Source organism: Mucilaginibacter endophyticus, from assembly GCF_003351025.1.
Lineage (GTDB): Bacteria > Bacteroidota > Bacteroidia > Sphingobacteriales > Sphingobacteriaceae > Mucilaginibacter > Mucilaginibacter endophyticus.
The window spans coordinates 57,672-115,342 of record NZ_QPCG01000005.1; the positions used below are offsets into that span (position 1 = coordinate 57,672).

The window sequence follows — 57,671 nt, forward strand, 5'->3', positions numbered from 1 at the left end:
ACAATGGTTGCGCCTGCTAAATTCAGGTTGCGCACAAAAACTTCGGTTTCGCGGCCGGCAGTACCGTTACCAATGGCTATTGCTTCAATGTTGTATTTCTGGAACAGGTGCTGTACCGTTTTTTCGGCCTCGCGCGCCTGTCCTGCGCCTGTATGCGGGTAAATGGTAGTGTTTTCAAGTAACTTGCCCTGCTCATCCAAACAAACCAATTTACAGCCTGTACGGAAGCCAGGGTCAAGAGCCATTGTTCTTTTCTGACCAAGCGGTGCAGCAAGTAACAATTGACGCGCGTTTTCAGCGAATACACGGATAGCTTCTTCGTCGGCTTTCTTTTTGGTAAGCAAACGCACCTCTGTTTCCATTGATGGTTTCAGCAGGCGCTTGTAGCCATCGGTTACAGCTAAACGAACCTGCCCTGACGCCTGGTTGTTGGCTTTGATAACAGAATTTTCTAAGATCTCCAAGGCGTCATCTTCCTCAGGTTTCAGATCAAGCCACAGGATCTCTTCCTTCTCGCCGCGGCGCATAGCCAGTATCCGGTGCGATGGAGCTGATTTAACGGGCTCTGTCCATTCAAAGTAGTCTTTGTATTTAATACCGGCTTCTTCTTTACCTTCAACTACGCGTGATGCAAAAGTGCCTTTCTCTACAAAAAGCTCACGGATTTTAGTACGTACTTCGGCATTTTCGGCAATGGTTTCGGCAATGATGTCCCTTGCACCGGCCAACGCTTCTTCAACACTGGCAACGCCTTTTTCATCGCTGATGTATTCGGCAGCAATCAGTTCAGGATCGATATTGTTTTGCGCTAATAAAATATCGGCCAGCGGCTGCAGGCCTTTTTCGCGGGCTGCGGTGGCGCGGGTTTTGCGTTTAGGGCGATAAGGAAGATAGATATCTTCCAAAGTAACCATGGTTTCGGCTTCGTTGATCTGCTTCTCCAACTCGGGCGTTAATTTGCCCAGGTCTGTAAGCGATTTCAGGATAGCCTCGCGACGTTTGTCCAGTTCGCGCAGTTGCTGTACGCGGTCGCGAATGGTGGCAACCTGTACCTCATCCAAACTGCCGGTAAGCTCTTTACGGTAACGGGAAATGAACGGAACAGTGGCTCCTTCATCAAGCAGGCCTACTGTAGCGGTAACCTGTTTTTCGGCTACAGAAAGCTCTGCAGCTATTATTTTATAATGAATGCTCATAATCAAAATTCGGACTGCGAAGTTGAGGGAATAGGCTTACAATTCAAAAAAAGATTGTTAACAATGGGTTGAAAGATTTTGATTGGCTGATATTTGTCTGAACCCGAATTTTTGGAATTAAAGAATTAACAGAATGCTATGTAAATTTGATAAATTCTTAAAATTCGTTTAATTCGAGTTCAGACAACGCATAACTCATGGCAATCCTCAAATCCTATAAATCAAGGTTCAAATTTACCCCTTCAAATCAACCAATTTCTCAGCCATTACTTCGCTGATTTTCCGGTACGAATCAAATGTCCAGCCGGCAACGTGTGGGCTTAACAGTACTTTACCGCTTTGCCTTAATTCTTCAAACCATGGTTGCTCGGCGAGGGCGGGGAATTTTTCAACCTCAAGCACATCTAAACCGGCGCCTAATATTTTGCCTTCGCGTATGGCGTTTAACACAGCGCTTACTTTAGCGGTTTTGCCGCGCGAGGTGTTCAGGAAAAATATCGGTTTTTTAAAGTGGAACAGGTACTCATCATCAACAAGTCCGTTGGTTTCGGTAGTCAGTGGAATATGAAGACTTAGTACATCGCTGTGCTTTACTATTTCTTCCATACTCACCTCACGCGCATATTTATCGCTGAACCCGGTTTTATACTTATCATATGCGATAACGTTTACCTGGAACCCCGAAAGTTTACGTGCAAAGCTGCCGCCCATGTGGCCGTAACCGATAATGCCTACTGTTTTGCCTTTAAGCTCATAGCCGCGGTTAGCTTCACGCAGCCATTTGCCGTCACGGATTTCGGCATCGCCACGGTTCAGGTTATTCATTAATGACAGTAATAAACCTATAGCATGTTCACCCACCGCGTCTGAATTACCTTCGGGAGCATTAATGAGTGTTATGCCTTTTTGAATGGCGTAATCTTCATCAATATTATCCATACCGGCGCCGGCGCGAGCTATAAACTGCAAGTTGGTGGCGGCATCAAGTACAGCTTTATCCACCCTGAATTTTGAGCGGATCACCAGTCCGGCATAGTCGCCTATGATTTGCATGGCTTCGTCAACCTTAATCAGCGGACGGTAATCGCAGGTGTAACCTTTAGCTTCGGCCATCTCCATAAATATGGCATGCACATCATCAACAATAAGGATATTATTTTTCAACGTAGTATCTATTTTTTGTAAGAGGCCAAATTTACAAAATGCAAGGGTATTAGCGGACAGGCTTTTATAATGACTGATGATTTTTACAGAGTGAATATAAATTCGATACAAAAGAGCGTCAGGGATCCCGATTTGCCCGCTATCCATGACTTAATCCTTTTACTTTACAACCCGCTTGGCGTTATCCTTCACAAAGGTATCCCAGCCCGAATATGACTTTTTAGTACCAGCCTTTCCCGAACCCGACCCGGTAGGGATCCGCTGAAAAGAATGACAAACCGCAACGGCCAAACCGTCGGTAGCATCCAGAAAATCGGGAGTTTCTTTGAACTTTAACAGGCTTTGCAGCATGGCCGCTACCTGCTCTTTGGTGGCGCTGCCGTTACCGGTTATAGATTGTTTTATCTTACGGGGAGCATATTCAGTAATCTCAATATTACGGGATAATGCAGCTGCTATCGCCATGCCCTGCGCGCGACCGAGCTTAAGCATTACCTGAATGTTTTTGCCATAAAAAGGGGCTTCAATGGCCAGACAGTCGGGGTGGTAATTATCAATAAGGGCGACGGTTTTTTCAAAGATGCGCTGCAGCTTAAGCATATGATCATCGGTAACAGGCATTTTAACTACCCCCATGGCCAGCAGTTCAATCTTGGGGCCGGTTTCCTTAAGGATTCCGTAACCCATAACAGCTGTACCCGGGTCAATCCCCAAAATGATCCTCTCCTTTAAATTTATTGCCTGCTGCATAGGCTCAAAGGTAACTAATCAAACTAAATTATTTAGCAATACATCCATGTATTGTTCACGGGATATCATCCGTGCACCCATCGATTCAAGGTGACCGGTGTGCACCTGGCAGTCGATAAGTTTGTAAAGCCCTGTTTGAGATAGGTGGATAAGCGCCGTTTTTGAAGCGTTGCTAACGCGGCTAAACATACTTTCGCCGCAAAAAACATCACCCACGTGTACCCCGTAAAGGCCGCCAACGAGTTCATCGTTTTGCCATACTTCAACAGAATGGGCATAACCTTCAGCATGCAAACGGTTATAAGCGGCTATCATATCGGGAACTATCCAGGTACCATCCTGCCCCTCACGCGGAGCAGTTGAGCAGGCGCTTATCACATCGTTAAAACAAGTATCAACCGTAACCCGCAATTTGCCCGAACGCAATACCTGCCGCATGGATTTGGATACTTTTAACTCTTCAGGATATAACACAAAACGCTCATGGGGCGAGTACCACAAAATAGGCGTATCATCGCTATACCAGGGAAAAATCCCGTTTTGATAAGCCAGCAGCAAACGTTCGGTACTCAGGTCGCCGCCAACAGCCAAAAGCCCGTCTGGTTCGGCCAGATCGGGCTTCGGAAATATTAAACGTTCGTCGAGCCTGAATATCATCAGGCGCAAATTTATGCTTTACGGCGTATCACCAGCTTTTTATTTTGGGCTTTGGCAATAGCATCCATATAAACCTGCATTTCGGTGTATTTGGCAGCAGGGATCACATGATTTTTTAAATTGAATTTGGTTGTACTTACCACCTGGTTTTTAGCTGCATCATAAACATACTTAACATCATAAGTGCCATAGGTAAACTTCAGGCTCTGGTCGGCAGGCATGGCGTCAATTTCAAAACCGGCGGGCAAATCAATCGTGGTAACGCATGTTTTTAACATTGGGATTTCAAAAAAGAAATCACTTTTACGTTTTTCGAGTACCGGTACGGTTGTCTTCCATAAATCGAACACCCGGGGCCTGTAAAATTGCTTATTACCGGCTGATACATCACAAAACTTGTCATATTCCAGGTCGATATCTACTTCTTTAACACCATCTTTATCAGTTGAGGGCTTAAACTCAAAAAGCGATGGCTGCTTCATATTAAGCATGCGCATAAGGTATTGTTTCTGTTCGTCGGTTTTTAATGAGGCTATACCCAGGTAATCAGAACGATATTCGCCGGTACTTGAAATTTTGAGCTGGGCCTTCGCGCCGCCTTCCGCGTCAAGTACTATATGTACTTCGGAGTTCAGCTGATTGTCAACATCGATACTGCGGGGAGTTTTAACAAGCTTGCCGCCATCTTCTGTAACCAGCAGTGCATACCTGTTTTCGGTAAACGGACCAAGTTTGCCAAATGGCTTTTGCATATTGGTACATTCCAGCCAGGTGGTATCACTTTTGAAAGGCACGCACAAAATAATATGATTAAACGGGTCACTCGGAAAAGCCGGATCAGCAGGTTCTTCGTTGGAGCCTGCATTTATTATTGCATAATATGAAGGTATATTAACAGCTTTCAATAAGGCATACATATAATTTGAAAGCGCTTTACAATCCCCATATTTTTTCTGATCCACAAATGTGGCCGGGAAAGGTTTTAAACCGCCAATACCTAACTGGATGCTCACATAACGCATGTTTTGCTGCATGTACTGATACAAAAATTTGACTTTCTCCTTATCCGTTTTAATATCTGCCGTCATTTTTTTGATCTCCTCAACCCGCTCAGGGCTGAGGCTGCAAACATCGGCGTTAAGTGCCTGCTGCCACTTTCCATAGTTTTGCCAGGTACTGATATCGCCCGGAATGCCTCCGTATTGAAAGGTATTTGTTGCAAACATAACTTTCGGCATAACCTGCCAGGAAACGGCATCATCTTCGGGCTTTATCGCTTTTAAGTTTTTTACGTGCCAGGTGTATTTTTCAAATTCGCCGGCCGGTGTTTTTTCGGGCTTAATGGCAGTGTTTTTGTTCATATACCTGAAACCAACAGCAGGATTTACCAAAACCGAGTATTCTGCACTTTGCACAGCGCTTTCGGGTGTAAGTATCTGCCACTCGCCCAAATCAAGATAACTGTTCAGATCCTGCTCAAAAATAACTTCGATAGTAGCCGGGTATGTAGATACCGTATGGCCCACATACAATACCCTGTCGTCTGTTACAATCGAGATCCCATCGGTTGCAGCGTGGTCATAAAAATCACTTTTGCGATATTTTTTAATCATTGTACCGCCGGCGTTATACACCAGCATTTGCGCATCCTCAACACTAATGAATTTTTTATCATAACCCAGGGCAATTTGCGCGGCCTCATCTCCTTTCTCGTTTAAAACGGCTATGATAGCATGATGCTTTTTGACCATTTTACCCGCTGCTTTAACGGTGATCTCATCTGATGAGTAGCGCACCACCGAGTTTGCATCCTCTTTCAATGAATCCGGAATAGTTGAGGCTACGTAAAGATCTTTAGGGATGGTTTTATCCTGGCTATAGCTTTTAACGACTAAAACAAACATGGCTGCCGCGGTTAGCAGCAGCCTGTTAAAATATTTACTGATCATATTTCTCGTTATGACTTTTTGAGCACTATTTGCTCGTTAAGCATTTCGTACATTTTTTTACAGAACTCATGAAAATCTGAGTACTCTTCTTTAAAGTATATCGATTTTTTGTGGTCGATATTAAGGCGCACCATAATCTGCCCATCCTGTTCGGCTACCATCCGTTTAAAAACTATTGAATTATCGGGAGTGGCCATACTTACGCTTTTAGGCAATGCGTCAACCTTATAACCTGCAGGTAGTTTAAAAATACCGGTTATGGCGTAATTGTCACGATAGCCAAAGTTGATGTCGGTTGTACGGTTCTCGCTTAAAAACGGGTTTTTATTCAGATCGGTGAACAGGTTTGAATTAAAGTAGATATAGTTATCATCCGAACCGGTAAGATCAAGATCGAAGTTGATATTTTGACGTACCGGTAGTGTATCAATATCTATGTCTTGAATTTTTAGCGATGATATTTTGAGGTTGTTATTATTATCGCGCAGGTTTTCGATGTACTTTTTCTCGCCATCGGTTTTATAATTCCTTATTACATTGATCCTGTTGTAGGCAAAGCTGCTGATATCGGCACTTCCGGCCATTTTGCCATCGGGCTTAATTTCGGCGTTGATCAAAACCACCTGCCTCACCGGGTTTGTGGTTTGCAAAAACGTCATGTCATAAACGTTATCGGCTTTATTGATTAAAAAACCGAACGAGTTAAGGAAATTATATGGCACCTGGTTGTAAAGGTTGTATTTACTTGTAGCATCGAGTACATAATATTTCGCGCTATCTACGGGGATATATGCCACTGTGCTGTTAAACTGATATGAGTTTGGATAAGCCGGGTTTATACGGCCATGCTTGCGGGTACTTACCATCATTGGGTAAACCTTTAAACCCGATTTTTGGAGCAAATGGTAAAGGATCAGGTTTACTTCTGTTGAGTTACCTGTTTTCTTTTCCCATGCCTTAACTGTACCATCGTTGGTTGTGTTATCATAGTTCTCGTCCCACTTCATGGTGTTTTTAACCTCGTTAAAAATGTAGGCTATTTTCTCGTCGTCGGTTTTGAAAGTTTTAGCTTTAGCTACAATGGTTTCTTCGCCGGTAAGCTTACGGTTAAGCTGCTCGCCAAAATCCTCCCATTTAACAACGTTTTCGCCAACCTTTGTCCAGGTATCGGAAAAGCTGTGCATAAACGTTCCGCGGATACTTAATAACTGGAAAAGGATCCGTTCGGAATTATCGGTTACGGCATCCATATAGGGTTCTTCCTTTACCGATGGTATATTGGCCATAGCCTGCGTATGCGTATTGCTGCCCGACATTTTATCAACCACCAGCGGGTAATGAAGGTTCACCAGGTTTTTATAAGTGAGAATATCCGGAATATTGGTATTAAGCTCGCTGTATCGCGTTGGCAGGTCGCCCTGGAAATACCAATCCGGAAAATCAACCAGGCTGGCAATGGTATGCCTGTATTTGAATTCGATGATACTACCAGGTTTTACATTAGGAAACGAAAAAACTATTGCCGAACGGTTTTTATCAACGGCTTGTGTAAAAATCTGTTTTTTATCAACCTTAATAGGCGTAGCCACGCCGTTTTCGAGGTTAATGGTTTCGGCCTGTAGCCCGGTTATAAACTCAGCGTGGTTAACACTGTAATAAGTTAAGCGAATATTGGCCTCATCCTTGCCATTATCGTTAAATATCTTGATACGCTTGTGCCTTTCAAATATGATCTGATATTGTGTATCAAAATACACCTCGCCTTTGTCAAAAAGGACTTCGGCATTGGCATCTTTTTCAAAATCGCAGGCCTTCATTTCCAGGTCGGCTTTGTCAACCTTGCCAAAGGCTTGGGCGGTTGGAATAGCAGGAGCTTGTGCTTTTACAGCAGTTGCAAAGGCTCCCATTGCAATAAGGGTTAATAACTTATTCATTTAAATTAATTGTAAGGGTTTAGCTATAATGTAATTGGTTTGAGTTTGCTAATAGGGTATTAAGAATTATACTTGCCGGACATGCAAGGGCGCTAACTGGCTCATGCCCGTTTCACGATTGGTAATTCGACTTATAAAATAGGAAAATTGAAAATGCGCTTCGCGCTTTCGATACGTTATCGGGTAACGTAAATAGGACTGTACTAAACAGCAGCATTAAAAGCCTGTTCATCGTGATGAGGTTTAATCAAATCAAAAATAATAATTAACCTGATATTTAAAAGCGAAATTTTTTAGCCATTTTGTTTATTTGCTAAAAATGTAATCTATGTCACGAATTAGCCGGCGCCATGTTATTTTGACATTAAAATTTCATATCGCGCAGCGGTTTACGTACATTTATTCAATTGGCACTTTGATTGATATATAGTAATTAATGAAGCAAAAATTTTATGATACTGCTGTGAAGCAGGAAAAAGCTGTACTTGTTGGGGTGATAACACCAAATGAAACCGACGAAATAGAAAAGGAACACCTTGAAGAACTGGAGTTTTTAGCCAGTACCGCGGGGGCGTTAACGGTTAATCATTTCACTCAAAAATTGCAGCGCCCGGATAGAGCTACTTTTGTTGGCTCGGGCAAGTTAGAAGAGATAAAAGCCTACGTTAAGGAAGAGGAAATAGATATAGTTATTTTTGACGATGGCCTATCGCCCTCGCAACTGCGTAATATTGAAAACGAACTACAGGTAAAGATTCTTGACAGGAACAACCTGATCCTGGATATCTTCGCCAGCCGTGCCCAAACAGCCCAGGCCAAGACCCAGGTTGAACTGGCGCAGTTGCAATACCTGCTGCCCCGTCTTACCCGCCTCTGGACTCACCTTGAGCGTCAGAAAGGTGGTATTGGTATGCGCGGCCCGGGTGAGTCGCAAATTGAAACCGACCGCCGTTTGATCCTGAATAAAATATCGTTGTTAAAGGATAAGCTGAAACAGATTGATAAACAAAACGAAACCCAGCGCAAAAACCGCCATCAGTTAGTGCGTACGGCGCTGGTTGGCTATACCAACGTGGGTAAATCAACTATCATGAATATGATAGCCAAATCGGAAGTATTTGCCGAAAATAAACTGTTTGCCACGCTGGATACCACGGTAAGAAAAGTTGTGATCGAGAACCTGCCTTTCCTGATGTCGGATACGGTAGGGTTTATCCGTAAGCTCCCTCACCATTTGGTGGAATGTTTTAAATCCACACTTGATGAAACTCGCGAGGCCGATATTCTGATCCATGTGGTTGATATTTCTCATCCAAATTTTGAGGACCAGATCTATACCGTTAACGAAACGCTGAAGGATATTGGCGCTATTGATAAACGCATTATCACTGTGTTTAACAAAATAGATGCCTTTAAACCCGAAGATCACCAGGTAGCCCAGCAGGAAGAACCGTTAACACTGGAAGACTTTAAACAAAGCTGGATGGCCAAAAACAACGCGCCAGCCATATTTATTTCGGCAACAAAAAAAGAAAACGTTGAGGAATTCAGGGCTTTACTGTATAAAGAAGTGAAAGCGATACATACGGAGAGATATCCGTATGACGCTTTATTGTATTGATAGCTGATTTTTTAAAAGGAGCTATAATATAAAAATCGTCATTGCGAGGAACGAAGCAATCCCCCGGTTAGCAGAGCAAGCCTCCCTGTAAAGTTAGGGATTGCTTCGTTCCTCGCAATGACGTTATTTTTGACATGAATAATTTCAGATTTTTCAGGCAGTCAAAAATATCCCTTGCTTTATCTCCGGAATAATACCTTTCTCCAGCGCGGTATCAAACATCAGGTTGATAGCTTTGCGGCCTTCTTCACCCAAATTAACCGAGTATTGGTTTACATAAAGCTCGATGTGCTTGTACATCACTTCCTCGCTCATTTCCTGGGCATGCTGTTTAATAAACTCTAAGCCTGATTTTGGGTTGGCAAAAGCAAATTCGACTGATTTGCGCAGCACCCGGTTTATTCTATGCTGAACATCCAGCGGTAAATTGCGGTTAGCTACAATACCTCCTAATGGGATGGCACAGCCGGTACGTTTTTCCCAGTAATCGCCAAGGTCGATAATCTTTTTGAGGCCTTTGTTTTGGTACGTGAAACGGTTTTCATGAATAATCAAGCCAACATCTATTCGGCTGTCAAGTAGCGCATCCTCAATTTCTGAAAACACCAACTCCTGTTTGTTGGTAGCTTCAGGAAAAGCCAGGCCTAACAAAAAGTTAGCGGTAGTGTATTTACCGGGGATACCGATCAACGGATTTTTGATTTCGGATTTTCGATTTCGGATTTCTCCTTTTTCTAATTCCGAAATCGAAATTTCCAAATCCGAAATCAACAAAGGTCCTACGCCAAACCCCAGCGCGCTGCCCGAATCAAGCAGTACATATTTATCAGTCACGTAAGCAAAAGCGTGGTAGCTGAGCTTAGTGATATCCAGCTCGCCACGAAAGGCCTTTTGATTAAGTGTTTCCACATCGTCATAAAACACCTCAAACTCCAGGCCTTCGGTATCAATTTTATGGTGAATAAGGGCGTCAAAAATAAAAGTATCGTTAGGGCAGGGTGAAAATCCGAGCGTAAGTTTCATACGGGTAGTAGATTAATTGTTAATGATCTGGCTAACCAGGTCGATGGCAAATGTATTCAGATTTTTAATGGCCAGCCCAATGTTCCAGGCGTCACGGTTACGCTTTTCAACATAATTTGACACTGCCCTGATCTGCATGCCCGGTACATTCATCTGTCGGCAGGCATAAAAAAAAGCAGCCCCTTCCATGCTTTCCAACTGCGGATTTAGCCGTTGCTGCACCTTTTGAATAGAAGGTTCGTGCCCGTGAACCGTGTTAACCGTAATGGCCTTTGCTTTTTTAAGATAAAAGTTCGGGTAAACTTCGTTAAGCGAGGTGCCCGGTTTAAAAACGCTTTCGCCAAAGCCAAGGATGTCAATAGAAATAAAAGCCTCATCATCCTGCGCGCCAAGTTCGGCAAAGGTATCCTCGGTAACTTCCAGCACATCGCCTAAATGAAAATTACGGTCGAAACTGCCTGCGATGCCAAGATTTAGTACTAAATCATAAGTATGGTTGCTGAGCTGACGGGCCATACCAAAGGCTGTTGGCACCATGCCCGCGCCGGTTATAAGTACATCAACCTTATTGCCCAGGGCCTGGACAAGCGGTTCAACCTCAAATTTGGTGGCTGCAGCAATGAGTATAAGCATATTGCATTATTTTGACGGCTAATATAAAACAACTCACCTGTTTTTGTTTTGTATATTTGCACCCACTTTTGTTATGATGATACATATAACGCGCAAGGAACATTTTAATGCCGCTCACCGGATGTACCGTGAGGAATGGAGCGCTGAAAAAAACTTTGAGGTGTTTGGCAAATGTGCCAACCCCAACTGGCATGGTCACAATTACAACTTGTTTGTAACTGTAAAGGGCGAAGTTACGCACGCTACCGGCTACCTGATAGATTTGAAAGAGCTCAAGACGATCATCAATGAGTATGTTATTGAAAAGATCGACCATAAAAACATCAATAAGGATGTTGACTTTATGGCCGGCAAAATGGCATCGACAGAGCTGCTCTGCATTGAGATCTTTAATCAGTTGAAAGCACCTATTGAAGCTTACGAAGGCGTGTTTTTACATTCAGTAAAACTGTACGAAACCGAAAATAATTCTGCCGAGTATTTTGGCGGTTAATTTTATAAAATGAGCGATTCACAATTTAGCCAGGATACCGACGACGACGATTTCGGCGGTTACATCAAAATAGATCGTTATAACCAGGAACGCATTGATAGTTTAAAAGATAACTATCACAACGTTTTAAAGCAGATAGGCGAGGAGCCAGAACGGGAAGGTTTACTAAAAACCCCCGAGCGTGTAGCCAAAGCCATGCTTTATTTAACCCATGGCTATGAACTTAATGCCGAAGAAATTTTGAACTCGGCTAAGTTTAAGGAAGAATACAGCCAGATGGTGGTAGTAAAAGACATTGAAGTTTATTCGATGTGCGAGCACCATATGCTGCCTTTCTTTGGCAAGGCGCACGTGGCATACATTCCTAACGGGCACGTAGTGGGTTTAAGCAAGATCCCTCGTGTGGTTGACGTATTTGCCCGCCGCCTGCAGGTACAGGAACGTTTAACCAACGAAATCCGTGATTGCATTCAGCAAACCCTGAACCCTATCGGTGTTGGCGTGGTAATTGAATGCCGTCACCTGTGTATGAGTATGCGCGGTGTGCAAAAGCAAAATTCGGTAACCACAACCTCGGCCTTCACCGGCGAGTTCCTGAAAGAAAAAACCAGGACTGAGTTTTTAAATTTGATAAGCTCTAAGTTGAGTTAAGGCCCCCCGCCCCCCTAAAGGGGGAGTGAGGGAGCTGAACAATTATATTATAAACACTAAACAAAAATTCCCCCTTTAGGGGGTTAGGGGGCTAATGAAAGCATATATTTTCCCGGGCCAGGGTGCCCAGTTTCCGGGTATGGGCAAGGACCTGTACGACCAGTCAGAAAAAGCACGTGAGCTGTTTGAAAAAGCTAACGAAATCTTGGGTTTCCGTATTACCGATGTGATGTTTGAAGGTACTGCCGAAGATTTGGTGCAAACCAACGTTACCCAGCCTGCTATTTACCTGCACTCAACAATTTTAGCTACAGTTTTAGGCGATGATTTTCAGCCGGAAATGGTTGCCGGCCATTCATTAGGCGAGTTTTCGGCTTTGGTTTCTGCCGGAGCTTTATCATTTGAAGATGGCTTACGTTTAGTTGCCGCGCGTGCTAACGCCATGCAAAAAGCCTGCGAAATTCAACCATCAACCATGGCCGCTATTTTAGGTCTGGATGATTTTACGGTAGAAGATATTTGCGAGCGCATAAGCGAAGTGGTTGTGCCTGCAAACTACAACTGCCCGGGTCAGCTGGTAATATCCGGTTCAATTGCCGGTATTGACGAAGCCTGTATTAAAATGACCGAAGCCGGTGCTAAACGTGCTTTAAAACTTAAAGTAGGCGGCGCGTTCCACTCGCCGTTAATGGAAGCTGCAAGGGTTGAATTGGAAGCAGCTATTGTTGCTACCGAAATTAAAGCCCCGGTATGCCCTATCTACCAAAACATAGATGCCAAGCCATACACCGATCCTGAATTGATCAAGAAAAACCTGATAGCACAGCTAACAGGCGCCGTTAGGTGGACCCAAACCGTTATGCATATGATTGAAGATGGCGCTACATCATTCACCGAAGTAGGGCCGGGTAACGTACTGCAAGGCCTTGTAAAAAAGGTTGATAAAACCGTCGCGACAGCGAGCGCTGTATTACCGCAATAAATTTTAAAAGCCACATACAACATGTGGCTTTTATTTTTGTTATAGGCTTGTATTAATCAAAAAATCCATAGTATAGCAACATCTTGACTACATCGGGGAAAATACGCCTATTGCTTGCTCTTTTGGGGCTTAGTTTGCTGTTTACGGCCATTATTGTTCAAAAAACATATACGCCGGTAAACAGTCTTGTGCAATCTGCCCGGGTACTGGAAGATAATCTTCACAACAAGGAGATCTTTATAAGCAAACAGCTGGAGGAAAAATGGAGCTTTAAAAAGCTAATGAACCTGCGCAATAACGAGCAGGATGCCATTAACGCCATTGAAAGCTTCACTACCAAAAACGGCATTTGGTTTATTACCCTAACCAACAACAAGCTTAGTTTTTGGAGCGGCATCAAAGTATTGCCCGATAGTACAAATACCATCAAGGAGGGTTATTCGTTTATCCAGCAGCCCAACGGATATTATGAAACATTCAGGAAAACGGAAGGTAACTCTTCGGTTATCTTTTTTATCCCGGTAAAAATCAATTACGCTTTTCAGAATAAGTATCTCCAAAACAAATTTGCCAAAGACCTGCTTGACGACGATAACATTGATATAGCCGATTTTACAGATATCAATGTTTACGAAGTACACAGCAGCGATAATGAATACCTGTTTTCGGTAAAGCTCAAAAACAACGACACCAATAATGATTTTGTTTACTATGAGCTTTCATTCTGGATCCTGACAGCTATTACGCTCTGTATCCTGATGCATAATATCTGCAATTATGTAGCTTCTAAGGGCTATGTGTTGCTATCCATCATTTTCCTGGCTTTATATATAGTGCTGTTCAGGTTTGTTAACCTGCATTATAACCTGCCCGATTTTACCTATAAGCTCAGTATCTTCAATCCCATATTTTATGGTTCGAGCCTGGTTTATCCTTCGCTTGGCGATTTTTGCATCAATATCCTGGTGATTTTTTGGTTTGTGGCTTATGTGTACAAGCAGCGTCGCAGTTTCTTTAATAACATACAAACTAAAACAGGTGGCTATGTAATAGTTGTCGCCGGTGTTTTAACACTTATAGCAGTATCAACATCTCTGTTGCGTTTATTTTACGGTTTAGTTATCAACTCAAAAATCAATTTTGATGTAAATAATGTGCTTAGCTTAACCGGCTTTAGCCTGCTGGGGGTATTGATGCTATGCTTTAGCTTTTTGATATTTTACCTGCTGAACGAGGTTGTCCTGACCGTATGCTTTAAAACCAATGTACCTAAAACACATCAGCTTTTCCTGTTTTTATCCGGCATTGCCCTAACCACCCTGGCATTTGCTTATTACAAGGAATTTACGCTGTTTTATATACTATGGGCCATATTGGTATTGATAAGGGCCTACAGCTTTCTTTATCAAAAAGAGGAACTTTTTGCTACTTCGTTTTTAGGGATAGTGTTTGTCTGCGCCCTGATAGCAGCCATTAAGCTTAACCATTTTGAAGACCTTAAAGAACACGAAACCCGGAAAGCCCTCATACAAAAGCTGGAGATCCCGGATGATGCCACGGCCGACTATATTTTCAAAAAGGTAGAAAACCAGATTATCACAGATACGGCCATAATGCGCTATTTTACAAATGGCCTGCATAATGGCGATTATCTTAAAACCCGTTTTCAGAAGCTTTATTTTGATGGCTATCTTTCAAAGTATGAGTTTAAGGTTCATGAGTATGATGCAAATGAAGAGCCAACATCGGCAGATAAAAATTATTCACTGAGTGTATTTAAAGATCTGGTGCTGTACAGTTCATTTAAAGTGTCCGATTATTTTTATCGTGAAAACGAATCATTCGGATATCAGAACTATTTTGCCATATTACCGGTAAACACCAGTAATAAGCAATTAGGTACCATTGTAATCGAATTAAAATCGAAGCCGCTACAATCGTCAGGGGCATTCCCCGAGTTGCTGATTGACGGGAATATCAACCCTGAAAATGATTTTAAAGATTATTCATACGCCTTTTACAGCGATAATAAACTACTAAGCCAACGTGGTACTTATGTTTATTCGCTTGATAACACCGAGTTTAAAAGTGACCTAAAAAAGTACACTGAGAAAACCACGCAAAATCACAGCACGGTTTGGTATGAAAGTTTCACCACATACAATCACCTGATATACAAGCCCAGCGAAAGGAACCTGATTGTTGTTAGCCGCGAGGAAAACTCACTTTATTACGCCGTCACTTCGCTTACTTTCTTTTTGGTGGTGATACTGATCTTCAGTGCCATCCTGATCACGATCAGATGGCTATGGGCGCGCATTAAAATCTTCAACATTGCCGAAGATGGCCTGAAGATAAACTTCAGGATTAATTTTGATAAGGTATTGTACAAAACCCGTATCCAGATCTCGATGATACTGGCTGTGGTAGTTACATTGGTGCTGGTAGGCTTTATTACATTTTTATCCATCAGCAATCAGTACCACACTCAGCAGGAAAAAATGATCAGGGATAAAATAACCCGGATAGCATCGGCATTTGAAAACGGTCTTTTTACCCAATACGTTGAACACATAAACGAGGAGAGCCAGGTACATTTTAATGATCTGGCCAATACCTATGCAACCGATCTTACGGTATTTGATACTAACGGTATTCCGTTGCTAACTACGCAACCCAAAGTTTACGAGAATGGGCTGGTTGCTAAACGGATGAACGCGCGCGCATTCATTTTTTTGAGCAAGCTGCAAAAAACCGAGTTTGTTAACGATGAAAAAATAGGCGACCTGAGCTATAAGGCTGCTTACGCTCCGATAACGCTTACCGCCTCGAACAAAACGGTTGCTTATATCCAGGTGCCATATTTCAGTAATGAAGCCGACTACAAGGAACGGATAAGCTCATTGCTTAACGTGATGATAAACGTTTATGCCATAGTTTTCATAGCTATAGGTTTGTTTGCTATCATCATTGCCCGGCAAATAACAGCACCGCTAAACTTCATCCAGCAAAACCTTAGTAAAACCATCTACGGTAAAAAGAACGAGCAGATCAAGTGGTCGCGCGATGACGAGATCGGGGCATTGGTTAAAGAGTATAACAAAATGATTTCGGCGTTGGAAAACAGCGCCCAGCGTTTGGCGCAATCTGAACGTGAAAGCGCCTGGCGCGAAATGGCTAAGCAGGTTGCCCATGAAATTAAAAATCCGCTTACACCGTTAAAACTTGGTTTGCAGCTGCTTGATAAGTCATGGAAGGATAAAGACCCTAAGTTTGACCAGAAATTTGAGCGTTTCAGCAAGTCATTTGTTGAGCAGATAGAGAGCCTGTCGTCAATAGCATCAGAGTTTTCGGCTTTTGCCAAGATGCCGGATACCCGTATTGAGCAGATCAATATTTTTGATATGCTCAACCAGGCCGTTATAATTTTTAAGCAAATGGATAACGTACTGATCAGCTATCAGCAACCCGAAAGCGTGTTTACCATCAATGCCGACCGCGACCAATTATTGCGTTGCTTTAATAATTTGCTAAAAAATGCTATCGAGGCTACGCCGCATGACAGGAAATGTATCATCGATATCAATTACCTGGTAACCAGCAAAAACATCCTGCTTACTATTAAAGATAACGGCAACGGGATCCCTGAAGAAATGCGCGAAAAGATCTTTGAGCCTAACTTCACTACCAAAAGCTCCGGAACAGGTTTAGGCCTTGCATTCATCAAAAACTCTATCGAAAACGCTAATGGTAAAATTTGGTTTGAAACCACCATGGGCGTAGGTACTACATTTTATTTGAGTTTACCCGCGGCATAATCCGGCTGCAGGTAGCTTAATAACAAGACTCCTTATTACATATTAATAATTCTCATAAAACTACTTTGATAATTCAAAAAAGGCCGAAAACTGTCAGAAGTTTTCGGCCTTTTTTGTTGCTATAGCTTTCCCAGATGGCTTTTAAAGCCTAATACAGCGCTATTTAAATTTTACCAAAAGTTAAATACTCTAATTAAGAGTGTAATAAGTAATAACTAATTGCAATCCGCCATGTTGTTACAGGCGTATATCCATCTACAAAACAACTAATTATAACATTAAAAAATCGAACTCTATGAAAACATCTGAACAAGAAAGCATAGGCGGGGCAAACATGGCCAGGAGGTCATTTTTACGCTATGCGGGGTTAGGCGTAGCATCAGCCGGCCTGTTAGCTACTGCGGCTTGCCACAAAGATCATAAGGTAGTTGTTGGCGGCGGCATTGATATCGGCGCCAAAGGCGATCTTGCCATCCTCAATTATGCTTACGCACTTGAGCAACTGGAAGCCGCGTTCTATATCCAGGTAATTACCACTCCTTATTCTGGTATGACTTCCGACGAGAAAGCGCTTTTTACCAGTATCCGCGACCATGAGGTACTTCACCGTGAATTTTTCAAGGCTGCCTTAGGCGGTAACGCTATCCCTTCACTTACTGTCGATTTTAGCACTATTGATTTTACTAAAAAATCTGCTGTGCTTGGTGCCGCCAAAGCATTTGAAGATACCGGGGTTAAAGCTTATGATGGTGCAGGTTATTTGATACAGGATGCAGGCTATCTGACCATTGCAGGTAAAATTGTATCGGTTGAGGCCAGGCACGCGGCACTCATCAGCAATATGCTTGTTGCGGGCTCATTTGCTGCCGATGACCAGGTAGATAGCAATGGACTGAATAAATCAGCAACCATTGCAGAGGTATTGCCTATCGCCAATACCTATCTGAAAACCAAAGTGAGTGCAACTAATTACAGTTACGTAGCTTAATCCCCACATCGCCATGAATTTATTTAACATAATAGACGAAATAGAAAAATTTGATCCGGAATTAAACGACAGGCTTAACCCGCGTCGTGCAGCCATCAAAAATATAACAAGCTTTGGTTCAAAAGTGGCTATGGCCGCCGTGCCGTTTGCTATGGGCACCATGCTCAAAAGAGCCTACGGCGCTACTGCCGCCCCAACAGTTGTTGAGGTTTTAAACTATGCCTTAACGCTTGAATACCTCGAATCATCATTTTACAACCAGGGAGCGGCTTCGGCAGGTTTAATCCCCGCCGCGGGGGCATCTTACATCAACACCGTAAAAGATGATGAGAACCAGCACGTAGCTTTCCTGAAAACTGCTATTACTGCTTCGGGCGGCACACCTGTTACTTCGCCTAAATTTGATTTTACCGCAGGCGGCGGTACCGGCAATGGTCCGTTTAAAGGCTTGTTTAGTAATTATACCCTGTTTTTAAAAGTGGCATTAGCTTTTGAGGATACCGGTGTACGTGCTTACAAAGGTCAGGCCCCCAACTTGCTTGGAAACAAAGATATTTTGACTGCAGCCTTATCTATCCACGCGGTTGAAGCCCGCCACGCGTCGGCTATCCGCCAGTTATTGGGTGTATCTCCGTGGATCACCAGTACAGCAACATTAGGCAACGATACCGGAGTATCGCAGGTAAACGGTAATTATGATGGAGAACAAAATGTTACCCAGGGACCTGTGAATGTTACTACATTGCCAAGTATATCGGGTTCAACAACATCTGTTGCTATTGCTACAGCAGCTTTTGATGAACCATTATCTATGGACCAGGTATTGGCTTTATTAGTAGGTACTTTTATTTATACCTAAATAGCATATCCTTCAGAAATGAAAAGACCGGTAGCAATAGCTCCGGTCTTTTTTTATGCCCGAATTTTAATTATTTATTTAATGCCTGCTGCCCAAATTTGATGAGATCATTAGCCCTGATATAGCCTACCGTTCCCGAAACGGGTTTGCCCTTGCTGGTAAATATGATCATGGTTGGATAAGCCTGCAGGCCCCATTCGGCAGCAAGCGCCGGGCCTTGCCCTTTTTCCATATCAATGGCCACGTTTACAAAATTGTCGTTGTAAAAATCGGCTACTTTATTATTTTTAAATGTAGTGGCCTTGAGCATTTTGCAGGGGCCGCACCAGCTGGCATAAGCATCAACAAAAATATATTTGTTTTGGCGGGCTGCCTGTTTTAAGGCTTCGGTCCACGAGTTTTCAATAAAATTGATTTGGGTTGATGACTTGCTTAGGGTTGCCTGAGCTTGGGCATTAAAACCGAAAGTAATATTAAGCAGGATAACAAAGCAGATTGTAAGCAGGATTTTTTTCATTCTTATTATAAGGTATTCACAATACTAAAACAGCACGTATATAATGCTTTATACGTGCTGTTTATTGTAGCGGTTATAAATTTATTTTATCGGTTTGCAGGTCGTCTTTCCTGTTGCTGGCGCTGCTGTTCCTGCTGCTGACGTTGAGCTTGTTGTTGTTGCTGTTGTTGCTGACGTTGCTGCGCCTGCTGCTGCCTTTGAGCCTGCTGCTGCTGTTGTTGTTGCTGACGTTGCTGTTCCTGCTGTTGCCTTTGGGCTTGTTGTTGCTGCTGGCGTTGTTGTTCCTGCTGCTGCCTTTGGGCTTGTTGCTGTTGCTGACGTTGCTGCTCCTGCTGCTGGCGCTGAGCCTGCTGTTGCTGCTGGCGTTGTTGTTCTTGTTGCTGACGTTGGGCTTGTTGCTGTTGCTGACGTTGCTGCTCCTGCTACTGGCGCTGAGCCTGCTGTTGCTGCTGGCGTGGCTGTTCCTGCTGCTGCTTTTGGGCTTGTTGCTGTTGCTGCCGTTGGGCTTGTTGCTGTTGCTGCCGTTGGGCTTGTTGCTGTTGCTGCCGTTGGGCTTGTTGCTGTTGCTGCCGTTGGGCTTGTTGCTGTTGCTGACGTTGTTGATCTTGCTGCTGACGCTGAGCCTGCTGTTGTTGCTGACGTTGTTGTTCCTGCTGCTGCCTTTGGGCCTGTTGTTGCTGCTGGCGTTGCTGTTCCTGCTGCTGACGCTGGGCCTGTTGCTGCTGTTGTTGTTGCTGACGCTGTTGCAACTGCTGCTCTCTTTGAGCTTGCTGTTGTTGCTGGCGCTGCTGTGTCTGTTGCTGCCTTTGCGCTTGCTGATCCTGCTGGCTTTGCGGACGCTGTTGTTGCTCACCTCTGGCCTTTTGATCCTGCTGGCGTTGTTGCAATTGCTGCTGACGCTGTGCCTGCTGTTGTTGCTGACGCTGGGTTTGATCGTTCTGTTTTTGATCTAACTGTTGCTGCCTTTGGGATTGTTGCTGTTGCAAACGTTGTTGTGCCTGCTGCTGACGCTGAGCCTGGTTATCGCCGGGCCTTGCATTTGGCTGGTTTGGTCGTGATCCGTTTGCAGGGTTAGGGCGGGCTACCGGGCCTGGACGATTAACCTGTACCACTTTATTATCAGGTTTTTCATTACGGGCCACTTCACGCAAACGTGCTGCATTGTTACGGTTTATGTTTGCGTTACCTGCTTGCCTGCTGGCTATACCGTTATTAGGATTTTGCTGACGATAAGCTGCAGCGTTTACTACCCTTGCCGGTCTTGCATCAGGCGCTTTCCTTATTTCCGGACGGTAAATGTTTACGGTGTTATTCACCACCCTGCCTCCGCCGTTCGGGCGGTTAACATTGGTGATATTATAAACCCTTACATTACGGTTATTGGTAACCTGCCTGATCTCATTAATCCTTGGCCCGGTTACATAGGTGCGGTTATTATTAACATAGGTATTGTTAATAATGGTTGTGTTATGAATAATGTTTACAACACGGGTGCGCGGTGCATAGTAGTTATAAATGTTTGGCCTGTTAATATACGCCTGCGGTGCGCAAACCCAATAATTATCTGGCACATTATAGCTGTTACCAAAAGATATGCTGATGCTGATACCAGGTTGCAAAGGAGCCCAGCCGTAATAACCGCCACCATGCCTCCAGCTTACCCATGCCGGAGCCCATTCGTGGCCCGGGATCCATTCCCAGCCATAATAGTCATCATAACGCCAGCGTCCATAGTGAAATGGCGCCCAGCCCCATTCATAATCAGATACCCAGGTGTTACCATAATCCGTTACCACCCAGTGACCGCGGGTAGCGTATGGCCTGAAATCGTCACCTGCGTCAGGTACCCAAACGTTACCATATTGCGGATCGCTTACCCAGGTGCCGTAAGGATCAAGTTCGTCGTAAAACTCCTGGTCGGATACATAGCCTCCTTCCTGGGCTTTACCCATGTTTGGCGCGGCAAGCATTAGTAAAAATGCTATTAAGCTGATACCGCATATTTTATTGATGAATTTCATAGTATTTTAAGTTAAAATAGCGCTGTTAGGTTTACGTCTATAAACATATGACAGGCAGAAGTATAAAACGTTTAAAGCAAAAATTGTTTTAAAGGGTTAACATAAACCAAGCCAGTGTAATTATGGGGATAAAATTTTATTGTTATCTTGTGTACCACGCTTAAAAATTAAATAATTTTGCTACCTGTTTTTTTATAAACTACAACTATGAGTACAGTAAATATTCCACGTCTGGATCTGAATACCTATATAAACGGCTCGGCCGAAGAACGCAAACAATTTTCGAACGATATTGGTAAAGCTTTTAATGAAACCGGGTTTGTTACCATCACAAACCATGGTTTGAGTAAAGAGCTGATAGATAAACTTTACGAGCAGGTAAAAGCCTTATTTGCCCTGCCCGACGCGGTAAAACAACAATACGAAATTCCTGGTTTGGCAGGTCAGCGCGGCTATACCGGCAAAGGCAAAGAAACCGCCAAAGGTTTTAAAACGCCGGATTTGAAAGAGTTTTGGCAAATCGGTCAGACAGTGACCGATGACGACGCGCTTAAAGCCCAATACCCGGAAAATGTACAGGTGAACGAACTCTCTGAGTTTAACCCAACCACTATCGAAGTTTATAAAAAGCTGGAAGCCGCAGGCAAACATTTGCTGCGCGCCATAGCTGTTTATCTGGAATTACCTGAGAATTATTTCGACGATAAAGTACATAACGGAAACTCTATCCTGCGTAACCTGCATTACTTCCCGATATTGGATCCGGATTCGGTACCTGATGACGCGGTTCGTGCAGGTGCTCATGAGGATATCAACCTCATTACCCTCTTGATAGGCGCCAGCGCAGATGGCCTCGAATTGTTAACCCGCGATAATACCTGGTTCCCGGTTAAAGCTTATGGGGAAGACTTAGTGGTTAACGTTGGCGATATGCTGCAGCGTTTAACCAACAATAAACTGAAATCAACCACCCATCGTGTAGTGAACCCGCCGCGTGAGTTGATGAAGTTTTCCCGCTTTTCGGTGCCGTTTTTCCTGCACCCAAAATCAGGTATGGACTTAACCAGCCTTGATTCATGTATTGATGAACAGCATCCTAAGCTATATACAGATATTACTGCAGGTGAATATCTGGATGAGCGTTTAAGAGAGATTGGATTGAAAATGTAGCAAACAAAATTATGTTATTGCGAGGAACGAAGTAATCGCAAACTATACAAAGCGTCTCTGCCAATTGGGGATTGCTTCGTTCCTCGCAATGACGTCTTTTACAAACAACAAAGCCCTTCCAAAACTGAAAGGGCTTTTGCATTTAAACAGGTAGATGAAATAAATTTATTTAGCCAGTGCCGCTTTGCCGTCAACGCCATCCAAAGCTGCCTGCTTTCTCTTGTACAATACAAATAATGCGGTAGCCAACACGCCAATAATACCTTCAACACAAACTGCACGGCGTGGACCAACTTCATTGGCTAACCAGCCGGCCATCAAACTGCCTACCGGGATCATTCCCTGGTAAGCCATCACGTAGTAGCTGATTGCCCTTGCCCTCATGCTTGGGATAGCGTGGGTTTGGATATAAGTGTTAATAGCTGATGTTTGCGCCATCATACCAACACCGGTAAAAACCATGAATGTTAAAGCGAAAGGCAGTTTGCCTGCATAAGCCACCATCAGCACACTGATACCAAAAATGAGGCTCGCCGCGCTCATGATCTTCACTAAGTTTTTGCTGCTTTTTAAGTTAGCCAGGTAAACTGCGCTGATCACTGAACCTAAACCAGCTGCGCTCTCAAACCAGCTGAAAGTTTTGGCATCGCCATTAAAAATATCTTTGGCAAAAATGGGCATCAGCGTATTAAAAGGAATAACGAACAAGCTGCTTGCGGTAAGCATCAGGATCATGCTGCTCAGGTCGCTATCGCCAGATACATATCTGAAACCTTCCTGCAATTCTGTCCAGATGCTTTTTTCTGAACGGATGGGAACAATAGTGTTCAGCTTCATCATAAATAAACAGGCAAGCACCGGAACATAGCTCAAAAAGTTACCGAAGAAACAAACATCCTCACCAAAGGCACTTAAAACGATACCTGCAATTGCCGGCCCCGCAATACGTGCAAGGTTTGTCATAGTAGAGTTTAGAGCGATGGCATTAGGCAGATCGGCTTTATCATCAACCATATCCACCATTAATGATTGGCGACAGGTTACGTCAAAAGCGTTTACGATGCCCTGTAGTAAACTTAAACCAATAATGGCGGGAATGTTATAGATCTTGAAAAAGATCATGAAAGCAAAGGCAGCTGCCTGTAACATAGATACCACCTGGGTGATAACCAAAATGCGGTAACGGTTATGCCTGTCAACAATACTGCCTGCATAAGGGGCTAATATCAGGGATGGGATCAGGCTCACAAAACCCACTATACCCAGTAAAAGAGCCGAACCTGTGAGGCGGTAAACCAGCCAGCTCACTGCTGTTTTTTGCATCCATGTGCCAATGAGGGATATTGACTGACCGTAAAAAAACAGCTTAAAATTACGGTACTTTAAAGAGCGAAACACATTCATTTGTTCAATTCATAACAAAAGCAAATTCAGGGGAGTACTTAATGCAAGACTATTGAATTGTTTTATGATGCAAATATCGCCCTTATTGATACATTTGTAAAATAGATTATTTTAATAGAATTGATAGGAAAAAACGATTGATTATGGAACTGCGCCAGTTACAATACTTTGTTAAAGCGGCGGAAACTATGAACTTTACCGAGGCTGCGGCAGCTGTGTTTATTACACAAAGCACGCTATCGCAACAGATTAAGCAACTGGAAGAGGAACTGGGCATGCTCCTGTTCGATAGGATTGGGAAACACGTACGCATCACCGAGGCTGGGCATATATTTTTAACCCATGCCCGCAAGATACTGAATGACGTACAGCGAAGTAAACAAGCCATCAGCGAGTTACAAAACGCCACCACCGGCGAACTGAACCTCGGCGTTTCCTACGCGTTCACTTCATTGTTATTGCCAGCTTTGGCTCCGTTCAGCACCAAATATCCGGGTATTAAGATTTTTATTACTTACGGCAGCCCGGAAGAATTGGAAAAGAAACTGCGACTGGCCGAACTGGATATGATCCTTGCTTTTCATAACGAAAGCGACGACGAAGACCTAGAGATGCAAGAGTTATTTAGCTCGAGCGTGGTAATGGTGGTATCCAAGAGTAATCCGCTGGCGCAGCTCAAAAAAATAAGCCTGGAAGAGTTAGCCAGGCTTGATTTAATCCTGCCTGGAAAAGGCTTCAGTTCACGCGACTTTATTAATGATCTTTTCAATCGCAAAAAAATAGTGCCTAATATTAAGATAGAGCTTAATGACGTACATTCATTACTGGCCCTGGTTGAGAATGGGCAATGGGCTACCATTCTGAACGAAAAAGCCATCATCGGCTGGAATAAAGTAACCGCCATTCCCATTGAATCAAAAGAGATCAAACGGCAATCATACATCCTGTGGCAAAAAGGTGTTTATCGTAAACGGGCTGCCATTTTGTTTATTGAAGAATTGATGCGGGTGATGGAGAGTGAGTAGAAACTTTTTGTCATTTCGATAGAGCCTGTAGTGGCTTGAGCATTGGGGCGAAAGAGAAATCTTGTACGCCATATAAGTGCGTTACTAAGTTTACAAGCAGGGCGTATAAGATTTCTCCTCACGCTGTCGCTCATCCCCGCACTTGTTCGTTCGAAATGACAGGATTATATATTTCTTTCCCACGGTCGTGCCCCCACGGCCAAAACTACTTCTTCATCTCTTCCCTTATCGCCCTCAAAAACTCGTTGGGGTGTTTGGAGCCGATGATATACAGAAGGCCATCACGGTCGGTAAGGTGGATAGCTTCGTTGCCTGAAGTAAAAAAGCGGATGGTGCCTTTGGTGTGCAGGTTATAAACCGGGTTATTGAAAAGATAGCGGCTGTACGTGCCTTTTTCTACCTTAACAATGCTGTTCAGATCTATTTTTACAAGTTTGGTTGTCCACAGGCCATCAAGCATAACGCTTTTGTTTTCCACACGGGTGCGGAAATGCAGCAGGAAGCCCAGGATAATGGAGATAATAATGATGGCAAAGCCTACAACAACAAGCAAATCGCCGTTACGTTCACGTTCGTCGGTAAAAAAGTAGGCTGCAAAACAGAACATGGCTAAAACCAGGCGTATGGTTAGCGGTATAAATTCCCGGCCAAGGTATTGCTTTTCAGTAAAAACGGATTTATCGCTCATGTTAGTTTAAACAGTTCGAAGATAGTAACTTTTTTAGTGTTATCACTCACTTTATACCTTTCGTCGGGGCGGTAGCCGCCAATCCACATAATTTCACCGTTGCCGTTCACAAGGATAGGAATTTCTTCCTTTTGATGCAGCGGCACTTTCTGATTGATAAAAAAATCGCTCAGCTTCTTCTTCCCTTTCATCCCTAAGGGAAAAAAATAATCCCCCTCATTCCAGGTACGCACCCTGAGCGGATATACCAGTTTATCCGCATCTATTGATACCGCCATCGGGTTGTCCTTTACAATCAGCGCACTATCATCATGCAATAAATTCACCCTGTAAACGCCAAAATTAGCTTCATGGTCTGTTTCGTTAATAATAATCTCAACCGGTAAAACGGTTGTTCTGGGTTTCAGGATGATAATATTCCTATCAATCAACAAGGTATGCGTCCCCGATTCAAATACCCTGCCGGAGTGTTTATCAAGCGAATCAATCAGGTCGTCAATAGTAGCTTCATTAAAGCCGTACTCGTTAAGTAACTTAAAAAGTAACAACCTTTTGGGATTAAGCTTCTTTACTTCAATAATGGATAAATAAATACCATCATCATGTATTTGCAGTAGCGCCTGTCTTAATTCCTCAAGCTTAAGCTCCAGCAACAGTTCCAGGTCGCGAAAATGGAGCAGGTTGTTTTCAAAAGTTTTTTCGAGCGAAGGATTCAGTTCTTTCAGCTTAGGTACAACCTCCAGCCTGATCTTGTTACGGGCATATTTAGCAGAGGCATTGGAGCTGTCTTCTACAAATGTTAAACCTTCGGCAGTAACAATGGTCTGTATTTCCGCACGGCTAAGGAACAGCAGGGGGCGCACCAGCTTACCGTTTTTAGGTAAAATACCATGTAAACCGGCAATTCCGGTACCGCGTGTAAGGTTTAACAATATTGTTTCAATAGTATCGTTTTGGTGGTGAGCAAGCGCAATAACCTCATAACCTGACTGCTGACTGATGGTGTCAAACCATTGATAGCGCATATCACGGGCCGCCATCTGAATTGATATCTTGTTATCGGCAGCGTATTGCTCAGTATCAAAGTTTACAGTATGGAAAGGAATGTTAAGCGTTGCGGCAAGGCTGCGGGAAAAAGCCTGATCGCGCAGGGCTTCATCGCCACGCAGCTGAAAGTTACAATGGGCAATGCCAAAATCATACCCTGCGGCTTTAAGCAAATGCACCATTAAAACCGAATCGATGCCGCCGCTTACAGCTGCCAGGATTTTGGTAGCGGGTGTAAATAAGCTGTTTTGCTCAATAAAATTAACAAACTGATTAACTGGCAGCATTCATCAAAATTATTAATTTAATAACCCCAACAAAAAACTAATTTTGCCATTGTGAGGAAATACGTTTTATGCTTTTTGTTTTTGGCGATAGCGACTGCAGCTATGGCTCAAAAAAAATCAATTGTAAACCTGATACAATCTGAACGAAGCACTGCCGGAAAAATTAATGGCAAGCAGATGGTAAAAGTGTATAAAGGCGTGTTCAAGCAGGATTATTCTATCCTACGGTCAGACAGCGCCTACTTTTATCCAAGCGACAACGCTTTTGATGCCTTTGGTAACGTAAACATAAACCAGGGCGATACGCTGAATATATTCTCAGATAAGCTGAATTATAACGGTAATACCAAAACAGCAATCCTTACCAATAATGTTAAAATGGTTGACCGCGATGCAACCTTAACTACCAATTACCTTACTTATAACACGGCCAGCCGCATAGGCACTTACACGGGCGGCGGTAAACTGGTAAATAAGGATAATGTGCTTACCAGCAAAAACGGCTATTACTTTGCCTTCAGCCGCGACTCGTATTTCCGGTACGATGTAGTGCTTACCACACCTGACGCATTGATAAAAACAGATACACTGAAGTATAACACGGGCACGCGTATAGCCTATTTCTTCGGGCCAACCAATATTTACGGCACTAAGGATAAAGACACCCTGTATACCGAAAATGGTTTGTACAACACTGTTACCGAGCAGGCCTATTTCGGAAAGAAAAACTCGTACAGGCAAGGCACCAAATCATTAAAAGGCGACAGTCTTTTTTATGACAAGCTGAAAGGCTACGGTCGCGCGGTAAAAAACATCACTTTTGAAGACCGTGAGCAAAAGGTAACCATAAAAGGTGATCTGGGAACTTACTACAGGGCCGAGGAAAAAACCGTTGTTACCGAAAACGCTTATGTAGTATTGATTTCCGAACAAAAGGATACCAGCAAAACCGATACAACAGTTAAAAAACTACCGGTTGATAATAAGAATGCTAAGGCAACAGCCAAAAAAGTCACCGATCTAACAAAAATTGCCAATGCTATAAAACCCGATAGCATCCATAAAGCACCGCCTAATACCATGCCGGTTAAACAGCCGTTTGCCATAGGTAAAAAAGACAGCGCTAATGTTGAAATGGCAGCTGCACTGGCGCAGGACGCGTTGAAAAACAATAAAAACGCCAATGCCGACGTATTGATCAAAGCCGCAACCCAGGCAAAAAAGGGCAACGAAAAGGTGATCGACTCGGCACTGAAGGCGGCAGCTCCGGCCTTGAAAAACAATAAGGACAAAGCCAATATTAAAAACATAGGCAGTTTGGCCGGCGTAGCCGATGCTATAAAACCGGGTGTTGCAAAAGTAACTGGCAAGTTGCTGCCTGCAAAAACGCCTTTAGCCACAAAAGATACCAGCCATATTAAACGCGATTCAATATACATGACTGCCGATACCATCGAAACGCAGATCATGACCTATAAAGACCAGAAAATTTACCAGGAGCGCCAGCGTACTTTACGCGATACCACTTTAAAACAACGCAAAGTAGCGGCTGATAAAAAATCCTCGAAGTTTTTGACCGCTTATTATATAAAGGTGCCTAAAGATACCAGCTACTTTCACCGTGATTTTTTTGGTAAGCCAAAGCCAATAAACGATTCGTTGCAGCGCAAAAAAGACGCCCTTGCCGCTATTAAAAAAGCAAAACAGGATAGCATATACCGTGTGCAAATGCAGCGCGACCCGGTTTTCAAGCAATATCCTGTTGATGTGAAAGATACGGCGCGTGTAAGGATGCTCATCGGGCATCACCATGTCAAGATCTTTAAATCAGACCTGCAGGCAAAATCTGATTCGGTGTTTTACAGTAACAGCGACTCAACCATGCGCATGTACGTAAACCCTATTATCTGGACACAGGGATCGCAGTTAAGCGGCGATACCGTATACCTGCAAATGCGTAAGAAAAAGCTGGATAATATTGAGTTGTTCCCGTCGGCGTTTATCGTAAACATCGAAAAGGATGATTCAACGCATTTTAACCAGGTAGCAGGCAAAAAAATGCGGGGATACTTTAAAGATGACAAGCTGGATCAGATGTATACCTATGGCAATGCCGAAACCATCTATTTTCAGCGCGACAGCGGTAAGGTATCGGGTATGCAGCGATCTTTGAGCAGCCGGATCCGTACCTCGTTTAAAAACAACCAGGCAAACCGGATTTTCTTCATAACCAAACCCGAAAACCGATACATCCCTATAGAAAAAGTTAAGGAAGATGATAAGATCCTAAAAGGCTTTTTATGGAAGCCTAAAGAGCGACCCGCATCTAAAGAGGATATCATAAAAAAACGACCTAAAAAGGTAGCTTCATCTAAATCTCCGGCAAAAACCCCACCGGGTAAGCCGGGCGCTGTAAAGCCGGGAACTAACCTGAAGGTAGATAGCCTAAAAGGGGGCGGACAAAAAATGATGCCGGATAGCACCCTAAAAGTTGATACCGGAAAGAATAATGCCCAAAAAATTAAAAAGGATACGACAATCAAGAATTTTCCGCCAAAACTACCCGGAAATGGGCAGAAAAAGGACAGTATTGTTAACAAAACGCCATCTGTTAAGAAAAACTGACCCAAAATGAAAAAAAAGTAACATTTTTTATCAAAAAAATTAGTCTACTAATTCTATAGTGCTTATATTTGACTAATTGTTATTATCGATCTAACCAATTAGTTCTTTATGATAAATAATGAGGTCAGTCAACTTAAATTTAAAAAAGAGACAGCCGGCGGGCTATCTCTTTTTTTTCTGCCCCATTTTTAAAACATGTTTAAACAGCTGTTTTATTTATCAATAAAGTAAACATCATGTACCCCGGCGTGTTATCCCAATAAACACTACCGCCATGATTGATCAAAAAGACACCAAACCGGCTGCTAAAGATGGGAAGTACGAATTCCTGATGAACTACTCCGAACGTGAGCTTACCTGCCGTGTTGAAAAAGAACAAAACAAGCTGCATGTTTTTATCGACAATAATATCAACGCCGAGCTTGAACTACAGGCCAACGGCAATCTTACCCAGGTAAGCGGCAACGCGCTGCCCGATTCAACCATTGAGTTTATTAAGAAACACATCATGGAGCAATAGTTGGTTGCGCCTGGTTTTGTACTTGTAGCTGAAATAACATTAGGTGTGGAGGGACTGTCATCCTGAGCCTGTCGAAGGACGCGCGCAGAGGCCACCCCGCCATGCTTCGACGAGCTCAGCATGACACTCGTTTTTGTTAGGCCGTAAAGTAGCGAACAATATTTGCGATATAAAAAGCGGCTTTGCTTAGCGAAGAAGATGCTTCGTTCCTCAGCATGACAAGCGTTTTATTAATACNTAGCTGAAATAACATTAGGTGTGGAGGGACTGTCATCCTGAGCCTGTCGAAGGACGCGCGCAGAGGCCACCCCGCCATGCTTCGACGAGCTCAGCATGACACTCGTTTTTGTTAGGCCGTAAAGTAGCGAACAATATTTGCGATATAAAAAGCGGCTTTGCTTAGCGAAGAAGATGCTTCGTTCCTCAGCATGACAAGCGTTTTATTAATACCTCAATTTGCAGACATCCGCTACTAACACGCATCTTCCAAAAGTTTTCAGTTTTAAAATATTATTCGTTAATCTTGGGTAGTATTCTGAACCGGTTAAATCCTGCGCGCTGTTCCAATTATCGGCGCTTAATTATAGATACATTTTATGAACAAAACTAAAGTTGCCATACTGGGTGCCGGTTTTATCACCGATATCCATATGGAATCGTACCATCGCTTTATCCCCGAAGCCGAGGTTGTAGCCTGCTATGCCCGTAACCCCGGAAAAGCCAAAGCCTTTGCCGAAAAATATCACATAGCCCAATGGTTTGATGACATCGATAAACTTATAGCCGAATCAGGCTGTGAGGTAGTAGATATCTGCCTGCCTAATTACCTGCACGCCGAAGCCACGATTAAAGCCGCCAAAGCGGGCAAGCATGTCATCATAGAAAAGCCGCTTGCTGTTACGCTTGAAGAGGCCGATGAAATGATTGCCGTATGCAAGGCCAACAATGTAAAACTGATGTATGCCGAAGAGCTCTGCTTCGCGCCAAAATATGAGCGGGCCAGGCATCTGGTTAAAGAGGGCGCTATTGGCGACATCTATATGCTTAAGCAGGGCGAAAAACATTCCGGCCCGCATTCAGATTGGTTTTATGATATCAACTATGCCGGTGGCGGGGTGATCATGGATATGGGCTGCCATGCTTTGGGCTGGTTCAGGTGGATGCTTAACAATGTCAAACCTAAAAGTGTTTATGCCAGCATGAGTACCGTGCTGCATAAAGGCCGCACTAAAGGCGAAGATAATTCGGTAATTATTGTTGAGTTTGAAAACGGCGTAACTGCCGTGGCCGAAAATAGCTGGGCCAAGCATGGCGGCATGGACGACCGCTGCGAAATTCACGGTCTTGGTGGTGTTATTTATGCTGATTTATTCATGGGCAATGCCGCGGTAACCTACAGCAAGGATGGATACGGTTATGCCATGGAGAAATCGGACACCACACAGGGCTGGAGCTTTACCATTTTTGAAGAAGCCTTTAACCAGGGCTACCCGCACGAGTTGAAACATTTTATTGACTGCGTACAGAATGACAAAACCCCGCTGGTAACCGGCGAGGACGGCAGAGCAGTGCTTGAGCTCATCTACGCGGCTTACGCATCGGCCGGAGCCGGAAAAAAAATTGAGTTGCCGTTTTCGGCAAAGATTGATAAACCTGTAAATCTTTGGCTCAATAATAAATAGAAAATGAAACTACATATACATCCTGATTATAACACCATGTCGAAGGCGGCCGCCGATTTAGTGGTTACCCTGGTTAGCCAAAAGCCCAACGCGCTGATCTGCTTCCCATCCGGCGATTCGCCAACCGGCATGTTTAGCTACCTTGTTCAATACGCAAACCTCGGCAGGGTTAATTTTAGCCAAACCAACTTTGTTGGTCTTGATGAATGGGTTGGCCTCGACCGTACTAACGATGGCAGCTGTACCTATTTTCTCGAAAAGCATTTTTTTACGCCGCTTAATATTTCGCCCGGTAAAGTGAAGTTTTTTAATGCTGTTGCCGATGATATTGATGCTGAATGCCAGGCGATGAATAAACATATTGATAACCTTGGCGGTTTGGATATGATGGTGGTTGGCGTGGGACTTAACGGCCATATCGGCCTTAACGAGCCCGGGGCCGATTTTCATTCGTATGCACACCACTCGCCTTTGGCACCTATTACTATCGATGTAGCTCAAAAATATTTTACAAGGGATACGGTTTTAACCGAAGGTATCACCCTTGGCTTACGCCATCTGGCCGAAGCTGCCGTACCGGTACTTATAGCCAGCGGGAGCAAAAAAGCACCCATTATAGCCGAGGCCCTGCAGGGATGTGTTACCAATGATATACCTGCTTCCATATTTAAAACATTGCAAAACGGGCAGGTATTTCTGGATGATGCAGCAGCGGCGCAGCTTGCTTAGGAGCTAAAGGCTGAAAGCTAAAAAAATTAAAGTTTCCGATCTGGTACTTTAAGCTTAGAGTTAAAGCATTAAGCTTTCTGCCTTCGGCTTTTAGCTCAACTAAAACCTATTGACAATTAAATAGTTTATTAACCATAACCAATTGTACACATGCCTGATGAACCTAAAAATACTGCCGATCAGTTTACTTATGATGCCATTGTAATAGGCTCAGGCATCAGCGGCGGATGGGCAGCTAAAGAACTTTGTGAGCAGGGTTTAAAAGCCCTGGTACTTGAACGCGGCAGAGATGTGCAGCACATTAAAGATTACCCTACGGCAACCATGGATCCCTGGGAGTTTAAGCATCGCGGCGAAATGACCAAATCCTTTTTAAAGGAAAACCCGCTCATTAGCCGGGCGGCAGGTTATGGCGAAGATGATGCTCATTTTTTTGTGAAGGATAATGATCACCCGTATATACAGGAAAAGCCGTTCGACTGGATCCGCGGGTACCAGGTTGGTGGCAAATCGCTTACCTGGGGCCGGGCTTGCCAGCGTTGGAGCAAGTATGAATTTGAAAATCCGGCACGTTTTGGCTATGGCATTGAGTGGCCCATTAGTTACGATGATGTAGCACCATGGTACTCACATGTAGAGAAGTTTATAGGTGTTTGCGGTAATAAAGATGGCATTGAAGCCATGCCCGACGGCGAGTTTCTGCCGCCTTTTGATATGAACGCTGTACAGGAACACATCAGCAAAAAGATAAAAGAAAACTACCCCGACAGGCATTTGGTACATGCCCGCTGGGCGCATATTACCAAACCTGAGCAAATCCATATAGATCAGGGCCGGGTTAAATGTATGGCGCGCAACCTTTGCATGCGCGGCTGCCCCTTCGGCGGCTATTTCAGTTCGGTAAGTTCAACCTTGCCCTGGGCAAAAAAGACAGGTAACCTTACTATAAGGCCATTTTCGGTGGTGCACTCTATCATTTATGACGAAAAGTTGGGCAAAGCTTCAGGCGTAAAAGTTATTGATACCAACACCAAACAGGAGTTTATTTACAAAGCGCGCGTTATTTTCATGAACGCCTCGGCATTGAATACTAACCTTATCCTGCTAAACTCAAAATCAACTCGTTTCCCCAACGGGCTTGGTAATGACAATGGTTTGTTGGGTAAGTATATCGCCTTTCAAAATTACCGGGCATCGGTAACAGCCGATATGGATGGCTTTTTAGACCGCTACTATTTTGGCCGAAACCCAACAGAGCTGATCCTGGCTAACTACCGCAACCTGCACAAACAGGAAACCGACTATAAAGGCGGCTTCACCACTTTTATGGGCGCTTACCGTAACCGGGGACCAAAGGAAACTTCCGAAGGTGAGATTGGAGGTACTTATAAAGATTCGCTTACTGAACCGGGTGGATGGAGCACTTACATGTACCTGCAAGGCGAAACCATACCGAAAATCAGCAACCATGTGCGGTTAAGTCCGGATAAAAAAGACCAATGGGGGATTCCGTTGTTGATAACCTCTGTTGAGTATGATGATAACGATGAACGCATGATCCAGGATTTTTTAACTCAAACCGCCGATATGTTTGAAAAAGCGGGATGCACCAATGTTCAGAAGCATGAAAACAAACAGGCGCCGGGCCTTGATATTCACGAAATGGGCGGGGTACGTATGGGTAAAGATCCTAAAACATCGATGCTTAACCAGTGGAACCAGCTGCACTTATGTAAAAATGTATTTGTTACCGATGGCGCCTGCATGGCCACTACCGGAAACCAAAGCCCATCTATATTGTATATGGCTTTAACGGCACGTGCTGCTACCTATGCCGTGGGCGAATTAAAAAAGGGAAATCTTTAAAACTTACTAATTAAACATAGCACCAATGAACAAGTTATTTTTAATGGCACTAACAGCGGTAGCCATAAGCAGCTGTCATTCATCTACACCAAAAAACTATAATAAGGACAGCACCGTTGTTGCTGATACCAATCAAAAAAAGGATAGTACAAATAATATTGCATCGGGATTTGAATCATTGTTTGATGGTAAAACTACTGATGGCTGGCATGCTTACGGTAAACCGGCACCTGGCTTAGCCTGGAAAGCAGAGGATGGCGTACTGCACCTTGACGCTTCAGAAAAAGGCGACTGGCAAACCAAAAACGGTGGTGATATGGTAAGCAATGGTGAATATGAAAGCTTTGATCTGAAGCTGGAATGGAAGATCTCCAAAGGCGGTAACAGCGGCATCTTGTTTCATGTTAAAGAAGATACTACCAAATACAAATACAGCTATTTTACCGGCCCCGAATGCCAGGTTGTTGATAATAAGGAAAACGAAGACGGCAAACTTATCAAACACCGCGCGGGCGATCTGTATGACCTCATCTCGATATCAAAAGAAGTAGTAAAACCTGCCGGCGAATGGAACCAGGTAGAGATTGTTTGTAACAACAGCAAGCTTGATTTTACCATAAACGGTGAACACGTATTATCAACTACCCTTTGGGACGATCATTGGAAAAAACTGGTAGCAGGAAGCAAATTTAAAGAATGGCCAGATTTTGGCACGTTTAAAACCGGCCACATCATATTACAGGACCATGGCGCCGATGTTTGGTACAGGAATATCCAGATTAAAAAATTATAGGGCTTGAAGTATAAGACTTACGAGGTTTTAAAAACTTCGTAAGTCTGGATTGTACTTAATAAAAGTAAACACTAAATATCTTTTACAAGGCTGCTATCTCTGCCTGCAGTTTTTTGGGCAGGCTTTTAACCACTTCATTGTAGGAGTGATCAATCATTTCGCAAAGTTGCTTACGGGTAAGGGAGCCATTCATTTGCACAGTATTCCACATCTTTTTGTTCATGTGGTAGCCTGGCTGCACTTCGGGATGGCATTCGCGGAGTTCAACAGCCCATTCGGGATCGCATTTAACGTTGAACCTGTCGCCGGTTTGCAGGCCGGTTAACAAAAAGATCTTATCGGCAATTTTAAAAACAAGGGTATCCTCACCAAACGGAAAACCTTCGGTTGCCCCCGGTTTTTGCAAACAATAATCGCGCAGTTCTTCTATGTTCATTACCTGAAGTTTCTGACCAGTTTGGTATAAGATACCGTATTGCCAAAATTATATTTGAAACCTATGCTGTATTGAACAAACTGATCGGGCGCGTTGTTTTTATATTTTTGAGGGTTGTCATTGTACCCATCAAGTCCTTCGCCAAAAGTATAACTGTGCTGAACGCCGAGGGTTATGGTATATCCTACCTGGTCGTAATCATCATAAATTTTAAATTCATAGCCAAGGCGCAGCGGAATCATGAGGTTAATACTCTTGTCTTTACCCTGAAAACCTTCAAGGTCACCCACTGGTCCATGGTTTTCATATCCCGGCGGATTTGAACGCTGTACAAACGCCATCTTGTTTTTTATCGCACCTATGCCCGCGCCTACGTAAAAGTTTTTAACTACGTTTAAAAAACCACTGTTTTCGTAATCAATGATCTCTCCCATCTGCATATCGGCACGTAGGGCAAGCGCCAGGAAATTATTTTTTGATTTACGGCCAAATTCATCCTGTGCCGGAGTAAGGCCACCACCCTCAAGGGTACCAAAATGAAAATCGAGCGCTATAGGCACATAGGGACTATAGTTATAGGTTAGGTTTAGCGTACCGCCGGGGTGCCAAACCTGCTTTTTAAGGTCATCAAAACCGCGCGCGTAATTGACGCCGCCGCCAAAACCCCATTCATAATAATTGTAACCACTTTGGGCTTTTGCCATAACCACGGCACAAACCAAAACAAAAAGCAGAAAATATTTTTTCAATGTATAATTTTAATCAATATTTACAATTGGAGATGGTGTTTGCCGCCGCCTAAATTTGCACTAATATAAAAGCTTTATATGAATTTAAGTTCATTCATTAAGTTCACTGTTACGGAGCGCTTTTTGCGCTACGTTACCATTGATACGCAATCCGACCCCTCTTCGGTTACATTTCCATCAACAGAAAAGCAAAAAGATCTTGGTCGCCTGTTGGTTGAGGAACTTTTGGCTATTGGCGTAACCGACGCGCATTTGGATGAATACGGTTATGTTTATGCAACCATCCCCTCCAACACGGATAAGCAGGTACCGGTGATCTGCTTTTGTTCGCACATGGATACCGCGCCCGATTGCAGCGGGAAAGGCGTAAAACCAATAGTACATGAAAACTACCAGGGGCAGGATTTAATATTGCCCGATGATACTACCCAGGTGATCCGAATGGCCGAATATGCCGACCTTAAAAACCAGATAGGGAACGATGTAATAACCGCCAGTGGCACCACATTGCTTGGTGCAGATAATAAAGCGGGCGTGGCCGAAATTATGGACGCCTGCTACCAGCTCATAAACCATCCCGAAATTAAACACGGCGATATCCGGATCCTGTTTACACCGGATGAAGAAGTTGGCCATGGTGTTGACCATGTGGATATTGTCAAGCTTGGCGCTTTTGCCGGCTATACTATGGATGGCGAAAGCGCGGGCAATATGGAAAACGAAACATTTTCGGCAGATGGCGCGCGACTTACTATTAACGGTGTAAGCTCGCACCCCGGCTTTGCCAAAGGAAAAATGGAAAGCGCCATTAAAATTGCCGGGCAAATTATAGCTGCGCTGCCCGAAGATCTTTCGCCGGAGCATACCGAAGGGATGCAGGGTTTTGTACATCCCGTAGGCATAGAAGGTCATGTAGAAACCGCCTCTGTTGATTTTATCATCCGTGATTTTGACGAAGCTAAACTTGCAGATCATGTAGAGGCTATTCGCCAAACAGCAACTGAAGTATTGAAGAAATTTCCGGGCTCAACATTTGATATTAATGTTAGTCAGCAATACCGCAATATGAAGGGCATACTTGATCAGCACCCGCAAATTGTGGATTATGCTATGGAGGCCATCAATCGTACTGGCTTAACCGCCAAATTGTGCAGCATCCGTGGCGGTACCGATGGCTCAAGGTTATCATTTATGGGATTGCCCTGCCCTAATATTTTTGCCGGAGAACATGCTTTCCACAGCAGGCACGAGTGGGTATCCGTTCAGGATATGCAAAAAGCGGTTGAAACCATTTTGCATCTGTGCATGATCTGGGAGGAAAAAAGTTAGTATTAACAACACGCAACTAAATTTGAAGATGTATACGATACGTACGGCCACAGTTAAGGATGTGGAAACCATCCGCAATATTGCCGATAAGACATGGTGGGTAACCTATAGCCCTATTCTTGAGCGTGAACAGATAGCTTTTATGTTGGGCGAGATCTATTCGGCAGAAAAAATAACCAAACAGGTTAAGGAAAACCAGCAAACTTTCCTACTGCTGGAAGAAGAAGGACGGCCGGTTGCATTCGCGGCCTATTCGCCCCGTGAAGAAGATCCTGAAATCTATAAACTGCACAAGCTATACTGCCTGCCCGAAACCCAGGGCAAAGGTTACGGGAAAGTACTGATTAACGAGGTGGCCCAAAAAACCAAAGACGCAGGCAAGCAAACACTGGAACTTAACGTGAACAGGTATAATAACGCCAAGTCGTTTTACGAAAAGATGGGATTTACAGTGGTCTATGAAGAAGATATCGCTATCGGCAACTACTGGATGAACGATTATGTAATGCGGAAAGAACTGTAATTAAGCTTCTTTTGGAGGAAGTGTTTTTAAAAGCTCTTTAGCGGGCACCGCTTTAAAGCTGCCATCCTTCTCGCCAATGATAAGGCTTTCGTTATTTGCAGCAGCGGCCTCAACCAATTTACGATTTGCCCGCTTCATGCCTTCAAGCACTTTTGAAGCAAACTCGTTAATATCCATGTTAGTTGTTTTAGTTGTCATTAGCTTGCGATAAAATCGTTTCCCAAATATCGGTTAATCTCTAAAAATAGCATACATGTGCTTATCCATCACCTCGCCGTTTTTAATGATCGAATTTCGTAGTACAGCCTCTTTTATATAACCTGCTTTTTCAAGCACCTTCATTGATGCCCCGTTTTTATCGTATACCCCGGCCTCAATACGTACCAACGGGAAATATTCGAAAGCATAAGCGGTTACCAGTTTTAATGCCGCAGTAGTGACGCCTTTGCCCCAATGTTCTTCTCCGAGCCAGTAACCTATTTCAGCGGTAATGCGGCTTACATCGGTCATTAGTTCAATACCTATCCCACCACACGCTTCGCCGTTAATCACTATGGCAAAGCTGGTTAACGGCTGCTGATCTTTTACCATGTTCACCCAAAACAAGGCATCATCCAGGGTATAGGGGTACGGGAACCTATCGCGCAAAAAAGCCGACACCTTCACGTTGTCTGCATGCCTTTGCAGTGATGTTTCATCGCCCCGTTGCCATGCCCTCAATAAAAATCCGTTGCCCTGTAGTTCCATTTTGTAACAATAAAATGCTTAAAAATAGCAATCATTGGCTAAACTGCTAAATTGCATACTTTATTAAGATATGAAAAAACTGCTAAGCTTATTGTTCCTGATCCCGGCAACAGGCGTTTTTGCCCAAAAACTGGATACTCTTACCATCGAAAAAATTATGCGCGACCCTAAATGGATTGGCGTATCGCCCTCCAATATCCGCTGGGCCAACGATAGTAAAAAGATCTATTTTAAATGGGATGATGATGCTTCGGGCGATGCCAGATTATATTCAGTCATCCCGGGTGATAACCGTGTGCAGAAGGTTAGCATCGCGGAGCAGCGGGAACTGGCGACAGGCAACGGCGAGTGGAACAAAAAGCACAACCAAAAGGTATTCAGTAAAAACGGCGATTTGTTTTTGTATAATGTAAAAAGCAATAAAACCGTCCGTTTAACAAATACCGTAGGCCAGGAAGACAGCCCGGAATTTAGCGGCGATGAAGCAAAGATCATTTATAAAGAAGACAATAACCTTTTCTCCCTGAACCTTAACGGAGGCGGCCTTGTACAGCTTACCAATTTTGTACGTGCGGCAAACGATAAAAAAAGTAAAGACAAGCCTAACGAACAAGAACAATGGCTCAAAAAACAGCAATTGGAGTTGTTTGATATCATTAAAAAGGAAGCGAAAGACGACAAAAAAGACTCTACCGAAACTGCGCTACTTAAACCTGACAAGTTAAAAGAGATAACTTTTGGCGATAAAAGATTAGGCGCTGTAGAGATCAGTCCGGATGGCAGGTTTATTACCTACCGACTTACCAAACGGGCCGATGGTGTTCAAAATGCCATCGTACCAAACTATGTTACAGCTTCGGGTTTTACCGAAGATATTCCTAACCGATCAAAGGTTGGTCGCCCATCATCAACTTCCGAAACTTTTATTTACGATAAGCGCCGCGAGGCGGTATACCCGGTGATCACATCAGACATCCCCGGCATCAAAGACCTGCCCGATTATTTAAAAGATTATCCCGAAGAGTTAAAAGCCCGCCAAAAGGAAAACGCCGATAGGCCAGTAAACGTTGATGGTGTTTTGTGGAACCAAAGCGGCAGCAACGCGGTTGTAATTATATCCGCACAGGATAACAAAGATTGCTGGATTATGCGCTTTGACCCGGTAAGCGGCAAGCTAAGCCTGCTCGACCGTCAGCGCGACGAGGCCTGGATTGGTGGTCCCGGGATTGATGATCCGGGGAATGCCGGCTTTATTGACGATACCCACTTTTACTACCAGAGCGAAGCCAGCGGCTACTCACATATTTATGTAGTTGACGTAACCAGCGGCGCTAAAAAACAGCTTACCAGCGGTAAATGGGAGGTGCAAACCTTGCAGTTAAGCCAGGATAAAAAGACATTTTACTTTACGGCCAATATTGATCATCCGGGGATAACGCATTTCTACAGCATTCCGGTTAATGGCGGTACCCCGGTTAAAATTACCAGTATGAAAGGTGGCAACGAGGTTACCCTTTCGCCCGATGAAAAATGGCTGGCTATCCGGTATTCTTACTCAAACCGCCCCTGGGAGCTATATATCCAGGCTAATAAGCCCGGAGCTAAAGCGGTAAAAATAACCAACTCGGTTTCGGCCGAATACCTGTCATACCCATGGCGCGATCCCGAGATCATCAGCTTTAAAAATCGTTACGGTACCGATGTTTATGCCCGGTTGTATCAGCCTAAAAAAGCCGATCCGGCAAAGCCGGCCGTTGTTTTTGTACATGGTGCGGGATACCTGCAAAACGTTACCTATTCGTGGAGTTACTATTTCCGTGAATATATGTTCAACAACATGCTGGCCGACAATGGCTATACCGTACTGGATATCGATTATACCGCCAGCTCTGGTTATGGCCGCGACTTCCGTACCGGCATTTACCGTCATATGGGAGGTAAAGACCTTACCGACCAGGTGGATGGTGTAAAGCTGCTGGTGGATAAATACGGCGTTAATCCTAAGCATGTTGGCTTGTACGGAGGTTCGTACGGTGGCTTTATTACGCTGATGGGCATGTTTACCGAACCGGATGTTTTTGCGGCAGGCGGCGCTATCCGTTCCGTTACCGATTGGGCGCACTATAATCATGAGTACACTTCAAATATCCTTAATGAACCTTTTACAGATGAGCAAGCTTACCGAAAAAGCTCGCCCATTTACTTTGCCAACGGATTAAAAGGTAACCTGCTGATGTTACATGGCATGATAGACCAAAATGTAAATTATCAGGATATTATCCGTCTTACTCAAAAACTGATAGAACTGCATAAAGAAAACTGGGAACTGGCTTCGTACCCCGTAGAAGATCACGGTTTTGAACAACCAAGCAGTTGGGCTGATGAGTATAAACGGATCTATAAATTATTTGAAGAGACGTTGAAGAAGTAGATGTAGGCAACAAATATGTCATTGCGAGGAGGAACGACGAAGCAATCGCACGGAAGCATGGCCGCTCTGTAAAGCAAGCGATTGCCGCGCTGCGCTCGCAATGACATGTTTTTCATTCTATTGCCTCTGTAAACATCCAGACTTACGAAGTTTCAAAAACTTCGTAAGTCTTTCCTACTCTATTTATCGCTTAACATAATAGGATTTCCCTTCCCTCCGCCAATAATGATCACTTTGGCATTTGGCGAAAGGGCTATTTCTTTTTGAGCTTTTATAGCTTCGTATTGTAATTGTTTGTCCGATAAACCTGTCGAAAGGATGCGCTGGTAATCGGCAATACCCTGGGCTTCTACGCGCTTACGCTCGGCTTCCTGACGTTCTTTTTGTAGTACGAATTCCATCTTTTGCGCATCCTGCTCAGCATTGATCTTTGATTCGATGCTGGCCCGAACCGAGGCTGGCAGGGTAATGTTACGCACCAGGATCTGCTGCAACTCTAATCCGCGTTTTTCAAAACTGGCGGTAATGTAACGGTTAATTTTATCCTGAAACTCCTGTCGCTTGGTCGAATAGAGGTCAACGGCCGCATAGGCAACAGCATTATCACGAATAGCGGTACGGGCAACCGGGCGGACTATCTTGTCCACATAATTTACACCAATATTTTGCATAATGTAAGGCGCTTTCTCGGGTTTTACTTTATACAATACCGACAGATCTATAGTGACTTCCAACCCATCCGAAGACAGCACACGAATAGCGTCATCACCTTCTTTTTGGCCTTCATTGTTTACCGCGCTCATGGTATAGGTTTGGGTCTGGATATCAAAGGTGGTGATCTCCACAACCGGATTCACAATATGCAAACCGCTTTCAAGCACATGGTCTTGCACCTTGCCAAACAGCGCCTGCACGCCTACCTTGCCTGGCTCAATAACTTTAAAAACATTAAGTAATAAGCCAAGCACAATCATGGCTATACCCACCGCGGTTACCACACCATTAAAGCGGCCGGCCGGTTCAGGCGAACGTTTGAGCACTATACCCACAATGAGTACAATTACTCCTAATACTGCTATAAACATGCAATGAAGTTAAGCTTTTTTTGCATGCTGCAAGCTTATTGTAAAAGAATGATTTTTAGGGGGATTAAGTACCGGAAATGCACAAGTTAGCCGACGCTCAAGGCCGCCACGCAAACCTTGCGCCAGAGGAACTAAAACTTACGCCATGGGAGATTATTGAAGAAGACTTACGAAGTTTTCAAAACTTCGTAAGTCTGTTTACTTCGCGCTTTTACCTTTTTTATTTTGCGGGGCTTCCTGTGTTTCTTTAACTTCTTTCAAAAGCCTTAGCTTCATAAAAATCACAATTACACCAACAATCATGGCTCCTACCATTACCGGGTAATTGTGGGTGGTAAACATTTTATAAGCTACAATAAAGCACAATGCCACACCCATGGTGTAAAGTACATTGAGCACTAATTTAAAACCCATTAGTATACGTTTAATTCAGGATCAATTTCGGCTTGCCACGCAAGGATGCCGCCCCTTAAGTTTGACAGGTTGGTAAAACCAAGCTGTTCCAGCTGCATGATGGCGGCCGCGCTGCGTTTACCGCTACGGCACATTACTACTACCGGTTTATCTTTGCTAATCTTTTCAGATTCAATCACTACGCCGCCAAGCGGTATAAGTTGTCCGCCAAGGTTTGAAGTTTCGTATTCAAAATCTTCCCTAACATCAATTAGTTGGAAATCTTCGCCTTTGTCAATTTTCTCTTTTAGTTCCTGTACGGTTATCTCGTTCATGTTAAATGTAATTATAATCCAAAGGTAGTTTTTTTCTTAATCAAATATTTAGGCTTGTTATTTGTAACAATCAAAGTGTATGAGCGTTTCATATATGTTTACACAATAATTACTTAATGAAAAAAGTTACACGCTTTTTCTGGTTCTGTTCAGGAGCACATATCGATACCCTAAAAAAGTACCCCATTGAACATAATAAGTATGTTGGTATTGGGGCTACTATATTTTTCACCGCTTTGTTCGCAGCTTTATCGGGCGGCTACGCCATGTACTTTGTTTTTAATGGTGATGCCTTTGCTGTAGGCTTTGCTATACTATTTGGCTTGCTGTGGGGAACGGCCATTTTTAACATGGACCGTTACATTGTATCCAGCATCAATAAAGAAGGTACAACCAACCAGCAGATCTTGCAGGCCTCGCCGCGTATTTTGCTGGCTATCATGATTGGGGTTGTGATATCCCGCCCGCTTGAACTTAAGATCTTTGACAAGGAGATCCGCCAGAAACTTAAAACCGCCTATTTAAAAGGCCAGCGCAGCAAAATCGACACCCTCGAAAAAACATACATGCAGAAGTATGCTATGGAGCTGGGCAAAAACACCGATCTGAAAAAGGAAAAGGACTCATTAGAACGGGATATCAACCGCTCACGTTATCAACTTAACCAGGAAGTTTTTGGTGATAAAACCAACCAAACCTCTGGCATAACCGGGTATGGTACTTACGCCAAACAAAAACAAGGTGTACTGGAGGAAAAGGAAGCCCGCCTTAAAACTGTTACAGATAATCTGGGGCAAATGGATCAATACCTGAGCGCCCGCAAGGATTATGAAGGGCTAAACAGCACGCGCTTATTTACCGAACACCAGTTGGATAGCCTGGCCAGCATTGCAGGTTTCTCAGACCGTAACTGGGCCTTAGGTCAGCTAACCTATACGGAAAACGGCAAGCGCGACCTCGATACCTATCTGGCTATCTCGTTTATCGGCTACCTGTTTATCCTGTTTGAATGTTTGCCAGTATTTGTAAAGCTGATGTCGCCGAAGGGTCCTTATGATACGGCTATCGCCAAAACGGCCGAGGCCAATATTCATTACGCCGAACGGGACAAAGAACGGGACATGGCCGTTACCGACAATATTTATGATCATAACCTGGATACGGATATCCAGCGGCGAAAAAAGATCATCAGCTCACAATCTGATTATGATTTCGAGCGGCATAGTTACGAGTAAATTTTCTGTAGAGACGCTTAATTAGTTTTTTAAAAAAGCGTAGGAATTGCGCGATTCCCCTCTTGAGAGGGGTGGAGGGGTGTGTTTCTACGCTCGGTTTATGAATGATGCAGAAACACACCCCTGCTCTCGCACAAAACCGTCGCGCCCCCTCTCAAGAGGGGATTTAAAAAACCTTTCCATTAATTGTCTGGGGATAATGCGTCTCTACATCCATAATTTGCAATTCCCAACCCAATCCCTCATCTTGCACAACATATCATCAACCTATGTTTGAGCAATTTTCCCATTCAAACTTCCATGCTATTTGCGATAAGCTGGCAGCTAATGACCCGGATTTAGCGCAAATCATTCAAAACCATGGCTATCCGCCATTATGGTCCCGGCCAAACAGTTTTGAAACCCTGGTACACATCATATTGGAACAGCAGGTATCATTAGCTTCGGCATTATCTGCCTTAAATAAACTCAGGGAGCGGGTACAAGAAATTACCCCAACCCGGGTATTGCTCCTCACCGATGAAGAATTCCGGGCCTGTTATGTAAGTCGCCAAAAAACTGTTTATATAAAATATCTTGCTGAAGCCATTGTAAACGGACAAATCAACCTTGCCGAAATGGAACAAATGCCCGACGATATTATCCGTGCCAAACTAACCGCCCTCAAAGGCATCGGCAACTGGACTACCGATGTATATCTCATGTTTGTGCTGCAACATACCGATGTTTTCCCCATTGGTGACCTTGCCGCGGTAAACGCACTTAAGCGGGTAAAAAATCTGCCAAAAGAAACCACCAAAGAGGAATTGTTATTGCTGACCGAGCAGTGGAAACCATACCGCACGGTAGCAGCGATGATTTTGTGGCATTATTATTTATCGGCGCCGCGTAAGTCCCTAAAAAAGTAAAAACAAATTGTCATTTCGATAGAGCAGGGAGGGAATAAGCGCCGGGGCGAAAGAGAAATCTTATACGTTCTGGTGAGCCGCATGCAAAGCGGCCTTAACAGGACGTATAAGATTTCTCTTTCGCCCCGGCGCTTATTCCCTCCCTGCTCTATCGAAATGACAATTTTTTATATTAATATCAATCATTACACATTAAACAACCCATTCCGTTCCTGTTCCTGGTAATCCTGAACGGTTTCGATGGCATTATCTACCACATCGCTCAATGCGGTGATGAATGATCCCGGGCGGGCCAGGCTCATAGCATGTTTAATGGCGTCTACTTCTTTAGGCACAACTTCTACTCCTTTTTCCGGATCTACAGAATAGATACCCTCTTTGAGCAGACCGATAATATTCTCGGCGGTGCGGCCGCGCAGGTGTTTTTCCTGGCGAAGGATAATGTAATCAAACATACCTGCCGAAATTTTGCCCAACTCGCGGATGTCTTCATCGCGCCTGTCGCCGGTACCGGCTATGATGCCTATTTTAAGCGGCGAATCGATATGTTTCAAAAACTCGCTTACGCCGTTGTAGCCATCCGGGTTATGCGCAAAATCAATCATGAAACGGAAATCTTTAAACTCAAAAATATTCATACGGCCAGGCGTTTGTGAGGCCGAAGGAATAAATGTTTCAAGCGAGATCTTGATATCCTCTGTTTTAAATCCCCATAAAAATGTAGCCAGTGTTGCGGCAAGCACATTCTCAATCATAAACGGCACGGTACCACCAAAGGTTAACGGAATGAGAATGGTACGCTGTACGCGGATCTTCCAGTCGCCTTTTAAAATGGTGATGAATCCATTTTCGCAGATAGCGGCAATCCCTCCTTTTTTGCAATGCGATTTAATGATCGGGTTGTTTTCGTTCCGGCTGAAATAAGCGATATTACATTCGGCCTTTTTGCCAATGCGTACGCAATATTCGTTATCGGCATTCAAAACGCCCCACCCATCTTTTTTTACCGAATTGATCACAACGCTTTTTACCCGCATCAAATCTTCAAGACTATGAATATCTTGTAAACCAAGGTGATCTTCCTGGATATTGGTGATCACACCGATATCACACTGGTTAAAGCCTAAACCCGAACGCAGGATACCGCCGCGGGCAGTTTCCAGTACGGCAAAATCAACCGTTGGGTCTTTTAAAATAAACTCAGCACTCACCGGCCCGGTAGTATCGCCCTTCAGCATCATATTATTTTGTACATAAATACCGTCGGAGGTGGTGAAGCCCACCCGGTGCCCGTTATTTTTTACGATATGTGCTATCAAACGTGTGGTAGTGGTTTTTCCGTTTGTACCGGTAATAGATATGATAGGCACCCTGGCCGATTTGCCTGCCGGATAAAGCATATCAATTACATGACCAGCCACGTTGCGCGGCAAGCCCTCACTTGGTGCAATGTGCATTCTGAAGCCCGGCGCGGCATTAACTTCCAGTATCACGCCGCCGGTATCGGTAAGTGGCTCGGTAAGGTTTTTAGCCATGATATCGATGCCGCAAATGTCCAGACCGATGATCTTGGAGATCCGCTCGCAAATAAAAATGTTTTGCGGGTGCACATGGTCGGTTACATCAACAGAGGTGCCGCCTGTACTCAGGTTTGCGGTTGATTTCACATAAACCACCTCATCTTTTTCGGGAACGGTTTCAAGCGTATAACCTTTCTTTTCCAACAGGTCGAGCGTGTCACGGTCAACAGAGATCTCTGTAAGCACATTTTCATGCCCGTAACCACGACGAGGATCGGTGTTTTCCAGGTCTATCAGTTGCTGGATATTCAGCTTGCCATCGCCGGTAACATTGGCCGGTTTACGTAGCGCGGCGGCAACCATCTTGTTATCTATCACCAATACCCTGAAATCAAACCCGGTAACGTAGCGCTCAACAATTACGCGGCGCGATATTTTAGCGGCGTGTTCATAAGCCTCGATAGCTTCCTCTTCAGTTTTTATATTGATAGAAATGCCCCGGCCGTGATTGCCGTCAAGCGGCTTAAACACCAGCGGAAAGCCAACCTTGCGGATGGCATCAGGTACAGCGGATGCGGATGAGATAGTTATACCTTTAGCAACAGGTATGGCTTGCTCCTGTAACAGGCGTTTGGTTTCTTCCTTGTTGCTGGCAATATCAACGGCAATGCTACTGGTTTTTTCGGTCATGGTAGCGCGGAAACGTACCTGGTTTTTACCATAGCCCAACTGCACTAATGATTGGTTGTTAAGCCTGATCCAGGGGATATCCCTTGCAATAGCCTCTTCAACAATTGAACCGGTGCTTGGCCCCAAACGCGTATTCTCCCTGATTTCGCGCATTTGCTGAATATCGGCCTCCAGATTATAATCTTCGCCTTTTATCAGCGCCTCGGCAATGCGCACGGCCGATTCGGCGGCAAAAGCACCTACTTTTTCTTCCAGGTAGGCAAATACTACATTGTATACGCCTTTAGTTTTAGTTTCGCGGGTACGGCCAAAGCCGGTATCCATGCCGGCAAGGGTTTGTATTTCAAGGGCGATGTGTTCAATAACATGGCCCATCCAGGTGCCGGCCATAACACGCTGAAAAAAGCCTCCGGGTACGCCGGGCGAACAGCGATGGCTGTAGAGCGATGGCAGTAATTTTTCGAGTCGCTCATAAAACCCGTCAATTTCATTAGTGGGGCGGTGTTCCATCTCCTGCAAATCAAGCCGCATTTGTATTAATTTCTTGCGCCTGATGCTCCAAATATTTGGTCCGCGTAAAACCTGGATGTTTTCAATGTTCATAAAGTAGTGGCCGTTTTTTTCTTATAAAATTTCCCTTAAAGCTATAGAAACATAACAGATCAATAAAGTTTTTGATGACGAAATCCATTATTTATTATTAGTTCCTGTGTTTCTGCTGGTTTTTATCGTAATTTGTATATAGTTGTATTAAGATAGTGTGAAATAATCATGATTGTCCCGAAAGGTAAACTAATAATAATAGGTGGCGCGGTTGATATGGGGAGTAATGTTACCCTCCAGGAGCATATTTTGCAGCCGGATTATATCAAGTTTTTTGAACAAGGCATTTTAAGGCGCATTATTAACGAGTCGGCTAAGCATGAGGGCTCAAAAATTGAGGTAATTACTACCGCGTCGCAGATCCCCGAGCTTGTTGGCGATGAGTATATCAAGGCGTTTGGCCAGCTTAATGTTACCAATGTTGATGTATTGCACATTAAAAACCGTGAGGACGCCGCGAAAAAGGAATACTTAGACAGGATCCGTAAAGCCGATGTAGTGATGTTTAGCGGAGGCGACCAGCTAAGGCTTACAGCTATTTTTGGCGGTACCGAGTTTTTGCAGATCCTGAAACAACGTTATCAAAAAGAAAACTTTGTAATAGCAGGAACTTCGGCAGGCGCGGCGGCGGCATCAACACACATGATCTACCGCGGGCAAAGCAACGAAGCCCTGGTGAAAGGCGAGGTACAGATAACCGCCGGTCTTGGCTTTATCGACTCGGTAATTGTTGATACACACTTTGTACAACGCGGTCGCATTGGCAGGCTAATGTATGCTGTAGCAACCAATCCCGGTATTTTAGGGATAGGCTTAGGCGAAGACACGGGTTTGCTTATCACCGAAGGTTATATGATGGAAGCCATTGGTTCGGGCCTTATTATTTTGGTTGACGGACGCAACATTGTGTCGACCAATATATACGACGTAGAACTTGGTTCACCAATCTCCATCGAGAATCTGAGGGTGCACGTCATGTCGATATTTGATAAATACGACCTGGTGCAGCACCGTTTAATCATAAAAAAGAACATGAAAGTTGAAGAAGGTGTTTTTATACAGGCACCGGGAAGCAAACTTTTACAATAATTTACGCTGCATAAAGTTTTTATAGATACCCTGGCCTTATTTATGCAGGTACATCTACTTAATTTATAATTATGAAAATAATTATTCACGGCGGTTTTTTTAGCGAATCGCTTACCAACCAGGAAGTAAAGCTGGCCAAGCAGGAGGCCCTGAACGGCATTGTGCAGTTAGGATACAAACACCTGCAACACCATACAGCTGCAGAAACTGTAGTATATACAGTACGTCTGCTTGAAGACTGCGAGCTTTTTAATGCGGGCACCGGTTCACAGATCCAGAGCGATGGCAAAATACGCCTAAGCGCTTCTCTTATGGATGGCAAAACCCAGCGCTTTTCGGGCGTTATTAACATTGAAGATGTTAAAAACCCTATCTGCGTAGCTGAAAAACTTCAAGCCTATGTTGATCGTGTATTGAGCGGTAAGGGAGCATGCGACTTTGCTATCGAAAACGGACACAAATACTATAATCCCGAAATCCCACAACGCCGTCATGAGTACGAACAAAAACTCAGCGACTCTATAAGGCTTGGCACCGTGGGCTGTGTAGCGCTGGATGTGCACGGTAACCTGGCTGCCGCCACCAGCACCGGAGGTAAAGGCTTTGAAATACCCGGCCGTGTAAGTGATTCGGCAACTACAGCGGGCAACTACGCCAATGAGTTTGCCGGCATTTCATGTACCGGCGTAGGCGAGGATATTGTAAGCGGATCAGTAGCTGTTAAAATTGTTACACGCGTAACCGATGGCATGGCCCTCATGGCCGCTACCGAAAAAACCCTTGACGAAATGAAGCCTTATGACGGCTTTGCGGGTGTGATAGGCATTACTACCGACGGGCAGATATATCACTCAGATACACACCCTTACATGGTTTGGGCCCTGCATGACGGCGACGTAGAAGTATTTAACTAAAACCTAAATTTATTTTTTCCGTAGAAAGGCATAAATTCGATATCTGTAAGATATCAGTGATAATTAAGCGTTTATGTTGCTGTTATCATTTTACAGCTATTGTTTTACCGTTAACAAATAATTACATTTGTTAAGCTGATTAATTTAAAATTATACAGTTTAAACCCAGGAAAAAAGATTAGATGAGATATTTCCTACTTGTTATTTTGTGCGCTGTTGGGTTCAATGCGTCCGCGCAGTGGTATTATAAACCGTTCAACAAGCGTGCCCGGTATCCGCAAATGGCCTATGCGCAAAGTCATTCCATTAAAAGGCTGCCTCCCCCAACTGTTGCTAAAGTAAAAATTCCGCCAACTACTATTGAGCATACGCCATATGTAATGGCTATGATCGAGGAATCGGTGATGAGAACCGCTCAGCACAATATGCGTTTCCATGTATACAACGCCGCCAGCTACAACTTTAGTGATTTGGCACAGATGTATATGAAACAAAACCGCCTGGCCGAAGCCAAATGGTTCTTGCTACAAAGCATCACCATATCGCGCCAGCAAAACGACGACAGGCATACCATAGCCAACCTGCTTGACCTTGCCGCGGTAAAAGCCGATTATGGAGATTTTGCACAGGCCAAAAAGGACCTGGCCGAAGCGCGCCAGTTGGCTGTGTCTCGCGGTTTAACTTATGACCTGGCGCTGGTTGAGAAAAAAACGCGCTATTTACAGGACAATAAATTTAAAACACCACACTCCGAAACGCGCTTTGCAGAAACTGCAGATGCCGGTACCATTTCTAAACCTGTTAACAAATAGTAATTTTTTGTAACAAAATGGTAAAATGGTGTTGCCCACATACTTTTAGTAAAACATAATCGTATTATTGTTATTAGTAATTAAGAGACAGCATTTTGACTGTCTCTTTTTTATTTTACATTAGCAAATTAATAATAGGCACAAGTATTGATGTTTTACACCAACCCCGATTTAACTACAGTAAAAGATATGTTTAAGAAAGTATATTTGTTATTGGTGCTGGGCGCTGCCCTCGCCTGTAAAGCATCCCCATCCAAACCGGTTAAAGTAGCAGGTTCAAATGATTTACAGCCCGATGAACAGCAAAGCGTTGTTTGTAAGCAGGTAGCAGCATTGATATCTAACTATAACTATAAAAAAGTTCCGCTGAATGATTCAGTATCGACTATAATTTATGACCGTTATATCAAATCGCTTGATGAAAACCACAGCTATTTTTTAGCCTCAGATATTAAGGATTTTGAAAAATACAAAACTGTACTTGATGATGATATTAAAGCAGGTAACCTTGCCGATGCTTTTTACATCTTCAACGTTTTTCAGAAAAGATATATTGAGCACGTAAAATTTTCACTGGCGCAGATCAACAAAAACTTCGATTTCAACAAAACCGAAACCTTTGTTTACGACCGTGACAAGCTGCCTTGGATAGCAACACAAGCCGATATGGATGCTATGTGGACCCAGCGTGTTAAATACGATTTGCTGAACCTGAAACTGGCCAGCGCGGATATGGCTAAAAATAAAGAAACGCTTAAAAAACGTTACGAAAACCTGTTGACCCAAACCAACAAGTTATCTAACCAGGACGTTTTCCAGTATTTCATGGATGCTTTTACTGAAGCTATCGATCCGCACACCAACTACTTTAACCCATCAAACGCTGCTAATTTCAATATCGAAATGTCGCGCCAGGTTGAGGGTATTGGTGCTTCATTACAGGTAGAAAACGAATACGTAACCATTAAAACCATTGTAGCGGGCGGTCCTGCCGATAAAAGCCACCAGATAAGCGTTGATGACCGTATTGTTGCGGTGGCACAAGGTAAAACCGGCGAATTTCAGAACGTAGTAGGCTGGCGTGTTGATAACGCTATCGCTATCATTCGCGGTACTAAGGGGACTACGGTAAGGCTTGAGATCTTACCTGCTGGTGTAAACGCTTCTGCTAAACCAAAAGTGGTTGAAATGGTGCGCGAAAAAATCATCCTGAAAGACCAATCGGCTAAAAAGGAGATCCGTACTTATAACAGCAATGGTAAAACAGTTAAGATAGGTGTAATATCTATCCCTGCATTCTATATCGATTTTAACGATTACAAAGCAGGCAATCCTAACTACAAAAGCACCACACATGATGTTAAGGCCATCCTTGACTCATTAAAGAAAGAAAACGTTGACGGCCTCGTGATCGACCTGCGTGAAAATGGCGGCGGCTCGTTAATGGAAGCTATTGAGCTTACAGGCCTTTTCATTAAAACCGGCCCGGTAGTACAGGTACGTGACACTAAAGACCAGGTTGAAATTGATAAAGACGAAGATCCGGATATTACTTACAGCGGCCCGATGGCTGTACTGGTCGACCGTTTCAGCGCTTCGGCTTCCGAAATTTTCTCTGGTGCAATCCAGGATTACGGCCGCGGCTTGATATTAGGTACCCAAACTTATGGTAAAGGCTCGGTACAAAGCGCCATTGATCTTGACAGGGTGATAGGCTCTTCGCTTCGCGATAAAATTGCGGGTGTAGTTGGCGGTGGTAAAAAGACTACATCAACCGGCAGCCAGAGCACTTATGGTCAGCTTAACCTTACTATAGCCAAGTTCTATCGTATCAGCGGTAACTCAACCCAGCATAAAGGTGTAACACCTGATATCTCATTCCCGTCGGTTATTCCGTTGGATAAATACGGTGAAGATACCGAGCCATCAGCAATGCCTTTTGACGTGATTGCCAAAACTGATTTTACCAAAACCGGCGATTTCACTGGCGTGCTGCCACAGCTTAAAAAACTGCACGATCAGCGTATGAGCAGCAGCGACAGCTACAAATATTTGCTTGAAGATATCGCCGATTTCAAAAAGCATGATGCTGATGACAGTATCTCGTTAAAAGAATCTGATCTGAAAAAACAACGTGACGACGACGAGCAAAAATCATTTGACCGTAACAACCTGCGCCGTGTGGCTTTAGGCTTACCAGCCCTTAAAAAAGGCCAAACCAAACCTAAAAACGAAGATCTTGACTTTGTTAAACGCGAAGCCGGCCAAATCATGACCGACTATATCAGCCTTGACAATAAATTTACCAGCGTTGGCTCACAACCGGCTAACTAAGTAAATTTTAAATATTATTAAAAAGCCCGGTATTGAAATACCGGGCTTTTTTTGCCTATGGCAAATATTCCATGTTACTCTTAATAGGCGTTTTTAATATTTACGGCTTCACCACACTCTTCACATACTTATCCACACGTGCGTCTTTAATCACACCTTTCCAGTTTAAGCCGAAACCAAAATCATATTTATTGCCATTTTCGTCAACATAGCATTTCATATCATGTGGTACATCTTCAAACTGGGCTTCAACGGTTTTCATATCTATGGGCATTTGCAGCGGTAACAATGCCGATGGTTCTGCCTTGCCGGTCATGATATCAAGCGAAGCCTGGCCTTGAACGCCAAAATCAACAAAAATGGCGTTGGCATCTTTCTCAAATTCTGAAAATACCATCGGGTTGCTCATGTTAACAGATACAATAACCGGCTTGCCTTTCATTTTAGCATAGGTATCGGTAACCATAGCCAGATCCGTAATATTAATAGCTGTGCTTGATTTGCCTTTGTAGGTACGGTTGGTAAATTTCTCCAACGGGTCGCCGCCTGCTATACTGGTCGCGCGGGCGTCGGTAGCGGTGTAGGTGCCATATTGCAGGTTAACGGGTACATATCCGGTTCCGCCGTTTTTAGCATCGGCACTATTATAACCGCCACCGCTGTTGGGACTGGCTATAAATATCAGGGCATAATCGGCTTCATCCGGATTGTCTGTTACTTTGAAATACTTTTTAACAGTTTCCATGTTTACCGGGTATTCCAGTTTTTCGGGAGTTTCCATCCCCAGGAAATTTCTGCCGGCAGGAGTAAATTTTTTAGGTACATACACAGTTTTGCCGCTTTGCAAAGGCAAAATGTTGGCCTTGTTTTTCAGCATCACTATCGATTTAAGCTGCGCTTGGTAACCGGCATCCATAAACTCGGGTTTACCAACAGTTTGTTTGGAAACTTCGGGTTCCAGGTATGGGTTTTCAAACAACCCTGTCCTGAAAATATTGCGTAGTAACCTCACTGCCGACTGCTCAAACCTGGCCCGCATAAATGCTTCGCCATGCTCTTTTACACCAATCTGGTAAGCTTCGGTAACCGGGGCTACCTCGTTATTGCCACCAAATTGGTCTACTCCGGCCATCAGCACCTTATAATGGCGTTGCGCTATGGAAAGTCCCTCAACGCCCCATGATTTGCCCGAAAGGAATGAATCAACCGTGGTTTCATCGCCGGTTACCAGCCAGTCGGTACAAACCACACCATCGTATTTGTATTTTTTACGGAGCAGGTCATTAATGATATACGAGTTATAGTTGTTGGCTACGTTTTCGTGATTTTTAACATCCTGATTATAGGAGATGGTATAGTAAGGCATCACGGCGGCAGCCATACCGGTTTTACCGTTCAGTTTAAAAGCACCTTCGGTGAATGGGATCAGGTGTTGGTTAAAATTACTACCCGGATAAACCGCGTATTTACCATAAGCATAATGCGCATCGCGACCACCCTCACCTGCACCGCCACCCGGCCAGTGTTTAACCATGGCGTTTACGCTGTTATAACCCCAGCCATTTTTAATTTCTTTTTCCGCAGCCGAAGTCTGGAAGCCATCGATATAGGCTCGGGCCATATCGGCCGCCAATTGCGGATCTTCGCCAAAAGTACCGCTAACACGTGCCCAGCGCGGATCAGTCGCGATATCAACCTGCGGTGAAAGCGCTGTTGAAATGCCCAAAGCCCTGTATTCCTGAGCTGCGATATGACCGAAGTTTTTAACCACTTCAGGGTCAAAGGTAGCGGCCAACCCAAGCGAGCCCGGCCACATGGAAATAGCGCCGCCCGCCCCTGCATTATATTCGGCTGTAGCTACTGTGCCGTGGCGAGGGTCGGAACTGTTATTGTTGGGAATACCCAGGCCCAGGCCTTCCACAAATGCCTGCGCGTTGTTGTTCCATTGTGCTGCAATTTCGGGGCTTTGTACCGATGTCACCAGCACATGCCTCACATTATCCTTTGCTAAAAACTGTTTCTGCTGATCAGATAGGTCAGATGCTTTAGCGCCGCTCTCGGCAAAAACTTTATTATTGTAAGTACCTGCGAATGGTCCGCCTGCCGCCGCCGGGATAGGCTGGTGGCGGCTGTACAACATTAGCCCGGCAATTTGCTCAACACTCATTTTTGAGGCAAGGTCTTTAGCCCGTTCATCAACCGGCAAACGCCAGTCTTCATATTTATCCAGCTTACCGTTCTTGTTCAGGTCTTTAAAAGCGAAACCGTCAACAGTTAATATTTTTACGCCGGATGTGCTGGCATAGCCCAGGTTTTGACCTCCGGTATTGGTAACAAAAGCAATATCACCTGCTTTTCTTTCTGTCCATTTGTTTTGTGCGATAGCTGCAGTTGCGGGCAACAGGGCCAGCAGGGTTATCAGTTTAATTGGTTTGGCCATGATCATTCATGATTCAGGTTAAAGAAAAAAGCCCCTGCAAAAAATATTGCAGAGGCCGGGTTGGTTTTACTTTAGTTTTAGTTCGTTTATGGTTTGTTGAGGCACCAGTGCCTTGTTTACTTTTTCGACAGTGATATCTTTAGCCAGGCTAAAAGATGCGGTTTCTTCTATTTTGCGTGATGATGAACCTATTTTCACTTTGTAGCTTCCTTGGTCGGCTATCCAGGCTTCCCTGTCGGTATAAAACGAAGCCAGGTCGGATGCCTTTATGGTAAATGTTAATGTTTGCGATTGTCCTGGAGCCAGCAGTTTGGTTTTGCCGAAAGCTTTCAACTCATCCTCCGGTTTATCCAGGTCTTTTTTAGGGGCTGCAATATATAACTGTACAACCTCTTTACCTGCTACATCGCCGGTATTTTTAACAGTTACGGTTGCGGTGATTACGTTTTTGAAAACCTTTGAGCTTAGCTTCAGATCGCTGAATTTAAAGTTGGTGTATGACAAGCCATAACCAAACTCATAAGCCGGTGTAACTTTAGCTGCATCATAATAACGGTAGCCTACGTAAATACCCTCTTCATAAATAACCTGCGTAGGCTTGCCCTCGGGTGTGCCGGGAAAGTTATTTGCAGATGGAACGTCTTTATAATCGGCAGGGAATGTGGTTGCCAGTTTGCCCGATGGGTTTACTTTGCCGCTCAATACATCGGCAATAGCATTACCGGCTTCCAAACCGGGCTGCCAGGCCAGCAAAACACCGTCAACCTTATCGCGCCATGCGGTAACATCCACTACGCCGCCTATGTTAAGCACAACAATTACCTTTTTGCCTTTGGCATGGAAAGCATTGGCAACACTATTGATCAACCCTTTTTCGGCATCATTTAAATAATAATCACTTTCCAGTTTGCGATCTGCACCTTCGCCCGCGTTACGGCCAATGGTGATCAGTGCTTCATCTGCCCCATTAGCTTCTTCGGCAACAATGGTGTTCACATCCATTTCAGGAATAGGGGCCGGATGATCGAAAAAGTTTTTAGGTTTTGGCTGTTTGGCCTTCATATCAGTAAGATACGCTTTATAATTATTGGAAAGCGTTTCCTGCAGTTTAAAATTAGCATTGGCTAAACCTTGCATTAACGAAATGGTGTAGGCCTTGTTCACATCGCCGCTGCCAGTGCCGCCCGCGATAATATCATAAGGGGTATTGCCAAATACGGCTATCCTCTTACCGGCACCAAACGGCAAAGCATGATCTTCATTTTTTAACAACACCATACCCTGCGCGGCTGCCTCACGTGCTACAGCAGCATGCGCGGTCAAGTCAGGGGCATCAGAGTATTTATATTTTTTGAAGGTTGGCGATTGAACTATCACATTCAGGATACGCTCTACATTGGCATCAAGTTGTTGGGCGCTAAGTGTGCCATCTTTAACTGCGGCAACTATAGCTTCAGATTGGGTTGGATTACCCGGCATCAGCAAGTCGTTACCGGCTTTCATTTGGGCAACTGCATCCTTTCCGCCAAACCAATCGGTCATAACGAAGCCTTTAAAACCCCATTCTTTTTTAAGGATGGTGGTAAGCAGGTCGCGCCTTTCGGAGGTAAAAGTGCCGTTCAGTTTGTTGTATGACGACATCACCGTCCATGGCTGTGCTTTTTTAACCGCTATCTCGAAACCACGTAAATACAGCTCGCGCATGGCACGCTCAGTTACTATGGTATTGATGGAGTTGCGGTTGGTTTCCTGGTTATTGGCAGCATAGTGCTTAATAGAAGTGCCTACTCCGTTCGATTCGATACCGTTAACAATGGCCGCGGTCATGCTCCCAGCCACAAGGGGATCTTCAGAGTAATATTCAAAATTACGGCCACCAAGCGGGTTCCGATGAATGTTCATGCCCGGTGCAAGTAAAATATCCACACCGTATTCGCGCACCTCGTTACCAAAGGCAACGCCTACTTTATTTACAAGCTGCGTATCCCAGGTTGAGGCCAGCAAAG

General features: G+C 44.1%; 47 protein-coding genes (2 of these 47 cut by a window edge). 24 read left to right on the top strand and 23 right to left on the bottom strand.

Annotated features, from left to right (window positions below; all coding sequences use genetic code 11):
* The 6 genes from DUL71_RS20315 to DUL71_RS20340 all read right to left on the bottom strand — a co-directional run.
* Positions 1–1,196, bottom strand: partial view of a Tex family protein gene (locus DUL71_RS20315; protein ID WP_114939823.1) — the 5' portion only. The gene continues 1,081 nt to the left of window position 1, outside the view; 1,196 of the gene's 2,277 nt are visible here — the first part of the coding sequence; its start codon is at positions 1,194–1,196; its stop codon lies off the left edge, out of view.
* A gap of 234 nt (positions 1,197–1,430) precedes the next feature.
* Positions 1,431–2,360: an NAD(P)-dependent oxidoreductase gene (locus DUL71_RS20320; RefSeq protein ID WP_244228804.1), complete on the bottom strand. Its 930-nt coding sequence runs from the start codon at positions 2,358–2,360 to the stop codon at positions 1,431–1,433.
* A 159-nt stretch (positions 2,361–2,519) separates the two neighbouring features.
* Positions 2,520–3,110, bottom strand: coding sequence for a crossover junction endodeoxyribonuclease RuvC (ruvC, locus tag DUL71_RS20325; RefSeq protein WP_114939825.1), 591 nt, complete (start codon positions 3,108–3,110; stop codon positions 2,520–2,522).
* Between the two features lie 18 nt (positions 3,111–3,128).
* Positions 3,129–3,767: a leucyl/phenylalanyl-tRNA--protein transferase gene (gene aat / locus DUL71_RS20330; protein WP_114939826.1), complete on the bottom strand. Its 639-nt coding sequence runs from the start codon at positions 3,765–3,767 to the stop codon at positions 3,129–3,131.
* 11 nt (positions 3,768–3,778) lie between these two features.
* On the bottom strand, positions 3,779–5,716 hold the full coding sequence (locus DUL71_RS20335) for a DUF3857 domain-containing protein (protein ID WP_114939827.1): 1,938 nt from the start codon (positions 5,714–5,716) through the stop codon (positions 3,779–3,781).
* A gap of 8 nt (positions 5,717–5,724) precedes the next feature.
* A complete protein-coding gene (locus DUL71_RS20340; protein WP_114939828.1) occupies positions 5,725–7,650 on the bottom strand; it encodes a DUF3857 domain-containing protein in 1,926 nt (641 codons plus the stop codon).
* A gap of 436 nt (positions 7,651–8,086) precedes the next feature.
* Between DUL71_RS20340 and hflX the strand changes: the two genes are divergently transcribed.
* Positions 8,087–9,271: a GTPase HflX gene (gene hflX, locus DUL71_RS20345; RefSeq protein ID WP_112570797.1), complete on the top strand. Its 1,185-nt coding sequence runs from the start codon at positions 8,087–8,089 to the stop codon at positions 9,269–9,271.
* 153 nt (positions 9,272–9,424) lie between these two features.
* Here hflX and DUL71_RS20350 read toward each other — a convergent pair whose 3' ends face one another.
* Together DUL71_RS20350 and mqnB are read right to left on the bottom strand one after the other, a co-directional pair.
* Positions 9,425–10,294 carry a menaquinone biosynthesis family protein gene (locus tag DUL71_RS20350; RefSeq protein WP_114939829.1) on the bottom strand — a complete coding sequence of 290 codons (870 nt, stop codon included), beginning with the start codon at positions 10,292–10,294 and terminating at the stop codon, positions 9,425–9,427.
* Between the two features lie 12 nt (positions 10,295–10,306).
* Positions 10,307–10,927 (bottom strand): futalosine hydrolase, encoded by a 621-nt coding sequence (gene mqnB, locus DUL71_RS20355; protein ID WP_114939830.1) that lies wholly within the window; start codon positions 10,925–10,927, stop codon positions 10,307–10,309.
* Positions 10,928–11,003: 76 nt separating this feature from the next.
* On the opposite strand from mqnB, the gene DUL71_RS20360 reads away from it, so the two are divergent.
* The 6 genes from DUL71_RS20360 to DUL71_RS20385 all read left to right on the top strand — a co-directional run bounded on the left by DUL71_RS20360 (position 11,004) and on the right by DUL71_RS20385 (position 18,718).
* Positions 11,004–11,420 (top strand): 6-pyruvoyl trahydropterin synthase family protein, encoded by a 417-nt coding sequence (locus DUL71_RS20360; protein WP_114940203.1) that lies wholly within the window; start codon positions 11,004–11,006, stop codon positions 11,418–11,420.
* A gap of 9 nt (positions 11,421–11,429) precedes the next feature.
* Positions 11,430–12,071, top strand: coding sequence for a GTP cyclohydrolase I FolE (folE, locus tag DUL71_RS20365; protein WP_112570805.1), 642 nt, complete (start codon positions 11,430–11,432; stop codon positions 12,069–12,071).
* A 94-nt stretch (positions 12,072–12,165) separates the two neighbouring features.
* Positions 12,166–13,053, top strand: coding sequence for an ACP S-malonyltransferase (gene fabD / locus DUL71_RS20370; protein WP_112570807.1), 888 nt, complete (start codon positions 12,166–12,168; stop codon positions 13,051–13,053).
* Positions 13,054–13,136: 83 nt separating this feature from the next.
* On the top strand, positions 13,137–16,871 hold the full coding sequence (locus DUL71_RS20375) for an ATP-binding protein (protein WP_154402443.1): 3,735 nt from the start codon (positions 13,137–13,139) through the stop codon (positions 16,869–16,871).
* Between the two features lie 295 nt (positions 16,872–17,166).
* A complete protein-coding gene (locus DUL71_RS20380) occupies positions 17,167–17,859 on the top strand; it encodes a ferritin-like domain-containing protein (protein ID WP_114939832.1) in 693 nt (230 codons plus the stop codon).
* A 13-nt stretch (positions 17,860–17,872) separates the two neighbouring features.
* Positions 17,873–18,718, top strand: a complete 846-nt coding sequence (locus DUL71_RS20385; RefSeq protein WP_112570813.1) for a ferritin-like domain-containing protein — start codon at positions 17,873–17,875, stop codon at positions 18,716–18,718.
* A gap of 70 nt (positions 18,719–18,788) precedes the next feature.
* On the opposite strand, the gene DUL71_RS20390 is transcribed toward DUL71_RS20385, so the two are convergent.
* The gene (locus DUL71_RS20390; RefSeq protein WP_114939833.1) at positions 18,789–19,235 is read right to left on the bottom strand and encodes a thioredoxin family protein; all 447 of its coding nucleotides are present in this window, start codon (positions 19,233–19,235) and stop codon (positions 18,789–18,791) included.
* Positions 19,236–19,657: 422 nt separating this feature from the next.
* Positions 19,658–21,256, bottom strand: a complete 1,599-nt coding sequence (locus DUL71_RS32045; protein ID WP_154402444.1) for a DUF6600 domain-containing protein — start codon at positions 21,254–21,256, stop codon at positions 19,658–19,660.
* Positions 21,257–21,463: 207 nt separating this feature from the next.
* Between DUL71_RS32045 and DUL71_RS20410 the strand changes: the two genes are divergently transcribed.
* The gene (locus DUL71_RS20410) at positions 21,464–22,426 is read left to right on the top strand and encodes an isopenicillin N synthase family dioxygenase (protein ID WP_112570818.1); all 963 of its coding nucleotides are present in this window, start codon (positions 21,464–21,466) and stop codon (positions 22,424–22,426) included.
* A gap of 165 nt (positions 22,427–22,591) precedes the next feature.
* On the opposite strand, the gene DUL71_RS20415 is transcribed toward DUL71_RS20410, so the two are convergent.
* Positions 22,592–23,830, bottom strand: coding sequence for an MFS transporter (locus tag DUL71_RS20415; RefSeq protein ID WP_208645615.1), 1,239 nt, complete (start codon positions 23,828–23,830; stop codon positions 22,592–22,594).
* A 143-nt stretch (positions 23,831–23,973) separates the two neighbouring features.
* Here DUL71_RS20415 and DUL71_RS20420 point away from each other — a divergent pair, with 143 nt between their 5' ends.
* On the top strand, positions 23,974–24,855 hold the full coding sequence (locus DUL71_RS20420) for a LysR substrate-binding domain-containing protein (protein WP_114939835.1): 882 nt from the start codon (positions 23,974–23,976) through the stop codon (positions 24,853–24,855).
* Positions 24,856–25,060: 205 nt separating this feature from the next.
* Here the strand turns inward: DUL71_RS20420 and DUL71_RS20425 are convergent, their stop codons facing one another.
* Positions 25,061–25,543: a hypothetical protein gene (locus DUL71_RS20425; protein WP_112570822.1), complete on the bottom strand. Its 483-nt coding sequence runs from the start codon at positions 25,541–25,543 to the stop codon at positions 25,061–25,063.
* Positions 25,540–26,877 (bottom strand): tRNA lysidine(34) synthetase TilS, encoded by a 1,338-nt coding sequence (gene tilS / locus DUL71_RS20430; RefSeq protein WP_114939836.1) that lies wholly within the window; start codon positions 26,875–26,877, stop codon positions 25,540–25,542. Before tilS ends, DUL71_RS20425 begins: the two co-directional genes overlap by 4 nt.
* Positions 26,878–26,979: 102 nt before the next feature.
* On the opposite strand from tilS, the gene DUL71_RS20435 reads away from it, so the two are divergent.
* The 6 genes from DUL71_RS20435 (at position 26,980) to DUL71_RS20460 (ending at position 35,092) form a co-directional block, all read left to right on the top strand.
* Positions 26,980–29,502, top strand: coding sequence for an OstA-like protein (locus DUL71_RS20435; protein ID WP_244228805.1), 2,523 nt, complete (start codon positions 26,980–26,982; stop codon positions 29,500–29,502).
* Between the two features lie 274 nt (positions 29,503–29,776).
* Positions 29,777–30,022: a hypothetical protein gene (locus tag DUL71_RS20440; RefSeq protein WP_114939838.1), complete on the top strand. Its 246-nt coding sequence runs from the start codon at positions 29,777–29,779 to the stop codon at positions 30,020–30,022.
* A gap of 596 nt (positions 30,023–30,618) precedes the next feature.
* The gene (locus DUL71_RS20445) at positions 30,619–31,704 is read left to right on the top strand and encodes a Gfo/Idh/MocA family protein (protein WP_114939839.1); all 1,086 of its coding nucleotides are present in this window, start codon (positions 30,619–30,621) and stop codon (positions 31,702–31,704) included.
* A gap of 3 nt (positions 31,705–31,707) precedes the next feature.
* Entirely contained in the window at positions 31,708–32,433 is a 726-nt protein-coding gene (locus DUL71_RS20450; protein WP_114939840.1) for a 6-phosphogluconolactonase, read from the top strand.
* A 150-nt stretch (positions 32,434–32,583) separates the two neighbouring features.
* Positions 32,584–34,299, top strand: a complete 1,716-nt coding sequence (locus DUL71_RS20455; protein ID WP_114939841.1) for a GMC oxidoreductase — start codon at positions 32,584–32,586, stop codon at positions 34,297–34,299.
* A gap of 25 nt (positions 34,300–34,324) precedes the next feature.
* Positions 34,325–35,092, top strand: coding sequence for a 3-keto-disaccharide hydrolase (locus DUL71_RS20460; protein WP_114939842.1), 768 nt, complete (start codon positions 34,325–34,327; stop codon positions 35,090–35,092).
* An 82-nt stretch (positions 35,093–35,174) separates the two neighbouring features.
* On the opposite strand, the gene DUL71_RS20465 is transcribed toward DUL71_RS20460, so the two are convergent.
* Both DUL71_RS20465 and DUL71_RS20470 read right to left on the bottom strand, forming a co-directional pair.
* A complete protein-coding gene (locus DUL71_RS20465; RefSeq protein WP_114939843.1) occupies positions 35,175–35,528 on the bottom strand; it encodes an MmcQ/YjbR family DNA-binding protein in 354 nt (117 codons plus the stop codon).
* Positions 35,528–36,277: a hypothetical protein gene (locus DUL71_RS20470; RefSeq protein WP_154402445.1), complete on the bottom strand. Its 750-nt coding sequence runs from the start codon at positions 36,275–36,277 to the stop codon at positions 35,528–35,530. Before DUL71_RS20470 ends, DUL71_RS20465 begins: the two co-directional genes overlap by 1 nt.
* 78 nt (positions 36,278–36,355) lie before the next feature.
* Between DUL71_RS20470 and pepT the strand changes: the two genes are divergently transcribed.
* Both pepT and DUL71_RS20480 read left to right on the top strand, forming a co-directional pair.
* The gene (pepT, locus tag DUL71_RS20475) at positions 36,356–37,606 is read left to right on the top strand and encodes a peptidase T (protein ID WP_114939845.1); all 1,251 of its coding nucleotides are present in this window, start codon (positions 36,356–36,358) and stop codon (positions 37,604–37,606) included.
* 28 nt (positions 37,607–37,634) lie between these two features.
* Positions 37,635–38,129, top strand: coding sequence for a GNAT family N-acetyltransferase (locus DUL71_RS20480; protein ID WP_114939846.1), 495 nt, complete (start codon positions 37,635–37,637; stop codon positions 38,127–38,129).
* Here DUL71_RS20480 and DUL71_RS32315 read toward each other — a convergent pair whose 3' ends face one another.
* Positions 38,130–38,327 (bottom strand): hypothetical protein, encoded by a 198-nt coding sequence (locus DUL71_RS32315; protein WP_114939847.1) that lies wholly within the window; start codon positions 38,325–38,327, stop codon positions 38,130–38,132.
* A 33-nt stretch (positions 38,328–38,360) separates the two neighbouring features.
* Entirely contained in the window at positions 38,361–38,876 is a 516-nt protein-coding gene (locus DUL71_RS20490; protein ID WP_114939848.1) for a GNAT family N-acetyltransferase, read from the bottom strand.
* 70 nt (positions 38,877–38,946) lie between these two features.
* Here DUL71_RS20490 and DUL71_RS20495 point away from each other — a divergent pair, with 70 nt between their 5' ends.
* Positions 38,947–41,307, top strand: coding sequence for a S9 family peptidase (locus tag DUL71_RS20495; protein WP_114939849.1), 2,361 nt, complete (start codon positions 38,947–38,949; stop codon positions 41,305–41,307).
* A gap of 179 nt (positions 41,308–41,486) precedes the next feature.
* Here the strand turns inward: DUL71_RS20495 and DUL71_RS20500 are convergent, their stop codons facing one another.
* From DUL71_RS20500 to DUL71_RS20510, 3 genes are all read right to left on the bottom strand, one after another.
* Positions 41,487–42,392, bottom strand: a complete 906-nt coding sequence (locus tag DUL71_RS20500; protein WP_114939850.1) for a prohibitin family protein — start codon at positions 42,390–42,392, stop codon at positions 41,487–41,489.
* A 198-nt stretch (positions 42,393–42,590) separates the two neighbouring features.
* Entirely contained in the window at positions 42,591–42,806 is a 216-nt protein-coding gene (locus DUL71_RS20505) for a DUF6358 family protein (RefSeq protein WP_114939851.1), read from the bottom strand.
* Positions 42,806–43,120: a rhodanese-like domain-containing protein gene (locus DUL71_RS20510; protein WP_091208895.1), complete on the bottom strand. Its 315-nt coding sequence runs from the start codon at positions 43,118–43,120 to the stop codon at positions 42,806–42,808. Before DUL71_RS20510 ends, DUL71_RS20505 begins: the two co-directional genes overlap by 1 nt.
* A 116-nt stretch (positions 43,121–43,236) precedes the next feature.
* On the opposite strand from DUL71_RS20510, the gene DUL71_RS20515 reads away from it, so the two are divergent.
* Positions 43,237–44,355 carry a DUF4407 domain-containing protein gene (locus tag DUL71_RS20515; protein WP_114939852.1) on the top strand — a complete coding sequence of 373 codons (1,119 nt, stop codon included), beginning with the start codon at positions 43,237–43,239 and terminating at the stop codon, positions 44,353–44,355.
* A 269-nt stretch (positions 44,356–44,624) separates the two neighbouring features.
* A complete protein-coding gene (locus DUL71_RS20520; protein ID WP_114939853.1) occupies positions 44,625–45,263 on the top strand; it encodes a DNA-3-methyladenine glycosylase family protein in 639 nt (212 codons plus the stop codon).
* 185 nt (positions 45,264–45,448) lie between these two features.
* Here DUL71_RS20520 and cphA read toward each other — a convergent pair whose 3' ends face one another.
* Complete coding sequence (gene cphA, locus DUL71_RS20525; RefSeq protein WP_114939854.1) at positions 45,449–48,076, bottom strand: cyanophycin synthetase; 2,628 nt, start codon at positions 48,074–48,076, stop codon at positions 45,449–45,451.
* 168 nt (positions 48,077–48,244) lie between these two features.
* On the opposite strand from cphA, the gene DUL71_RS20530 reads away from it, so the two are divergent.
* From DUL71_RS20530 to DUL71_RS20545, 4 genes are all read left to right on the top strand, one after another.
* Positions 48,245–49,165 carry a cyanophycinase gene (locus tag DUL71_RS20530; protein ID WP_114939855.1) on the top strand — a complete coding sequence of 307 codons (921 nt, stop codon included), beginning with the start codon at positions 48,245–48,247 and terminating at the stop codon, positions 49,163–49,165.
* Between the two features lie 71 nt (positions 49,166–49,236).
* Positions 49,237–50,079, top strand: a complete 843-nt coding sequence (locus DUL71_RS20535) for an isoaspartyl peptidase/L-asparaginase (protein ID WP_114939856.1) — start codon at positions 49,237–49,239, stop codon at positions 50,077–50,079.
* Between the two features lie 182 nt (positions 50,080–50,261).
* Complete coding sequence (locus tag DUL71_RS20540; RefSeq protein WP_114939857.1) at positions 50,262–50,891, top strand: tetratricopeptide repeat protein; 630 nt, start codon at positions 50,262–50,264, stop codon at positions 50,889–50,891.
* A gap of 189 nt (positions 50,892–51,080) precedes the next feature.
* Positions 51,081–53,225 (top strand): carboxy terminal-processing peptidase, encoded by a 2,145-nt coding sequence (locus tag DUL71_RS20545; protein ID WP_114940205.1) that lies wholly within the window; start codon positions 51,081–51,083, stop codon positions 53,223–53,225.
* A gap of 100 nt (positions 53,226–53,325) precedes the next feature.
* Here DUL71_RS20545 and DUL71_RS20550 read toward each other — a convergent pair whose 3' ends face one another.
* Together DUL71_RS20550 and DUL71_RS20555 are read right to left on the bottom strand one after the other, a co-directional pair.
* Positions 53,326–55,671 (bottom strand): glycoside hydrolase family 3 protein, encoded by a 2,346-nt coding sequence (locus tag DUL71_RS20550; protein ID WP_208645616.1) that lies wholly within the window; start codon positions 55,669–55,671, stop codon positions 53,326–53,328.
* A gap of 60 nt (positions 55,672–55,731) precedes the next feature.
* A protein-coding gene (locus tag DUL71_RS20555; RefSeq protein ID WP_208645617.1) for a glycoside hydrolase family 3 C-terminal domain-containing protein crosses the window boundary here: on the bottom strand, positions 55,732–57,671 show its 3' portion. Its footprint extends 439 nt past the window's final position; 1,940 of the gene's 2,379 nt are visible here — the last part of the coding sequence; the start codon falls outside the window, past its right edge — the gene reads right to left on this strand; its stop codon occupies positions 55,732–55,734.

Bases quoted from the DNA above. Each gene is read 5' to 3' on its own strand.
- ruvC (WP_114939825.1), bottom strand. From the start codon at position 3,110: ATGCAGCAGGCAATAAATTTAAAGGAGAGGATCATTTTGGGGATTGAC.
- aat (WP_114939826.1), bottom strand. From the start codon at position 3,767: ATGATATTCAGGCTCGACGAACGTTTAATATTTCCGAAGCCCGATCTG.
- DUL71_RS20335 (WP_114939827.1), bottom strand. From the start codon at position 5,716: ATGATCAGTAAATATTTTAACAGGCTGCTGCTAACCGCGGCAGCCATG.
- DUL71_RS20340 (WP_114939828.1), bottom strand. From the start codon at position 7,650: ATGAATAAGTTATTAACCCTTATTGCAATGGGAGCCTTTGCAACTGCT.
- hflX (WP_112570797.1), top strand. From the start codon at position 8,087: ATGAAGCAAAAATTTTATGATACTGCTGTGAAGCAGGAAAAAGCTGTA.
- DUL71_RS20350 (WP_114939829.1), bottom strand. From the start codon at position 10,294: ATGAAACTTACGCTCGGATTTTCACCCTGCCCTAACGATACTTTTATT.
- mqnB (WP_114939830.1), bottom strand. From the start codon at position 10,927: ATGCTTATACTCATTGCTGCAGCCACCAAATTTGAGGTTGAACCGCTT.
- DUL71_RS20360 (WP_114940203.1), top strand. From the start codon at position 11,004: ATGATACATATAACGCGCAAGGAACATTTTAATGCCGCTCACCGGATG.
- folE (WP_112570805.1), top strand. From the start codon at position 11,430: ATGAGCGATTCACAATTTAGCCAGGATACCGACGACGACGATTTCGGC.
- fabD (WP_112570807.1), top strand. From the start codon at position 12,166: ATGAAAGCATATATTTTCCCGGGCCAGGGTGCCCAGTTTCCGGGTATG.
- DUL71_RS20380 (WP_114939832.1), top strand. From the start codon at position 17,167: ATGAAAACATCTGAACAAGAAAGCATAGGCGGGGCAAACATGGCCAGG.
- DUL71_RS20385 (WP_112570813.1), top strand. From the start codon at position 17,873: ATGAATTTATTTAACATAATAGACGAAATAGAAAAATTTGATCCGGAA.
- DUL71_RS20390 (WP_114939833.1), bottom strand. From the start codon at position 19,235: ATGAAAAAAATCCTGCTTACAATCTGCTTTGTTATCCTGCTTAATATT.
- DUL71_RS32045 (WP_154402444.1), bottom strand. From the start codon at position 21,256: ATGAAATTCATCAATAAAATATGCGGTATCAGCTTAATAGCATTTTTA.
- DUL71_RS20410 (WP_112570818.1), top strand. From the start codon at position 21,464: ATGAGTACAGTAAATATTCCACGTCTGGATCTGAATACCTATATAAAC.
- DUL71_RS20415 (WP_208645615.1), bottom strand. From the start codon at position 23,830: ATGAATGTGTTTCGCTCTTTAAAGTACCGTAATTTTAAGCTGTTTTTT.
- DUL71_RS20420 (WP_114939835.1), top strand. From the start codon at position 23,974: ATGGAACTGCGCCAGTTACAATACTTTGTTAAAGCGGCGGAAACTATG.
- DUL71_RS20425 (WP_112570822.1), bottom strand. From the start codon at position 25,543: ATGAGCGATAAATCCGTTTTTACTGAAAAGCAATACCTTGGCCGGGAA.
- tilS (WP_114939836.1), bottom strand. From the start codon at position 26,877: ATGCTGCCAGTTAATCAGTTTGTTAATTTTATTGAGCAAAACAGCTTA.
- DUL71_RS20435 (WP_244228805.1), top strand. From the start codon at position 26,980: ATGGCTCAAAAAAAATCAATTGTAAACCTGATACAATCTGAACGAAGC.
- DUL71_RS20440 (WP_114939838.1), top strand. From the start codon at position 29,777: ATGATTGATCAAAAAGACACCAAACCGGCTGCTAAAGATGGGAAGTAC.
- DUL71_RS20445 (WP_114939839.1), top strand. From the start codon at position 30,619: ATGAACAAAACTAAAGTTGCCATACTGGGTGCCGGTTTTATCACCGAT.
- DUL71_RS20450 (WP_114939840.1), top strand. From the start codon at position 31,708: ATGAAACTACATATACATCCTGATTATAACACCATGTCGAAGGCGGCC.
- DUL71_RS20455 (WP_114939841.1), top strand. From the start codon at position 32,584: ATGCCTGATGAACCTAAAAATACTGCCGATCAGTTTACTTATGATGCC.
- DUL71_RS20460 (WP_114939842.1), top strand. From the start codon at position 34,325: ATGAACAAGTTATTTTTAATGGCACTAACAGCGGTAGCCATAAGCAGC.
- DUL71_RS20465 (WP_114939843.1), bottom strand. From the start codon at position 35,528: ATGAACATAGAAGAACTGCGCGATTATTGTTTGCAAAAACCGGGGGCA.
- pepT (WP_114939845.1), top strand. From the start codon at position 36,356: ATGAATTTAAGTTCATTCATTAAGTTCACTGTTACGGAGCGCTTTTTG.
- DUL71_RS20480 (WP_114939846.1), top strand. From the start codon at position 37,635: ATGTATACGATACGTACGGCCACAGTTAAGGATGTGGAAACCATCCGC.
- DUL71_RS32315 (WP_114939847.1), bottom strand. From the start codon at position 38,327: ATGACAACTAAAACAACTAACATGGATATTAACGAGTTTGCTTCAAAA.
- DUL71_RS20490 (WP_114939848.1), bottom strand. From the start codon at position 38,876: ATGGAACTACAGGGCAACGGATTTTTATTGAGGGCATGGCAACGGGGC.
- DUL71_RS20495 (WP_114939849.1), top strand. From the start codon at position 38,947: ATGAAAAAACTGCTAAGCTTATTGTTCCTGATCCCGGCAACAGGCGTT.
- DUL71_RS20500 (WP_114939850.1), bottom strand. From the start codon at position 42,392: ATGTTTATAGCAGTATTAGGAGTAATTGTACTCATTGTGGGTATAGTG.
- DUL71_RS20505 (WP_114939851.1), bottom strand. From the start codon at position 42,806: ATGGGTTTTAAATTAGTGCTCAATGTACTTTACACCATGGGTGTGGCA.
- DUL71_RS20510 (WP_091208895.1), bottom strand. From the start codon at position 43,120: ATGAACGAGATAACCGTACAGGAACTAAAAGAGAAAATTGACAAAGGC.
- DUL71_RS20515 (WP_114939852.1), top strand. From the start codon at position 43,237: ATGAAAAAAGTTACACGCTTTTTCTGGTTCTGTTCAGGAGCACATATC.
- DUL71_RS20520 (WP_114939853.1), top strand. From the start codon at position 44,625: ATGTTTGAGCAATTTTCCCATTCAAACTTCCATGCTATTTGCGATAAG.
- cphA (WP_114939854.1), bottom strand. From the start codon at position 48,076: ATGAACATTGAAAACATCCAGGTTTTACGCGGACCAAATATTTGGAGC.
- DUL71_RS20530 (WP_114939855.1), top strand. From the start codon at position 48,245: ATGATTGTCCCGAAAGGTAAACTAATAATAATAGGTGGCGCGGTTGAT.
- DUL71_RS20535 (WP_114939856.1), top strand. From the start codon at position 49,237: ATGAAAATAATTATTCACGGCGGTTTTTTTAGCGAATCGCTTACCAAC.
- DUL71_RS20540 (WP_114939857.1), top strand. From the start codon at position 50,262: ATGAGATATTTCCTACTTGTTATTTTGTGCGCTGTTGGGTTCAATGCG.
- DUL71_RS20545 (WP_114940205.1), top strand. From the start codon at position 51,081: ATGTTTAAGAAAGTATATTTGTTATTGGTGCTGGGCGCTGCCCTCGCC.
- DUL71_RS20550 (WP_208645616.1), bottom strand. From the start codon at position 55,671: ATGATCATGGCCAAACCAATTAAACTGATAACCCTGCTGGCCCTGTTG.